The sequence below is a fragment of the Ruegeria sp. CRTD044 genome (genome assembly GCF_059613485.1).
In genome coordinates, this window is the sequence record NZ_JBXWSP010000019.1 from 333,135 (window position 1) to 388,837 (window position 55,703).

The 55,703-nt window shown below is 61.8% G+C and carries 53 protein-coding genes, 1 tRNA gene and 1 riboswitch (2 of these 55 cut by a window edge); of the genes, 30 read left to right on the forward strand and 24 right to left on the reverse strand.

Annotation, left to right across the window (positions count from 1 at the left end):
* Both recQ and yaaA read left to right on the forward strand, forming a co-directional pair.
* Window positions 1–132 carry the 3' portion of a DNA helicase RecQ gene (gene recQ, locus AC2FNL_RS17925; RefSeq protein ID WP_496834561.1) on the forward strand. It extends 1,908 nt beyond the left edge of the window, so 132 of the gene's 2,040 nt are visible here — the last part of the coding sequence; its start codon lies beyond the left edge, outside the window; it ends in the stop codon at window positions 130–132.
* Window positions 133–166: 34 nt separating this feature from the next.
* Window positions 167–937, forward strand: a complete 771-nt coding sequence (yaaA, locus tag AC2FNL_RS17930) for a peroxide stress protein YaaA (protein ID WP_496834562.1) — start codon at window positions 167–169, stop codon at window positions 935–937.
* Here yaaA and AC2FNL_RS17935 read toward each other — a convergent pair.
* The 6 genes from AC2FNL_RS17935 to AC2FNL_RS17960 form a co-directional block, all read right to left on the reverse strand.
* Window positions 928–1,389, reverse strand: coding sequence for a VOC family protein (locus AC2FNL_RS17935; RefSeq protein WP_496834563.1), 462 nt, complete (start codon window positions 1,387–1,389; stop codon window positions 928–930). The genes yaaA and AC2FNL_RS17935 overlap by 10 nt on opposite strands.
* A 9-nt stretch (window positions 1,390–1,398) precedes the next feature.
* A complete protein-coding gene (locus tag AC2FNL_RS17940; protein ID WP_496834564.1) occupies window positions 1,399–3,612 on the reverse strand; it encodes a response regulator in 2,214 nt (737 codons plus the stop codon).
* Window positions 3,613–3,684: 72 nt separating this feature from the next.
* Entirely contained in the window at window positions 3,685–5,727 is a 2,043-nt protein-coding gene (locus tag AC2FNL_RS17945; protein ID WP_496834565.1) for a hypothetical protein, read from the reverse strand.
* Window positions 5,724–8,486: a DUF4159 domain-containing protein gene (locus AC2FNL_RS17950; protein ID WP_496834566.1), complete on the reverse strand. Its 2,763-nt coding sequence runs from the start codon at window positions 8,484–8,486 to the stop codon at window positions 5,724–5,726. The genes AC2FNL_RS17945 and AC2FNL_RS17950 overlap by 4 nt, the downstream gene beginning before the upstream one ends.
* Window positions 8,483–9,358 (reverse strand): DUF58 domain-containing protein, encoded by an 876-nt coding sequence (locus AC2FNL_RS17955; protein ID WP_496834567.1) that lies wholly within the window; start codon window positions 9,356–9,358, stop codon window positions 8,483–8,485. Before AC2FNL_RS17955 ends, AC2FNL_RS17950 begins: the two co-directional genes overlap by 4 nt.
* Window positions 9,355–10,362, reverse strand: coding sequence for an AAA family ATPase (locus AC2FNL_RS17960; RefSeq protein WP_170341840.1), 1,008 nt, complete (start codon window positions 10,360–10,362; stop codon window positions 9,355–9,357). The genes AC2FNL_RS17955 and AC2FNL_RS17960 overlap by 4 nt, the downstream gene beginning before the upstream one ends.
* 65 nt (window positions 10,363–10,427) lie before the next feature.
* Here AC2FNL_RS17960 and AC2FNL_RS17965 point away from each other — a divergent pair, with 65 nt between their 5' ends.
* Complete coding sequence (locus AC2FNL_RS17965; RefSeq protein ID WP_496834568.1) at window positions 10,428–11,003, forward strand: DUF1285 domain-containing protein; 576 nt, start codon at window positions 10,428–10,430, stop codon at window positions 11,001–11,003.
* Here AC2FNL_RS17965 and AC2FNL_RS17970 read toward each other — a convergent pair.
* Window positions 11,000–11,944 (reverse strand): DMT family transporter, encoded by a 945-nt coding sequence (locus AC2FNL_RS17970; RefSeq protein WP_496834569.1) that lies wholly within the window; start codon window positions 11,942–11,944, stop codon window positions 11,000–11,002. The genes AC2FNL_RS17965 and AC2FNL_RS17970 overlap by 4 nt on opposite strands.
* Window positions 11,945–12,118: 174 nt before the next feature.
* On the opposite strand from AC2FNL_RS17970, the gene AC2FNL_RS17975 reads away from it, so the two are divergent.
* Both AC2FNL_RS17975 and AC2FNL_RS17980 read left to right on the forward strand, forming a co-directional pair.
* Complete coding sequence (locus tag AC2FNL_RS17975; protein ID WP_496834570.1) at window positions 12,119–12,871, forward strand: hydroxypyruvate isomerase family protein; 753 nt, start codon at window positions 12,119–12,121, stop codon at window positions 12,869–12,871.
* Between the two features lie 76 nt (window positions 12,872–12,947).
* The gene (locus AC2FNL_RS17980) at window positions 12,948–13,178 is read left to right on the forward strand and encodes a DUF2798 domain-containing protein (RefSeq protein WP_170340948.1); all 231 of its coding nucleotides are present in this window, start codon (window positions 12,948–12,950) and stop codon (window positions 13,176–13,178) included.
* Window positions 13,179–13,227: 49 nt separating this feature from the next.
* Here the strand turns inward: AC2FNL_RS17980 and polA are convergent, their stop codons facing one another.
* Window positions 13,228–16,029 (reverse strand): DNA polymerase I, encoded by a 2,802-nt coding sequence (gene polA / locus AC2FNL_RS17985; RefSeq protein ID WP_496834571.1) that lies wholly within the window; start codon window positions 16,027–16,029, stop codon window positions 13,228–13,230.
* A 126-nt stretch (window positions 16,030–16,155) separates the two neighbouring features.
* Complete coding sequence (locus AC2FNL_RS17990) at window positions 16,156–16,335, reverse strand: zinc-finger domain-containing protein (protein ID WP_496834572.1); 180 nt, start codon at window positions 16,333–16,335, stop codon at window positions 16,156–16,158.
* Window positions 16,336–16,424: 89 nt separating this feature from the next.
* On the opposite strand from AC2FNL_RS17990, the gene AC2FNL_RS17995 reads away from it, so the two are divergent.
* Entirely contained in the window at window positions 16,425–17,417 is a 993-nt protein-coding gene (locus AC2FNL_RS17995; protein WP_496834573.1) for an ABC transporter ATP-binding protein, read from the forward strand.
* Window positions 17,418–17,553: 136 nt separating this feature from the next.
* Here the strand turns inward: AC2FNL_RS17995 and AC2FNL_RS18000 are convergent, their stop codons facing one another.
* A complete protein-coding gene (locus AC2FNL_RS18000; protein ID WP_496834574.1) occupies window positions 17,554–18,561 on the reverse strand; it encodes a helix-turn-helix domain-containing protein in 1,008 nt (335 codons plus the stop codon).
* Between the two features lie 111 nt (window positions 18,562–18,672).
* Between AC2FNL_RS18000 and AC2FNL_RS18005 the strand changes: the two genes are divergently transcribed.
* The 4 genes from AC2FNL_RS18005 (at window position 18,673) to AC2FNL_RS18020 (ending at window position 24,573) form a co-directional block, all read left to right on the forward strand.
* Window positions 18,673–19,887 (forward strand): DUF1214 domain-containing protein, encoded by a 1,215-nt coding sequence (locus AC2FNL_RS18005; RefSeq protein ID WP_496834575.1) that lies wholly within the window; start codon window positions 18,673–18,675, stop codon window positions 19,885–19,887.
* 247 nt (window positions 19,888–20,134) lie between these two features.
* Window positions 20,135–23,089, forward strand: a complete 2,955-nt coding sequence (locus tag AC2FNL_RS18010) for an error-prone DNA polymerase (RefSeq protein ID WP_496834576.1) — start codon at window positions 20,135–20,137, stop codon at window positions 23,087–23,089.
* Between the two features lie 16 nt (window positions 23,090–23,105).
* Window positions 23,106–23,519 carry a group III truncated hemoglobin gene (locus AC2FNL_RS18015; RefSeq protein WP_496834577.1) on the forward strand — a complete coding sequence of 138 codons (414 nt, stop codon included), beginning with the start codon at window positions 23,106–23,108 and terminating at the stop codon, window positions 23,517–23,519.
* A 115-nt stretch (window positions 23,520–23,634) separates the two neighbouring features.
* Window positions 23,635–24,573 carry a DMT family transporter gene (locus AC2FNL_RS18020; RefSeq protein WP_093964386.1) on the forward strand — a complete coding sequence of 313 codons (939 nt, stop codon included), beginning with the start codon at window positions 23,635–23,637 and terminating at the stop codon, window positions 24,571–24,573.
* A 26-nt stretch (window positions 24,574–24,599) separates the two neighbouring features.
* Here AC2FNL_RS18020 and AC2FNL_RS18025 read toward each other — a convergent pair whose 3' ends face one another.
* Window positions 24,600–25,316: an NYN domain-containing protein gene (locus AC2FNL_RS18025; RefSeq protein ID WP_496834578.1), complete on the reverse strand. Its 717-nt coding sequence runs from the start codon at window positions 25,314–25,316 to the stop codon at window positions 24,600–24,602.
* An 88-nt stretch (window positions 25,317–25,404) separates the two neighbouring features.
* Window positions 25,405–26,517 carry an S-(hydroxymethyl)glutathione dehydrogenase/class III alcohol dehydrogenase gene (locus AC2FNL_RS18030; protein ID WP_496834579.1) on the reverse strand — a complete coding sequence of 371 codons (1,113 nt, stop codon included), beginning with the start codon at window positions 26,515–26,517 and terminating at the stop codon, window positions 25,405–25,407.
* A 130-nt stretch (window positions 26,518–26,647) separates the two neighbouring features.
* On the opposite strand from AC2FNL_RS18030, the gene AC2FNL_RS18035 reads away from it, so the two are divergent.
* Together AC2FNL_RS18035 and AC2FNL_RS18040 are read left to right on the forward strand one after the other, a co-directional pair.
* On the forward strand, window positions 26,648–26,935 hold the full coding sequence (locus AC2FNL_RS18035; RefSeq protein WP_496834580.1) for an I78 family peptidase inhibitor: 288 nt from the start codon (window positions 26,648–26,650) through the stop codon (window positions 26,933–26,935).
* 67 nt (window positions 26,936–27,002) lie between these two features.
* Entirely contained in the window at window positions 27,003–28,655 is a 1,653-nt protein-coding gene (locus AC2FNL_RS18040; RefSeq protein ID WP_496834581.1) for a DUF6504 family protein, read from the forward strand.
* 3 nt (window positions 28,656–28,658) lie between these two features.
* Here AC2FNL_RS18040 and AC2FNL_RS18045 read toward each other — a convergent pair whose 3' ends face one another.
* On the reverse strand, window positions 28,659–29,384 hold the full coding sequence (locus tag AC2FNL_RS18045) for an SDR family NAD(P)-dependent oxidoreductase (protein WP_496834582.1): 726 nt from the start codon (window positions 29,382–29,384) through the stop codon (window positions 28,659–28,661).
* A 239-nt stretch (window positions 29,385–29,623) separates the two neighbouring features.
* On the opposite strand from AC2FNL_RS18045, the gene AC2FNL_RS18050 reads away from it, so the two are divergent.
* The 9 genes from AC2FNL_RS18050 to AC2FNL_RS18090 all read left to right on the forward strand — a co-directional run bounded on the left by AC2FNL_RS18050 (window position 29,624) and on the right by AC2FNL_RS18090 (window position 35,852).
* Window positions 29,624–30,958 (forward strand): NAD(P)/FAD-dependent oxidoreductase, encoded by a 1,335-nt coding sequence (locus AC2FNL_RS18050; protein ID WP_496834583.1) that lies wholly within the window; start codon window positions 29,624–29,626, stop codon window positions 30,956–30,958.
* The gene (locus tag AC2FNL_RS18055) at window positions 30,909–31,445 is read left to right on the forward strand and encodes a hypothetical protein (RefSeq protein ID WP_496834584.1); all 537 of its coding nucleotides are present in this window, start codon (window positions 30,909–30,911) and stop codon (window positions 31,443–31,445) included. The genes AC2FNL_RS18050 and AC2FNL_RS18055 overlap by 50 nt, the downstream gene beginning before the upstream one ends.
* Window positions 31,445–32,668, forward strand: a complete 1,224-nt coding sequence (locus AC2FNL_RS18060; protein ID WP_496834585.1) for an MFS transporter — start codon at window positions 31,445–31,447, stop codon at window positions 32,666–32,668. Before AC2FNL_RS18055 ends, AC2FNL_RS18060 begins: the two co-directional genes overlap by 1 nt.
* Window positions 32,665–33,282, forward strand: a complete 618-nt coding sequence (locus AC2FNL_RS18065; RefSeq protein WP_093964038.1) for a DUF3833 domain-containing protein — start codon at window positions 32,665–32,667, stop codon at window positions 33,280–33,282. Before AC2FNL_RS18060 ends, AC2FNL_RS18065 begins: the two co-directional genes overlap by 4 nt.
* Complete coding sequence (locus AC2FNL_RS18070; protein WP_170419852.1) at window positions 33,279–33,812, forward strand: DUF3833 family protein; 534 nt, start codon at window positions 33,279–33,281, stop codon at window positions 33,810–33,812. The genes AC2FNL_RS18065 and AC2FNL_RS18070 overlap by 4 nt, the downstream gene beginning before the upstream one ends.
* Window positions 33,813–34,080: 268 nt before the next feature.
* Window positions 34,081–34,389 carry an Arm DNA-binding domain-containing protein gene (locus tag AC2FNL_RS18075; RefSeq protein ID WP_496834586.1) on the forward strand — a complete coding sequence of 103 codons (309 nt, stop codon included), beginning with the start codon at window positions 34,081–34,083 and terminating at the stop codon, window positions 34,387–34,389.
* On the forward strand, window positions 34,335–34,721 hold the full coding sequence (locus AC2FNL_RS18080; RefSeq protein ID WP_496834587.1) for a tyrosine-type recombinase/integrase: 387 nt from the start codon (window positions 34,335–34,337) through the stop codon (window positions 34,719–34,721). The genes AC2FNL_RS18075 and AC2FNL_RS18080 overlap by 55 nt, the downstream gene beginning before the upstream one ends.
* A gap of 240 nt (window positions 34,722–34,961) precedes the next feature.
* Window positions 34,962–35,114, forward strand: a complete 153-nt coding sequence (locus AC2FNL_RS18085; protein ID WP_496834690.1) for a hypothetical protein — start codon at window positions 34,962–34,964, stop codon at window positions 35,112–35,114.
* A gap of 105 nt (window positions 35,115–35,219) precedes the next feature.
* Window positions 35,220–35,852: a tyrosine-type recombinase/integrase gene (locus AC2FNL_RS18090; protein WP_496834588.1), complete on the forward strand. Its 633-nt coding sequence runs from the start codon at window positions 35,220–35,222 to the stop codon at window positions 35,850–35,852.
* 233 nt (window positions 35,853–36,085) lie between these two features.
* Here AC2FNL_RS18090 and AC2FNL_RS18095 read toward each other — a convergent pair whose 3' ends face one another.
* The gene (locus AC2FNL_RS18095) at window positions 36,086–37,435 is read right to left on the reverse strand and encodes a hypothetical protein (protein ID WP_496834589.1); all 1,350 of its coding nucleotides are present in this window, start codon (window positions 37,433–37,435) and stop codon (window positions 36,086–36,088) included.
* 141 nt (window positions 37,436–37,576) lie between these two features.
* On the opposite strand from AC2FNL_RS18095, the gene AC2FNL_RS18100 reads away from it, so the two are divergent.
* Together AC2FNL_RS18100 and AC2FNL_RS18105 are read left to right on the forward strand one after the other, a co-directional pair.
* A complete protein-coding gene (locus AC2FNL_RS18100) occupies window positions 37,577–37,819 on the forward strand; it encodes a hypothetical protein (RefSeq protein ID WP_496834590.1) in 243 nt (80 codons plus the stop codon).
* A gap of 141 nt (window positions 37,820–37,960) precedes the next feature.
* Window positions 37,961–39,655, forward strand: a complete 1,695-nt coding sequence (locus AC2FNL_RS18105; protein WP_496834591.1) for a sulfatase-like hydrolase/transferase — start codon at window positions 37,961–37,963, stop codon at window positions 39,653–39,655.
* A 1,845-nt stretch (window positions 39,656–41,500) separates the two neighbouring features.
* On the opposite strand, the gene AC2FNL_RS18110 is transcribed toward AC2FNL_RS18105, so the two are convergent.
* The 3 genes from AC2FNL_RS18110 to AC2FNL_RS18120 all read right to left on the reverse strand — a co-directional run bounded on the left by AC2FNL_RS18110 (window position 41,501) and on the right by AC2FNL_RS18120 (window position 44,291).
* Window positions 41,501–43,039 (reverse strand): ShlB/FhaC/HecB family hemolysin secretion/activation protein, encoded by a 1,539-nt coding sequence (locus AC2FNL_RS18110; RefSeq protein WP_496834592.1) that lies wholly within the window; start codon window positions 43,037–43,039, stop codon window positions 41,501–41,503.
* A 331-nt stretch (window positions 43,040–43,370) separates the two neighbouring features.
* A complete protein-coding gene (locus AC2FNL_RS18115; protein WP_496834593.1) occupies window positions 43,371–43,820 on the reverse strand; it encodes a hypothetical protein in 450 nt (149 codons plus the stop codon).
* Between the two features lie 395 nt (window positions 43,821–44,215).
* Window positions 44,216–44,291 (reverse strand) — tRNA-Lys (locus tag AC2FNL_RS18120).
* 211 nt (window positions 44,292–44,502) lie between these two features.
* Here AC2FNL_RS18120 and dapF point away from each other — a divergent pair.
* Together dapF and mtaB are read left to right on the forward strand one after the other, a co-directional pair.
* Window positions 44,503–45,345: a diaminopimelate epimerase gene (dapF, locus tag AC2FNL_RS18125; RefSeq protein ID WP_496834594.1), complete on the forward strand. Its 843-nt coding sequence runs from the start codon at window positions 44,503–44,505 to the stop codon at window positions 45,343–45,345.
* Window positions 45,342–46,598 carry a tRNA (N(6)-L-threonylcarbamoyladenosine(37)-C(2))-methylthiotransferase MtaB gene (gene mtaB, locus AC2FNL_RS18130; protein WP_496834595.1) on the forward strand — a complete coding sequence of 419 codons (1,257 nt, stop codon included), beginning with the start codon at window positions 45,342–45,344 and terminating at the stop codon, window positions 46,596–46,598. The genes dapF and mtaB overlap by 4 nt, the downstream gene beginning before the upstream one ends.
* Window positions 46,599–46,604: 6 nt before the next feature.
* On the opposite strand, the gene AC2FNL_RS18135 is transcribed toward mtaB, so the two are convergent.
* From AC2FNL_RS18135 to petA, 6 genes are all read right to left on the reverse strand, one after another.
* Window positions 46,605–47,126: a helix-turn-helix transcriptional regulator gene (locus AC2FNL_RS18135; RefSeq protein WP_170582370.1), complete on the reverse strand. Its 522-nt coding sequence runs from the start codon at window positions 47,124–47,126 to the stop codon at window positions 46,605–46,607.
* Window positions 47,123–47,698, reverse strand: a complete 576-nt coding sequence (locus AC2FNL_RS18140) for a cytochrome b/b6 domain-containing protein (protein ID WP_496834596.1) — start codon at window positions 47,696–47,698, stop codon at window positions 47,123–47,125. The genes AC2FNL_RS18135 and AC2FNL_RS18140 overlap by 4 nt, the downstream gene beginning before the upstream one ends.
* A gap of 6 nt (window positions 47,699–47,704) precedes the next feature.
* Window positions 47,705–47,956 (reverse strand): PepSY domain-containing protein, encoded by a 252-nt coding sequence (locus tag AC2FNL_RS18145; protein ID WP_170588276.1) that lies wholly within the window; start codon window positions 47,954–47,956, stop codon window positions 47,705–47,707.
* Between the two features lie 208 nt (window positions 47,957–48,164).
* Window positions 48,165–48,950 carry a cytochrome c1 gene (locus AC2FNL_RS18150; RefSeq protein WP_093964027.1) on the reverse strand — a complete coding sequence of 262 codons (786 nt, stop codon included), beginning with the start codon at window positions 48,948–48,950 and terminating at the stop codon, window positions 48,165–48,167.
* Between the two features lie 18 nt (window positions 48,951–48,968).
* Window positions 48,969–50,300 carry a cytochrome b gene (petB, locus tag AC2FNL_RS18155; protein ID WP_093964026.1) on the reverse strand — a complete coding sequence of 444 codons (1,332 nt, stop codon included), beginning with the start codon at window positions 50,298–50,300 and terminating at the stop codon, window positions 48,969–48,971.
* A 12-nt stretch (window positions 50,301–50,312) separates the two neighbouring features.
* Entirely contained in the window at window positions 50,313–50,873 is a 561-nt protein-coding gene (gene petA, locus AC2FNL_RS18160) for a ubiquinol-cytochrome c reductase iron-sulfur subunit (RefSeq protein ID WP_093964025.1), read from the reverse strand.
* 461 nt (window positions 50,874–51,334) lie between these two features.
* Between petA and AC2FNL_RS18165 the strand changes: the two genes are divergently transcribed.
* Window positions 51,335–51,778, forward strand: a complete 444-nt coding sequence (locus AC2FNL_RS18165) for a c-type cytochrome (protein ID WP_496834597.1) — start codon at window positions 51,335–51,337, stop codon at window positions 51,776–51,778.
* Between the two features lie 17 nt (window positions 51,779–51,795).
* Here AC2FNL_RS18165 and AC2FNL_RS18170 read toward each other — a convergent pair whose 3' ends face one another.
* Window positions 51,796–52,410, reverse strand: coding sequence for an FMN-binding negative transcriptional regulator (locus tag AC2FNL_RS18170; RefSeq protein ID WP_496834598.1), 615 nt, complete (start codon window positions 52,408–52,410; stop codon window positions 51,796–51,798).
* Window positions 52,411–52,464: 54 nt separating this feature from the next.
* A riboswitch (FMN riboswitch) is annotated at window positions 52,465–52,619 on the forward strand.
* Between the two features lie 117 nt (window positions 52,620–52,736).
* Here AC2FNL_RS18170 and AC2FNL_RS18175 point away from each other — a divergent pair.
* From AC2FNL_RS18175 to AC2FNL_RS18190, 4 genes are all read left to right on the forward strand, one after another.
* Window positions 52,737–53,177 (forward strand): 6,7-dimethyl-8-ribityllumazine synthase, encoded by a 441-nt coding sequence (locus AC2FNL_RS18175; protein ID WP_480696088.1) that lies wholly within the window; start codon window positions 52,737–52,739, stop codon window positions 53,175–53,177.
* A gap of 94 nt (window positions 53,178–53,271) precedes the next feature.
* Window positions 53,272–54,372 carry a chorismate synthase gene (aroC, locus tag AC2FNL_RS18180; protein WP_496834599.1) on the forward strand — a complete coding sequence of 367 codons (1,101 nt, stop codon included), beginning with the start codon at window positions 53,272–53,274 and terminating at the stop codon, window positions 54,370–54,372.
* Entirely contained in the window at window positions 54,356–55,030 is a 675-nt protein-coding gene (locus AC2FNL_RS18185) for an HD domain-containing protein (protein WP_496834600.1), read from the forward strand. The genes aroC and AC2FNL_RS18185 overlap by 17 nt, the downstream gene beginning before the upstream one ends.
* Window positions 55,031–55,062: 32 nt before the next feature.
* Window positions 55,063–55,703 carry the 5' portion of a DMT family transporter gene (locus AC2FNL_RS18190; RefSeq protein ID WP_496834601.1) on the forward strand. 295 nt of this gene lie beyond the right edge of the window, so 641 of the gene's 936 nt are visible here — the first part of the coding sequence; its start codon is at window positions 55,063–55,065; its stop codon lies off the right edge, out of view.

The window sequence follows — 55,703 nt, forward strand, 5'->3', positions numbered from 1 at the left end:
TCGGCCGCGCAACTGGCGAAGGTTGCGCAGATGCGGCCCGACGACGACCGCGCGCTGGAGCAGATTCTGGGCGACCGCCGCGCCGAACGTTTCGCGGCCGCCTTTCTGGACGTGCTGCGCGCGGCGGGCTAGGTATCGGCGGGCAGGCACGTACAAGGGGGTAGATATGCTGGTGGTGATCTCTCCGGCCAAACGGCTGGACTGGGCAGAACGGGACGCGACGCCGACCCAGCCCGATTTTCAGGACGACGCGATCCGGCTGGCGAAAACCGCGCGCAACCTGACGCTGGGAGATCTAAAAAAGCTGATGAGCCTCAGCGACGATCTGGCCCGGCTGAACCGCGACCGGTTCCGCACCTTTGCCGATACCCCGCCGCCCGAGACCACCCGCCCGGCCGCGTTGGCCTTTGCGGGCGACACCTATCAGGGGCTCGAGGCCGCCTCGCTGGACACCGACGAACTGGCCTGGGCGCAGGATCATCTGCGCATCCTGTCGGGGCTTTACGGCCTGCTGCGCCCGCTGGACGCCATTCAGCCCTATCGGCTGGAAATGGGTAGCCGGTTGAAGACCCGGCGCGGCAAGACCCTGTATGACTACTGGCGCGACCAGCTGAGCAAGGCGCTGAACGGGCAGGCCGAGGAGATCGGCACCGATACGCTAGTGAACTGCGCCAGCCAGGAATATTTTGGCGCGGTGGCCCCCAAGGCGCTGAAACTGCGGGTCATCACCCCGGTCTTTATGGAGGACAAGGGCGGCGCACCCAAGATCGTCAGCTTCTTTGCCAAAAAAGCTCGCGGCTCAATGGCGCGGTACATCATCCAGCACCGGCTGACCGATTTGAAGGGCCTGCGGGATTTCGACACCGGCGGCTATGTGTACCGGTCTGATTTATCGGAACCGGACAAACCGGTATTCGTGCGCCCCTATCAGGCCTGATCCAGCATCGAGGCATCATACGCCACCAGTTCGACCGTGTTGCCCTCGGGGTCCGTGGTAAATACTCCGCGCCAACCGATCCAGCCGAACCGTTCGACACGATAGGGCTGGCCGATTTGGTCATACCAGCGCATGACGGCCTCTTGTTCCGCAAAGGGAAGAGACAAGGCGACATGGTGGAGCGACGATTGCGCCCCGGTCACGGGTTTGTCGGCACCGGTGGGGTGCAAACCCGGCAGCGGCGCTGCCCCATGATGAAAAAGCGCCAGAACCTGTGTGTGTCCTTCGAACCCATCCGCAATCCGAAAGAATGTGATGGCGCTGTTATGACCGCCATGCAGGCGGGTCAGCCCGATGACGTTTTCATAGAAATCAACCATTGCTGCCATGTCGGCGCAGCGTATTGCGATTTCACCCAAAGCGCGGGGGCGAAAACCTCGTTCCTGTGACATGGCGTCAGCCTAGACCGCACCGGCCGGCTCGACAATGACAGGTTGCGCATCCGTCGGGCAGTTGGACTGGATCATCTCGCAAATCAGCTTCTTCTGAAGCGGTTTCGTCAGGTAGTGATCCAACCCGGCCCCAAGGATGCTGTGCTCGTCACCGGCCAAAGCATGAGCGGTCAGCGCCACGATCGGCACATGCTGCCCTGTGCCGATTTCGCGTCGGCGAATCTCACTCGTGGCCTGCTTTCCGTCCATCTTGGGCATCGAGATGTCCATGAGGATCAGGTCAGGGGCGAATTCCGCAAAGGCGTCGACAGCCTCAAGCCCGTTGGCCACCAGCTTGAGGTCTATGTTCAGATCCTTGGTCATCTTGCTCAGGATCAACTGGTTGGTGCGATGGTCCTCGGCAGCCAGAACCCGCATCTTGCGCAGCTTCGTGTTTCCGCCGGACGATTGGGCCGGCTCTGCGCGGCAGGGCGGGGAAACAGGCGCAGGCAACACAGCCGCGCCCAGCGCCTGAAGCCGCGAGAACAGCTCGGCCCGAGGGATCGGTTTCTGAACCACCGCTTGTATCAGCCGATGGTTCGGATCGGCGTGTACGATGGCCGGGTTTGCGGACATCAGCACGATCGGAACGTCGGACCAGCTTCGCTTGCGCAGAGTTTCCGCCAAATCCAGCCCGTCCATGTCAGGCAGATCGTGATCGCAAAGGATCAGGTCGACCGACGCATCCACCGCCCTCAGCGCTTCGGTGACTGTGGCGCAAACCGTCACCTCGGCCCCCAAACGCCGCAGCTGCTTGTTCAGAATGGCCCGATTGACGGCCAAATCCTCGACCACGAGGACATGTTTCAGCCTGTCCGCCAAAGCAGGCGGAGCCGGTTGAGGGCCTTCGGCGGTGGGCAGCGTGATGCGGAACCCAAAGCACGACCCCTTGCCGGCCTCGCTCTCGACCCAGATCGAGCCACCCATCAAGGTAATCAGGCGTTTGGTGATGGCCAGACCAAGGCCAGTGCCGTCAAAGGCGCGGGTCTTTTCGTTTTCGACCTGATTGAACTCGCCAAAGATGTGCTCGATCTTGTCCGCATCGATGCCGATTCCGGTGTCTTCGATCGCGATGTGGATGTCGCAGGTCTTCTGATCGGCATGCGGTACTCCGGTGACCCGGATCAGAACATGGCCCTGGGCGGTGAATTTGACCGCGTTACCCACCAGATTGGTCAGCACCTGACGCACCCGGCCCGGATCGCCCACGAACAGCGTCGGCAGGAACAGGTCATAGTCGACCAGCAAGGTCAGCCCCTTGTCGCGCACCGTGGGCTGCAGCAGCATCGCAACTTCGAGAATGCAACGTTCAAGATCGAAATCCTCGGGATGCAGCACAAGCTTATCCGCTTCGATCTTGGAATAATCCAGAACGTCATTGATGATGACAAGCAACGCGTCCCCCGAATTGCGAATCGTCTCGACATAAAGCCTCTGCTCTTCATTCAGAGGGGTTTCCGACAGCAGGTCGGTCATCCCGACGATGCCGTTCATCGGGGTCCGGATCTCATGACTCATATTGGCAAGGAAAGCCGACTTGGCCCGGTTGGCAGCCTCGGCCTTCTCGCGCGCGGCCTGCAGTTGCGCCTCATGCTGGACCGAGGCCGTGATGTTCAGGGCCAGACTGACCACATCGCCGCCTTGGCCGCGCTGGTCGATCAGCTTGATATATTGCCCATTCCACAGCTGGATCACTTCGGGCGGCGGGTTGATCCGGGTCCAGCGGCGCATCATGCGGGTTTTCCACGCCTCGGCCGGTTCCGACCCGATATCGATGATGCCCTCGGTGGTAAGCAGATCAAGAATGCGGGGATAGGATATCCCGGGCGCGACCTCATCCAGTCCTTCGAACACGCTCAGATAGGCTGTATTTGCGCTGATCAACCGATCACTGCCGTCGAAGAAGGCGAAACCGTCCTGGATCGTCTGGATCGAGTGCCAGAGGCGGCGTTCGGCCACTTCGATCTTGGCATTTGCAACGGTCAGGTCCGATTTGACCTTTTCATTCTCGCCACGCACAGTTTCGACCTCGGCCTCAGTCTCGCCGATACGTTTGGTCAGGGCCATCGCGTATTCACCCAGTTTGCGATTGGCCTCGGACAGTTCACTCTGCTTGAGTGCAAGCATGCGTTCGGCGGCCAGACGCGCCCGCCGTTCCTGTGCCAGTTTTTCTGCAAGACTCATGGTCATCTTCCCGGTCGGTTCGGGATCAGCATTCCCGCAGACCGTGAAAATCTGTTTAAGGCCAAAGGTCGATCAGCGCCGTCCTTCGCGCAACCAGCCCGCCAGCAGGAAGCCACCCGCCAACAGCAGCACCAGCCAGGGCGGCAACAGTCCGGCTTGGGTCACGTCACGGGTTTCATATGCCTCGCGCGGGGTCAGACCGATCCAGCCACGCCCGGCCGCAGGGCGCCCGGCGCGTACGTTGCGGATTGCCGGCAGCCCATCCTCGACCCGGATTACCCCGCCGCGCATCCCGGCCATGACCGGTTCAAGGATTTCAGCTGTTGCGATGGTGCGTTCGAATTCCCGCGGCGCCGCAGGGCCAAGGCCGATGACCGAGGACAGCTCACCTTCCTGCAGGCGATAGAGCCCAATTTCAGGCCCGAAATACTGCGCCTCGAACCGGCCGGGGGACAATTCGCGCAAGGGCACTTCAAGCGTGTCGCCATTGGGTCGGGTGACCGTGACAGGGCCCACCTCTTCGTTCAGGGTCTGGCGGATGATGCGCATTGACTGCCCGTTGGCCTCGGCCCACAGCGCCTCTTCTTCAAGCTCGGGTTCCTTCATCATCCAGTGGGCAAGGCGGCGCAGCAGTTCCAACTGCGGGCCACCGCCCTCGTAGCCGCGGCTCCACAGCCAGGCGTGGTCCGAAGCCAGCAGCGCCACGCGTCCTTCCCCCACCCGGTCCAACACCAGCAGAGGTCGATCGTCGACGCCGGTCATCAGCAGCTCGCCCGAGCGCTGTTTTACGTCGATCTGGCGCAGCCATGCGCCCCAATCGCCCGTCTCACCCAGATCGGCGGTCACCGGATGACGCTGGCCCAGGTCTGTTACCGTGGGCACGTAGCGTTCTTCGATGACCCGGGCCGAGGGCTGCGCCGGCAGGATCGCAGACAGGGGCGAGCGGAAGATGCTGTCGGCGGTGGCAAAGTCGGGTCCGGCCGCAATCAGCACCGCACCTCCGTCATTGATGTAGTTGGTCACGTTGTCCAGATAGATCGCCGGCAGGATGCCGCGCCGCTTGTAGCGGTCAAAGATGATCAGGTCGAAATCGTTGATCTTCTCCAGAAAAAGCTCGCGCGTGGGGAATGCGATCAGCGACAGTTCGTCCACCGGAACCCCATCCTGTTTCTCGGGTGGGCGCAGGATGGTGAAATGCACCAGGTCGACCGAGCTGTCGGATTTCAGCAGATTGCGCCAGGTTCGCCCGCCCGGATGCGGCTCGCCCGAGACCAACAGAACCCGAAGCCGGTCGCGCACGCCGTTCATCTGGATCAAGGCGGTGTTGTTGCGGTCGGTCAGTTCGCCATCGGCCTGCGGAACCGTGAACTGGATGACGTTGCGCCCGCCATGGGGCAGGGTCACCGGCAGCTCGACATCCACACCGATCGGGATGCTGAACTGCTGCGGCTCGCCCCCGTCCACCGCGATCTCGAGCGGGGCGGACGCCGGACCGGCGGGCACGGCGCCACTGTCCTCGACCCGCAAGGTCAGAGTGACGGGCTCGTCGATGATGGCAAAGGCCGGCGCATTGCGCACGATCAGGCGGCGGTCCCAGTCCTGCGCGCGACCGGTCTGCAACAGGTGCATCGGCGCGGGCAGGTCGGGGGCCTGATCGACGTCATGCACGATGCCGTCCGACAGAACCAGAATACCGGCGATCCGGGCGCGCGGTTCCTCGGCCAGCGCGGCATTGAGCGCCGCCATCACCTGCGTGCCTTCGTCCCCGTCGCCGTCGCCCACGGTGATGCGGCGCAGTTCGGTGTTGTCGCGGGCTTCGATCTCGTCGGCCAGGGCCTCAGCAGTCTGCGCGGTCTGTTCTGCGCGGTCAGACAGGGTTTGGCTGGCGCTTTCATCCTCGATCATCAGCACGATGTCGGTCAGCGGGGCGCGGTCCTCGATCTGGTAGACCGGGCCGGACAGAGCCGCCAGCAGTACCAGCGCCGCCAGTCCGCGCAATGCCCAACCTGACAGCCCGCGCCACAGCGCCAGAACCGTCGCGGTCAAAGCGATCGAACCGATAACCACCAGCACGGGCCACGGGATCAGCGGGTCAAAAATGACGGAACCGGTCATTGGCCCAACCTGTCAAGCAGAGCAGGCACGTGCACCTGATCGGATTTGTAGTTCCCGGTCAGCACGTGCATGACCAGGTTAACGCCGAACCGGTTGGCCAACTCGCGCTGGCGTTCTCCGGCATAGCCGCGCCCGACTGGCAGCAGCGCCTGCCCGTTTCGGTCGATTGCCCAGGCCCCGGCCCAGTCGTTGCCACCGATCACCACCGGAGTGACGTTATCGTTGAGGTTGCGGAAGGGCATGCCTTCGATCTGTTCGGCGTCCAGGGGCGCGGCCTCGACCCAGACCTCGGTTCCGGCAAAGCGGCCGGGGAAATCCTGCAACAGGTAGAACGCGCGGGTCAGGACGTGATCGCGCGGAACAGGCTCTAACGCAGGGATATTCAGCGGCGCAGCCAGTTGCTGCAGCTTGCGGCCATTGGGGCTGGAGGCGCCGAACCCGGCGATGTTGGCGTCCCGCGTGTCAAACAGGATCATCCCGCCGGACCGCAGATAGCCGTTCAACTTGGCATAAGCCTCGGCCGAGGGCTGGGGCTGATCCGGTGTGATCGGCCAGTAGAGCAGCGGGAAGAAGGCCAGTTCGTCACGTTCGAGGTCCACGCCCATGGGCTCGGCCGGTTCGACGGACGTGCGGTAAAACAGGGTTTGCGACAGGCCGCGCAGCCCGGCATGGGCGACGTCGTCAATCTGGGCATTGCCGGTCAGAACATGGGCCAGCACCAATTCCTTGGTTGCCTGCAGCGCGAATTCGGTCTCCTTGGGCGTCTGCGCCTGCGCTTGCGGTGCGATCAGAACCGCGCCCAGCGCGACCGCCGCCGCCCGCGCCAGCCCCAGACGCCCCGACAGCGCCAGCGAGGCCACGACGTCAACCGCCAGCAGGATCAGGGCCAGGCTCAGCAGCAGGCCCCCGATAGGAGTTTCGGCGCTGACCTCCTGCCCCTTGATGGGAACATCCGCAGGCCAGCTGATCGGGCGCAGCGTGCTATCCTCGTTCAACACGTTCAGGGCCAGCTTCTGCTTGCCGTTTTCATACAGACCCGGGCGCAGGTCGGGCCCCAGGGCGCCGGACACCAGCGCCGGGCCATCGACACCGGCCAGATTGCCCGCATCAGACAGGGATCCGAACCCGTCCATCACCTGAATCGGCTCCCACGTGGTGCCTTGCAGCTGTTCGACCTGCCGCGTCTTGGCCGCCGAGGCCACGGCCAGCCGGTCGAGCATTTCGACGAACAGGCCCGACAGCGGCAGGGTCGACCATTCAGCATCGGCGGTGACATGGAACAGCACCACCTGACCCAGGCCCAGCGGCTTGCGCGTCACCAGCGGGGTGCCATCCGACAGCGCGGCGATCACCCGGTCGGCCAGGTTCGGGTCGGGCTGCGCCATCACCTGGGTGCTGACGGTCACATCGTCGGGGATGCGCAACCCGTAGAAGGGCGAACCTTCCTGGAAAGGCGCCAGCCCCTTGGCCTCGCCCCAGCTCATCGCGCCGCCGACCGAGCGGCCACCGCTGCGCAGCCGCACCGGCAAAAGGGCGTCTTCGGCATCGCGGCCCAGATCGCTGGCCGCCATGTGCGGACCGGCAAAGCGCAGCAACAGCCCGCCCTGCTCGACCCATTCGACCAATCCGGCCTGTTCGGCGGGGGTCAGCTTGGCCACATCGGCCAGCACGATCACATCCGGGTTGGCGGGCAGAACCTCGGCCAGCCCGCCCTCGACGAAATCGGCGGTGGGGATCAGCACCTGCGTCAGATAGTGAAGCGGCGACAGCAGCTCCAGCCCCTCGCGGTTGACGGTTCCGGCGATCAGCGCGACCTCGCGCCGGCGCAGGCTGTCATCGGTCAGCGACACCGCCCCGGCAGACCGCTGGCCCTGCAGCTCGAACCGCGTGATGCGGGCGCGCAGTTCGGATGGCAACGCCAGATCGGCCTGCGCCTGGGTCGCGCCGCTCTCGAAGCTGACCTCGACCGATTGCAGCAGGCGCATCACGCCCGCCGGGTCGCGCCCCTGCGCATTGATGGTGACGGTCTGCGCCGGACCGGGTGTGGCGCGCACCGCGGTCAGTCGGATAGCCCCATCCTGATAGGTGGCCGGCAGCAGCGCCAGGATCGGCGCTGCCGCGCGATAGACCGTGACCGCGCCCCGCGCCTGCAGCGCGGACAGCAGGGTTTCGCGACCCGGATAGTCCAGCTTGTCGGTGAACCAGTGCGTATCGAACCCGCCCTCGACCGCCGACAGGTCGGCCAGCGCCTGTTCGATCTGCGCCGCGTCCGGCTGCCACGGCTGCGGAACCAGCCCGGGCAGGCGGTTTCGCCAGGCCTCTGCGGTCTGGAAGACGGGCGGTTCCGGCTCGGTCAGACGCAGGATCGACACGGGGCGCCCGGCCCGTCCGGCTTCGGTCAGCTGCGCGTCGATCTGATCCAGCGTGGCGGGCCAGCGCGTGGCCCCGGCCCAGCTGGCATCCAGAACCAGCAGCAGCGGCCCCGATCCGGACTCATCGCGCGCCGGGTTCAGAACCGGGCCGGCCAGCCCAATGATGATCGCCGCCGCCGCCAGCATCCGCAGCAGCAACAGCCACCACGGGGTGCGGTCAGATACGCTCTCGTCGTCCTTCAAGCCCAGCAACAGGGTCACCGCCGGGAACAGCCGTCGGATCGGCGCGGGCGGCACGGCGCGCAGGATCAGCCACAGGATCGGCAGGGTCAGCAGACCCAGCAACACCCATGGCGCGGTAAAGCCGATGCCCGCCAGAACCGTCATCGCGCCCCTCCGTCCAGCGCACGATAGAGCCACAACAGGGCCGCCTGCGCGCTGTCGCCCGTATGGTGCAGGCCCAGCTGCCAGCCGGTCACCCGGCACAGGCGGGTCAGGTCATCCTTGCGCCGCGCCAGCCGCGCCAGATAGCGCTCGCGCAGGTCGCCGGCCTTGAGGGTCTCGTGCCGGACCGTGCCGCCGACGCTTTCGAAGATGGTGCGCCCGCGATAGGGGAAGTTCTCCTCACCCGGGTCCAGAACCTGCAGCAGCACACCGCGCACGCCGCGGTCGGCGGCCTTGGTCAGGGCCAGTTCGACCTCGTCCAGTGGGCCGAGGAAGTCAGAGATGAACACGGCGCGGGCATGGGGGATCATGGCGCGGTGCTCGGGCGGGGCATAATCGGCCTCGGTATCTTCGGACAGGGCCTGCGCCAGCCGGATGATCTGGGCGTTGCCGCGCCGGGGCGGCAGGGTGGTTCCGGTCAGGCCCACACGCTCGCCCCCGCGCACCAGCAGAATCGCCGTGGCCAGCCCCAGCAGGCGCGCCCGGTCGGCCTTGGTGGCCAGCGATTTATCTGACGCAAAGCGCATCGAGGCGCCCTGATCGACCCACAGCATGATCGACTGCGCAATCTGCCATTCGCGTTCGCGCACATATTGCTGATCGCCGCGGGCCGAGCGCCGGTGGTCGATCATCCGCCGGCTGTCGCCGATTTGCGCCGGCCGGTATTGCCAGAAATCATCGCCCAACCCCGAACGCCGCCGGCCGTGATCGCCCAGCAGCACGGTTCCGGCCAGGTGTTCAGCCCGCGCCAACAGCGGCGGCAGCCGGGACGCCTCGGCCTCGGATCTTTCGCGAAGGGTGCGGGCCGCGTTCACGCCGCCGCCTCGGCCCGGACAAGCCCGGCCGCGGTGGTTTCGATCAGGTCGGCCAAGCTGTCGCCGCGCGCCCGCGCGGCGAAGTTCAGCGCCATCCGGTGGCTGAGCACCGGGCGCGCCATGTCCAGCACGTCTTCGGCATTGGGGGCCAGCCGGCCCTGCAGCATCGCCCGCGCCCGCACCGTCATCATCAGCGCCTGCGCCGCGCGCGGACCGGGGCCCCAAGCGACCGTCTCGGACACGCGCTCGGACACGCCGGGTTCTTCGGGGCGGAACGCGCGCACCAGATCGAGGATCAGTTCGACCACCGACTCGCCCACCGGCATCCTGCGCAGCAGAACCTGCGCGGCCAGCAGTTCTTCTTTGGTGAAGATCTGGTGCGCCTCCTCCTCGGCCGCGCCGGTAGTGGCCAGCAGGATGTCACGCTCAGTCTGGCGGTCAGGATAGTTCACGTCGATCTGCACCAGGAAACGGTCAAGTTGGGCCTCAGGCAGCGGATAAGTGCCCTCCTGTTCGATGGGGTTCTGCGTGGCAAGCACATGGAACGGCACGCCCAGCGTGCGGTCTTCGCCTGCGACGGTCACCGTGCGTTCCTGCATCGCCTGCAGCAGCGCCGACTGGGTGCGCGGGCTGGCGCGGTTGATCTCGTCCGCCATCAAGAGTTCACAGAAGATCGGGCCGGGAATGAATCGGAAATGACGGCTGCCATCCTCGGCGGTATCCAGAACCTCGGACCCCAGAATGTCGGCCGGCATCAGGTCAGGGGTGAACTGGATGCGGTTGCCATGCAGGCCCATGACCGTCGACAGGGTTTCGACCAGCCGCGTCTTGCCCAGGCCCGGCAGCCCGATCAGCAGGGCATGACCGCCACACAGCAGCGCCGTCAGCGTCAGGTCAACGACCCTCTCCTGCCCGATGAAGCGGCGGGTGATCGAGGATTTGGCCTGTTGCAGTTTCTCTTCCAGCGCTTCGATCTCGGAGACGAGGTCGGCAGGTTCGGTCATGACTTTCCCTTCCGTGGACTTATTATGGTTGAAGTGTATCGCGCTGAGAGGAAATGGCAAAAACAATGAGCGGACAAAATCCTGTGAAACCGTCCCCTGAGGGTCTGGCGGCCTCGGTCAAGGCGGCCAAACCGCGGGGTCTGCCCCCTGTCGACAGCTGGAATCCTCCGTTCTGCGGCGATCTGGACATGCGCATCGCGCGCGATGGCACCTGGTATTATCTAGGGTCGCCCATCACCCGGTTCGAGCTTGTGAAGCTTTTTTCCTCAATTCTTAAGAAAGAAGGGGACGCCTATTTTCTGGTCACCCCTGTCGAAAAGGTCGGCATCATCGTCGAAGACGCACCGTTTGTGGCGGTCGATTTCGACCGGACCGGCGCGGACGAGGATCAGATTCTGACCTTTACCACCCATGTCGGCGATACTGTGACGGTAGGTCCGGATCACCCGATACGGGTTGCCATAGACCCGGAAACAAACGAGCCAAGACCCTACATATTGGTGCGATCGAACCTTGAGGCGCGGATCGACCGCAAGAGTTTCTACCGCCTTGTGGACATTGCCACGGAACGCGCCGGGCAGGTCGGGGTCTGGTCCGGCGGGCAGTTCTTTGTCTTGGGTCGCGCCGAAGAAGCGCCTTAGGCAACCCGTCGTGCGGGACGGTCTTGCGCAAGGACAACCGCCAGCGCCACGACTCCGGCGCCCAGCGCCCGGGTCCAGTTCCACTCCGAACTCAGAACCACCATGATGAGCATCACGTAGAACGGTGCCACATTGATGTGGAATGACGCCAGAGCAACACCCAGCCGGCCGATCGAAGCGATGAACAGAACCTGGCTGAGGCCGAGGGAGATCACGGCGTAGATCGCCAGCATTCCTGCCTGCTGCGGGTCGATCGGCGACGATGGCCAGACTTCGAACCCGAGGACGCTCGACAGATAGAACAGCGCGCCGGCCATGAACGTGCCGCCGATCAGCGTGATCGTGGTACGTCCGGTTTGGCTGAGGTCCGGGAAGTCCCGCGCGGTCGCCATGCTGGCCCAGCAGAAAAGCGCGGTCGAGGCGATGGCGCAGAGCGCACCCAACCCCAGCTGGGCCGGCGCCACCGCGCTGGTTGCGATCAGGCCGCCGATGATCGAAACAGCAACACCCAGCGCGAAGTTCCACCGCAATCTGCGCGTTCCCGCGGCCAACTCGAGCAGTGTCGCAATCAAGGGCGCGCAGGACGCGATGATGGCAACAGTAACGGGATCGGTCAGTTTCTGCGCCAAGATGATCAGGAACATGCCCAATCCAAGCCCAAACCCGCCCACTCGCATCGCATGGGCCCAACGCGCCCGCAGAACCGCGTCCGCGCCATCGATCCACAGCCAGATCGGGATCATCACGGCCACCGCCAGCATCAGCCGCGCAGCCAGCAAGGCAACCGGCGGCCAGGTCTGCAGCAGGATTTCGGCCGCCGGGAATCCGGCCGCCCAGGTCAGCATCGACGCCACCGCCAACCCGTTTCCGGACAAGGCGGATTGCCGCGCACCGGGCACAGCGAAACTGGGCCCGCGAACGGGGTCCGGACTCATCGCCATCGGCTTCAATCCTTTTGTTGGTGCAGCGCCACGAAAATGATTCGCTGCAATACCCCAACCGTTCACATTCGGCTCGCGCCGGTCTGGCCGATTTTCGACATATTGTCGTTTTCAAACCCTTTCTCTGCGCACCGCCCGCGACTAAGGTCAGCATGCCATCGGACCGAGAGGACAATGCCCCGATTTGCCGCCAATATCTCGCTGCTCTTTGCCGAGCTGCCTTATCTCGACCGATTCAGGGCGGCCGCGGATGCCGGGTTCAAGGCGGTCGAAATCCTGTTCCCCTACGATATCGCGGCCAAGGAAACCCGCCGCGCGTTGATGACCAACGGTCTGGACCTTGTGCTGATCAACGCGCCGCCGCCCAACTATACCGGCGGCCAGCCCGGCTATGCGGCCGTTCCGGGGGGCGAGGGGCGGTTCCAGTCCGACATCCGCCGCGTCCTGCGCTATGCCGAGGCACTGAAACCCGGTCTGATCCATGTGATGGCGGGCTATGCCTCGGGGGCGGACGCGCAGGACTGTTTCGTGCGCAACCTGCAATGGGCCGCGGATTTTGCACCCCATCAGCAGTTCACGATCGAACCGCTGAACCCGGTCTCGCAACCCGAATATTTCCTGAACGACTATGATCTGGCCGCCGCGTGCCTGCACCGGATCGACCGCCTGAATGTCGGCCTGCAATTCGACAGCTTTCATGCCCGGATGATCCATGGCGATGCCCAGGCCGTTTGGGACAGATTCCGCGACCGGATCGTACATGTTCAGATCGGATCGGCCCCCGACCGGTCGGAACCCGGCCGCGACGAGACCGATTTCCCCGCCCTGTTCACAGCAATCGACGACAGCGGCTATGACGGTTGGGTCAGCGCCGAATACACGCCCTCGACCCAGCGCACCGAAGCCTCTCTGCACTGGATGCGATAGTCCTGTGCGCCTGCGCACTGGAAATCACATCTTGAATATCGCATACGAAGTGGCGATTCAGTAGAGGAACAGCCGTATGATCCCCGCCCGCTTTGCCCCCGTCCTGTTCGGATTGATCCTGTCGGGGCTGATGTCCTGCATCGTGACCTGCATCGCAACGGTCAAAGAGATCGGGCTGGGCCCCGAGACCTTTGCCAGCTGGATGGGCGCATGGAGCATCAGCTGGCCGGTGGCGTTTGCGGTGGTTTTGGTCATGGCCCCGCTGACCCGTCGACTGGTCGCGCTGTTGGTCAGGCCCGAGGCCTGACCTGCCGCGAAGATGGCCCACAGGGCCTGATGAGCGGCACGGCGCTTGCCTAATGCGCCTCGGCCCAGTTGGCGCCTTTGCCCGCATCCACCGTCAGTTTCACGTCCAGCTTCACCGCCGGATCGGGCGCGTTCTCCATCACGTCGCGCGCAATCTCGATGGTCTTTTCCACCGCGTCCTCGGCCACTTCGAACAGCAGTTCGTCATGCACCTGCAGCAGCATCTTGGCCGGCAGCCCGTCGATCGCCTCGGGCATCCGCACCATCGCCCGCCGGATCACGTCCGCCGCCGTGCCCTGGATCGGTGCGTTGATCGCCGCGCGGCGGGCAAACCCCGCATGCGGACCCTTGGCGTTGATCTCTGTCGTGTGGATCTTGCGACCGAACAGGGTCTGCACATAGCCATGCTCTTTGGCAAAGGCGATGGTGTCGTCCATATAGCGCCGGATGCCGGGGAAGCGCTCGAAATAGCGGTCGATGAAACCCTGCGCCTCGGCCCGCGGAATGCGCAGGTTGCGCGCAAGGCCAAAGCCCGAAATGCCGTAGATCACGCCGAAATTGATCGCCTTGGCCTTGCGGCGGATCTCGGGCGTCATCTCGTCCAGCGGCACATCGAACATTTCCGAGGCGGTCATGGCGTGGATGTCCAGCCCATCGGCAAAGGCCTGTTTCAGGGCCGGAATATCGGCGATATGCGCGAGGATGCGCAGCTCGATCTGTGAATAGTCGAGCGACACCAGCACGTTGCCCGGCTCGGCAATGAAGGCCTCGCGGATGCGGCGGCCTTCTTCGGTGCGCACCGGGATGTTCTGCAGGTTGGGGTCGGTCGAGGCCAGACGCCCCGTGTTCGCCCCGGTGATGGCATAAGACGTATGCACCCGGCCCGTATCGGGGTTGATATGGGTCTGCAGCGCGTCGGTATAGGTCGATTTCAGCTTGGACAGCTGCCGCCAGTCCAGCACCCGGCGCGGCAGCTCATGCTCGGTCGCCAGATCTTCCAGCACGTCGGCGCCGGTCGAATACTTTCCGGTCTTGCCCTTCTTGCCGCCCTCAAGACCCATCTTGTCGAACAGGATCTCGCCCAACTGCGCGGGCGAGCCGACGTTGAAGGTTTCTCCGGCCAACTCGTGGATTTCAGCCTCTAACCCGGCCATTTTCTGGGCAAAGGCGTTCGACATACGGCTCAGCACATCGCGGTCGACCTTGATGCCATGCATCTCCATCTCGGCCAGAACCGGCACCAAGGGGCGCTCGAGCGTTTCATAGACGGTGGTCACCTGAGCCCGGTGCAACTGCGGCTTGAACAGCTTCCACAGGCGCAGGGTAATGTCGGCATCCTCGGCGGCATAGGCGGTCGCCTCGTCGATCGGCACCTTGTCGAAGGTGATCGCCGATTTGCCCGAGCCCAGCAGCGGTTTGATCGGGATCGGCGTGTGGCCCAGATAGCGTTCGGACAGGGTGTCCATGCCGTGCCCATGCTCGCCCGCATGCATGGCATAGGACATCAGCATAGTGTCGTCGATCGGGGCCACATCCACGCCGTAGCGCGCAAAGATCTTGGCGTCGTATTTCATGTTCTGCCCGATCTTCAGGATCGACGGATCCTCGAGCACCGGTTTCAGCATCGCCAGCGCTTCGTCCAGCGGCATCTGCCCCTCGGCCAGCGCGTCCGAGCCGAACAGGTCGTCGCTGGCCCCGTCGCGGTGGGTCAGCGGGATATAACAGGCCTCGCCCGGCTCGATGCACAGCGAGATGCCGACCAGATCGGCGATCATTTCGTTTAGGCCCGTGGTCTCGGTGTCCACGGCCAGCCAACCGCGCTCATAGGCCTGATCGATCCATTTCCGCAGCGCGGCCGCATCGCGCACGCATTCGTATTTGCTGGCATCGAACGGAATGTCCTCGGCCTGCGGCTCATCTGCCGCCGGCGCCAGTGTATCCGCGATCACCGGCGGTTCGACCCCCAGCTTGTCCGCGATCCGCTTGGTCAGAGTGCGGAACTCCATCTCGGCCAGAAACTCCATCAGCTTGTCCGGATCGGGGTCGCGCAACTCCAGATCATCCAGCGTGAAATCCAGCGGTGTCTCGCAATCCAGCTGCACCAGCCTTTTCGACAACTCGATCTGATCTCGTTTCTCGATAAGGGTTTCGCGGCGCTTGGGCTGCTTGATCTCCTCGGCGCGGTCCAGAAGCGTCTCCAGATCGCCGAACTCGTTGATCAGCAGCGCCGCCGTCTTGATCCCGATCCCCGGCGCACCCGGCACGTTGTCGACGCTGTCACCGGCCAGCGCCTGCACATCCACCACGCGCTCGGGGTAGACGCCGAATTTCTCGAACACCCCCTCGCGGTCGATGCGCTTGTTCTTCATGGCATCCAGCATCTCGACACCGTCGCCCACCAGCTGCATCAGGTCCTTGTCGGAACTGACGATGGTCACCCGCCCCCCGGCCTTGCGCGCCTGGCAGGCCAGCGTGGCGATGATGTCGTCGGCCTCGTATCCCTCCAGCTCTTTGCAGGCGATGTTGAAGGCCTCGGTCGCCTGCCGGGTCAGCGGGATCTGCGGGCGCAGGTCCTCGGGCATCGCCTCGCGGTTGGCCTTGTAGAGGTCGTACATGTCATTGCGGAAGGTGTGCGAGCCCTTGTCGAAGATCACTGCCAGATGGGTCGGCGCATCGGGGCCGTGGTCGCCATCCACGTAACGCTGCAGCATGTTGCAAAAGCCCGAAACGGCGCCAATCGGCAACCCGTCCGATTTCCGCGTCAGCGGCGGAAGGGCGTGATAGGCGCGAAAGATGAAGGCCGATCCGTCGATCAGATGCAGATGGCAGCCTTTTCCGAATCCCGTTGTCATCGCGCGCCCTTTCCCTCGTCTTTGCCAACCCAACTCATGGCATGGGCGCGCCGTCAGGGCCACCCGTCACGCGTGGCCGTCTGCTGTGTTCGGTCAAATTCTTCCGACCCGACAGGCCATGGGTGGTCAGGCCGCTGCTTCGTGCCCCTTCAGCACGTACTTGCAATCGCAATAGGGGCACTCGACCCAGCCCTGATCCTCGGGGATCTGCAACCAGACGCGCGGATGGCCCAGCGCGCCCTCGCCGCCATCACAGGCGACACGGTTTGTCTCGACGATCTTGGTTTCCGGAGCTTCGATTGTCACGGCGTGCGATCCTTCACTGGTTGTCGGCCTCGCGGGCATGCATTAGGTGCGTTTATGAGCGATCAAGAAACCGGGGGCAAGAGCCAGCAATGACCGATGCAGCGATCAGCCTTCGCGGCCTGCGCAAAACCTATCGCGGCGGCAAGGGCCAGCCCGAGAAACACGCGCTGAAGGGCATCGACCTGGATATCCCGCGCGGGTCGGTCTTTGGCCTGCTGGGGCCGAACGGCGCAGGCAAATCGACCCTGATCAACATCCTGGCGGGGCTGGTGATCAAGACCGCCGGCCAGGTGACGATCTGGGGCTATGACCAGGACCGCAACCCGCGCCAGGCTCGCGCCTCCATCGGCGTGATGCCGCAGGAACTGAACCTCGACCCGTTCTTCACCCCGCGCGGCGCGCTCGAGGTTCAGGCGGGGCTCTATGGCGTGCCGAAATCACAGAGACGCAGCGACGAGATTCTCGAACTGGTCGGCCTCAGCGACAAGGCCGAGGCCTATGCCCGCACACTGTCGGGCGGAATGCGGCGGCGGCTGCTGCTGGCCAAGGCACTGGTGCACCACCCGAAAATTCTGGTGCTGGACGAGCCCACCGCCGGCGTGGACATCGAGCTGCGCCAGATGCTGTGGGCCAATGTGCGCAAGCTGAACCAGCAGGGCATGACCATCATCCTGACCACCCATTACCTGGAAGAGGCGCAGGAAATGTGCGACGAAATCGCCATCATCAACCACGGGGAAAAGGTGGCGCAGGACAGCACCACCAACCTGCTGGGCCGCATGGACGGCCGCACCATGGTCATCACCCCCGAGGACCCCGTGACGGCCCTGCCCGCCGCCCCCGGTGTTCAGGCCAGCCTGCGCGACGACGGCAGCCTGTCGCTGCATTACCGCAGCCCTGAAACCAGTGCCGAGCAGGTGCTCGAGGCGGTCCGGCAGGCCGGCATCCGCATCCGCGACGTGCGCACCGAGGAGGCCGATCTCGAGGACGTTTTCCTGGCCCTCACCTCCTCGCGCGCCGACGATGCCCCGGCCGACGATCAGGACCAGCCGCGCCGGGGCCTGCACCGGGTCAAGCTGTGACTAGGCCCTGTGACACTTCGGTCTGGGCAGATGAGGTCTCTTACAGAACAGCATAAGGCCATCCGCCGCGCCGCCCTTGCATGGCGGCATAGCGGGACGAATCGGACATTGGAAGAATGCTCTCGCGACCCATAAGTTAACTAGAGTCGGAGTTCATCTTGCGATAGTCAGAGGGCGTCAGTCCCGTCACCTTCCTAAATGCGCGGCTGAAGTTGTTTGCGGTTTCATATCCTAGGATGGAGGAGATACTGGAAACTGTCTCGCGCGTATCTGTGAGGAGTTCCTCGGCCCTTGCTACCCTGACATCGTTGACGATTTCGCGAAAACGAACCCCTTCGCTTGCTAACTTCCGTTGTAGTGTGCGAACACCAAGATCGAGCGAACGCGCGGTGGCATCAATCGACATTTCCTCCCGATGGAGTTGTTGCCAAACCACCTCTTCGACTTGTCCTCGAAGTGTTTGGGGCGGGCCGCCCAATCGTTCGCGAGAAATATCTCCGACGGTTGTCGACCCGCCGGTAAGTTTTTGGGGCGTGGCTTCGGCTCGCAAAGCCGATGCATCAAACTCAACCCCAAGCCGGGAGGCGTTCCAGACTACAGGACAAGCGTAGGTGTCTTCTGCCTCGACAAATCCAGGAACCTTCGGGAAGTCCAAGAGCACGGCCCATGGCTTCCAGTCGTTTCCTAAATACGCGCGGAATATGCTCAGAAAAACCCCAACGGCCGAGAAACCGAAGTCCGGATACGCTAAATGCGAGCGAAGTCCAAAACGATAACAGTAACGCGCGCTAGTGCCTGAAGTTTCAAGCCATGCGCGATCCGTGGACGAATGAAATGGCATGACGGCAGAAGCTCGTATTAGCGCTGCCCCCAGCGTTGGAGCAGAAAGAACGTAACCCCCCCAGGCGCCGTAATCAGCGACGGTGAGATAAGGTGACCACAACAATCCGATGTTTTGTTGTCCCGCGGATCGTGCGGCTTCGTGCACAAAGGTCGCCAAGGCATGCTCCGAGATGTAACCGCCTCTTTCCTCAATGAAGTGAACAGGAAGATCGGCCGAGTCAAAAGCACGCAACAGGCGCCTTTCCCCTGCGGCCTCAAGCACGAACTGGGGCATCGCGCCCAAGGCCTTGGCCGAAATCATCGGTGGTAGGTTCAATCCGCCAACCCGCTTGTTTGCCCGCGTGTCGTGAAATGATACGCATCGGCTGGTCGGATGTGCAAGCTTTCCACAAACAGCAGGGAGCATTGCGCCATGAAGATACTTGGGCCATCACACAGCGGTTTGTCGACGCATCTTTTTGGCGTGGCGCTTTTTGTGGGTATTTCTTCCTCGCCAGTTCTTTCCCAGTCTTTCAACGACACGGGTGACATCCTTGCACGATCAGCCGAAGTCGAGGACATCGAGTACAAGATCATGGTGCAGCGCGCCACTCAGACTGCAATCTGGGGAATGCCCGCCGCAGGTATGATCGATTTTCTGAAGGGCATTCGCCGCGACCTCGGTGGCGACTACAACGACATCATTTTTCTCAACAAGCCGTTCGATTCCAAACATGGGTTTCTTACGGCTAACGATGTTACGGCCTATGCTTGGGCTTCAATGACCTCGGAACCCGGTCCCCTTGTCATTGAAGTGCCCGCTGCCACCGACAAGGTGAACTACTTCGGTACAATCGTGAATGCTTGGGATGTTCCTATCGTGGACGTTGGTCCCGATGGTTTCGATGAAGGTGCCGGCGGCAAGTACCTCATGCTACCCCCAGGCTATGAAGGGGACATGTCCCTAGAGGAATTAACTGAGGCGGGATACCTTCCCTTTGAAACAGATACCTACGAATACGGTTTTTCATTCCGGCCAAAACTGACGAATGGCGGAACGGACGCCGATGCGGCCGAGTACGCTCAGACGATCAAAGTGTACTACCTGTCTGAGGCCGACAATCCGCCACCCAACAACTATCTCGAAGCGTCAGAAGTGCCGTACGACTCGCTTCCATACTACAACGAGACATTCTTTCAGGACTTGACCCTGTTCCACTACTACGCGACTGGCATTACGCCTGCCATGGTTGCACAGAAGGTTGGTGTCGGGTCGCAATATGCGCTGGCAAACCGGGACAGTGACGGGAACTACTTCGACGGGAGTAACACCTATTCCGTCACCATCCCCCCAAATCCGCCCGCGCAGGACTACTGGTCTTTCGTTGTCTACGACACCCAGACCCGTTCACTGCTCGAAACTGATCAGAAACTCGCAGGGGTCGACAGCAACCAACCGACATTGGAAGCGAATGAAGACGGAAGTTACACTGTCTGGTTCGCGCCTGAAGCGCCTGAAGGCAAAGAAGGCAACTGGATACAGACGATGCCGGGCAAATCGTGGTCGACCGTATTGCGTTTGTATGGCCCTCTCGAGCCTTGGTTTGACGGATCGTGGCGACCGGGCGAGATCGAACTTATGAAGTGATAGACTGTCAATTTGGCGCCGATACAGTTCGCTATCGAGAAAGAGATGTCGTGCCATGTGAGTGCGCATCCCGAACAACGCGACAACAACCAGGGGAGGGCGGCAACTACCACGTGGTGCCGCCCTTCCGATTGTCGCTCTGGGCTCGAACCAGAACTTCACCGCACCTGAATCAACAACCCAATTCCTGCGCAATGCAGACAGGGACTCGAAAAAGAACAAAACAAGAATATAATGACGACTCGCCATGTATGCCGAGCTGTCGATCACGTCGAACTTCACCTTCCTCACCGGGGCCTCGCACCCCGAGGAGTACATGGAGCGCGCCGTCACCCTGGGGCTGCCCGCCATCGCCATCGCCGATGACAACTCGGTGGCCGGGATCGTCCGCGCCCATACCCAGGCGCGCGAGATCGCCCGCAAGGTGCGCGAGCGCCGCGCGTGGGAGGAGCAGAACACGCCCATCGGCCCGCCCTGCCCCGATCACATCCCGAAACCGCCCTCGTTCCCGGTGCATGCGGTGCCGCGCCTGATCCCGTCGGCGCGGCTGCTCTTTACCGATGCCCCGCCCGTCACCGCCCTGCCCATCAACCGGCAGGGCTGGGCCAACCTGTGCCGCCTCCAGTCCACCGGACGGCTGCGCGCGGCCAAGGGCGACTGCATCCTGCACCTGTCCGACCTGCTGGAGTTTTCCGACGGTCTGCACCTGCTGCTCTGGCCACAGGCGGGCGGTCCGACCGGCGGCGCGAGCGGGTGGCGGACACAGGCGCAACAGCTGACGCGCCGCTTTGCCGGGCGCATGCACCTGTTGATGCATCCCCGCTATGACGGGGCGGATGCGGCATTTTTTCATTTGTTAGAGACTGAATCGCGCCATCTGGGCCTGCCCACCATCGCCAGTGCCGCACCGATGATGCATCACGGGTCGCGCCGCCGGCTGGCCGATGTGCTGACCGCGATCCGGCTGCGCCGCAAGGTGGACGATCTGGGCCGCCACGCGCTGGCCAACGGCGAACAGCGCCTGCGGTCCGGGGCCGAGATGCTGCGCATCTTCAAGGGGCATGAAGGCGCCGTGGCCCGCGCTTATGCGCTCAGCCAGGAACTTACCTTTTCGCTGGACGAGCTGCGCTATGAATACCCCAGCGAGGTCAGCGGCACCGAAACCCCCGCCCAGCGCCTGCACCGTCTGGCGCATGAAGGGTTGAAATGGCGCTATCCCGCCGGCGCCCCCGAAAAGGTGAAGGCGATGCTGGCGCATGAGCTGACCCTGATCGGCAAGCTGAAATACGAGCCCTATTTCCTGACCGTCCGCGACATCGTGCAGTTTGCCCGCGGCCGCGGGATCCTGTGTCAGGGGCGCGGCTCGGCGGCCAATTCGGTGGTCTGCTATTGCCTGGGCGTCACCTCGGTCAGCCCCGAGATGGGCACCATGGTGTTCGAACGCTTCGTCTCCGAGGCGCGGGACGAGCCGCCCGACATCGACGTGGATTTCGAACATGAACGCCGCGAAGAGGTGATCCAGCACATCTATGAACGCTATGGCCGCCACCGCGCGGGGCTGTGCGCCACGGTGATCCACTATCGCGGCAAGCGCGCCATCCGCGAGGTGGGCCGCGCCATGGGCCTGACCGAGGACACGATTTCCGCCCTGTCCTCGCAGCTGTGGGGGTTCTTCTCGACCGCGGGGCTCGAGGCCGAGCGGATGCGCGAGATCGGCCTCGACCCCGAGGATCGACGATTAAAACAGACTCTAACGCTGGTGCACCAGATCAACGGCTTCCCCCGCCACCTGTCCCAGCATGTGGGCGGGTTCATCATCACCGAGGGCCGTCTGGACGAGCTTGTCCCCATCGAAAACGCCACGATGGAGGACCGCACCGTCATCTGCTGGGACAAGGATGACATCGACTCGCTGGGCATCCTCAAGGTCGATGTCCTGAGCCTTGGCATGCTGACCTGCATCCGCAAGGCCTTCGACCTGATCGCCCAGCACCACCAGACCAGCTATACGCTCGCCACCCTGCCGCCCGAGGACCCGGCGGTCTATGACATGCTGTGCCGCGCGGATTCGGTGGGCGTGTTCCAGGTGGAATCACGAGCGCAGATGAACTTCCTGCCCCGGATGCGGCCGCGCAATTTCTATGACCTAGTGATCGAGGTCGCCATCATCCGCCCCGGCCCCATCCAGGGCGACATGGTGCATCCTTATATCCGCCGCCGCAACGGCGAGGAGGAGGTCAGCTTCCCCTCGGACGCACTGGGCGAGGTTCTGGGCAAGACGCTGGGCGTGCCGCTGTTCCAGGAACAGGCGATGCAGATCGCCATCGTCGGCGCGGGTTTCACCCCCGAACAGGCCGACCGGCTGCGGCGCTCGCTGGCGACCTTCAAGAAACACGGCAATGTCAGCGAATTCCGCACCCTGTTCCTGCGCGGGATGCAGCGCAACGGCTATGACGCCGAGTTCGCCGAGCGCTGTTTCTCGCAGATCGAGGGGTTCGGCTCCTACGGCTTCCCCGAAAGCCACGCGGCCAGCTTTGCGCTGCTGGTCTATGCCAGCGCCTGGATCAAGTGCCACCATCCGGGGATTTTCGCCTGCGCGCTGCTAAACTCGCAGCCGATGGGGTTCTATGCCCCCGCCCAGATCGTTCGCGATGCGCGCGAGCATGGCGTGCAGGTGCGCCCGGTCTGCATCAATGCCAGCTTCTGGGACAACGTGATGGAGCCCGACGGCCATGGCGGGCTGGCCCTGCGGCTGGGCTTTCGCCAGATCAAGGGCCTGAGCGAAGAGGACGCCAGTTGGCTGACCGCCGCGCGCGGCAACGGCTACCACCAGGTTGACGACGTCTGGCGCCGCGCGGGCCTTGGTCCCTCGGTGATCGAGCGTCTGGCCGAGGCCGATGCCTTTGACGCCTGCGGCCTGACCCGGCGCGAGGCGCTGTGGCAGGCCAAGGCGATCGCCACCGCCCGGCCTCTGCCCCTGTTCGCGCAGGATCTGGAAGGCGAGGCACTGGATGAGCCCGCCGCCCATCTGCCGCAGATGTCGCTGGGCGAACAGGTGGTCGAGGATTACGTCGCCACCCGGCTGAGCCTGCGGGCGCACCCGGTGGCCCTGTTGCGGCACCTGCTGACGCCGGGACAGCGCGACAATTCAGCCCCTGCATCCGGGCCGGAAAACGCGGTATCTGCCCGGAACAGAGCCTGAATCGAAAGCCCCGACCATGACCCGGCCCGTGTTGCCCCCACGCTTTCCCGCCACGCCCGAACAGATCCGGGCGCAGGTCACCGCATTCTACGCCCGCGTCCGGCAGGACGCCCTGCTGGGCCCGATCTTCAACCGCCACGTCACCGACTGGCCCGCGCATGAGGACCGGATCGCCGCCTTCTGGCGCAACGCTATCCTGTACGAGCGCGGCTACAGCGGCAATCCGCAGCGCGTGCATATCGAGCGCCCGGACGTGAAACCCGAGATGTTCGCCCATTGGCTGGACCTGTTCGAAGAGGTCGCCCACCGCACCCTGCCCCCGGAAACGGCCACGCCCTGGATGGCGCTGGCCCGCCGCATCGGCGCGGGGATGCAGGCCGGTGTCGCGGCCGCCCGCCAACCGGCCGGGGCTCCGCCGATCCTGCGCTGAACGGCCGGCCCCGCGGGGATGTTAGCGGTAAAGTTTGGACTATCCGACTCTGCCGATTGGGTTTAATCAGACCTCAAACACCTGCCACAGCATCCAACCGCCCGAGACCAGCCAGATGAGCACACAGAACTCGACCGTTCAGGGACTTGGCTTTGCCTTTCTCGGGTTTGCCGTCTTTGCCACCCATGACGCACTGATCAAGACGCTGGGCGGCACCTATTCCGTGCTGCAGATCATCTTTTTCGCCACGCTGTTTTCCTTTGTGCCGATGGCGGTCACGATTCTGGCGGACAAGGCCACCGGAAACTTCCTGCCCCGCCATCCATGGTTGGTCATGCTGCGCTCGGGGCTGATGGTCACGGGGATGTCCTGTGCCTTCTACGCCTTTTCGGTCCTGCCCCTGGCCGAGGTCTATTCGCTGCTGTTTTCCTTTCCGCTAATCGTCACCGTCCTGTCGATCCCGATACTGGGCGAGGTCGTGCGCGCCCAACGCTGGGCCGCGGTGGGCGTGGGCCTGATCGGGGTGCTGATCGTCCTGCGGCCCGGCGCGACCGAGATCACCCTGGGCCACCTTGCCGCCCTGACGGCCGCCTTCTGCAGCGCCTTCGCATCCGTGCTGGTGCGCAAGATCGGAAACGAGGAACGCTCGGCGGTGCTGATTCTATATCCGATGCTGCTGGCGATCGCGGTCATGAGCCTGGCGCAACCGGCGGTCTATCAGCCACCTTCGCTGATCCATCTGGCGATGATGGCCTTGGTCGGCGTGTTCTCGGTGATCGCCCAGCACCTGATCATCCTGGCCTATCGCGCGGCGCCCGCTGGCGTGGTCGCGCCCAGCCAGTACAGCCAGATCATCTGGGCCACGATCTTCGGCGCAGTGTTCTTTGGGGAAAAGCCCGACAAATGGGTGGCCGTGGGGGCCGCGATCATCATCGCATCGGGCATCTTCGTCGTCTGGCGCGAAAGCCGGGCAAATGTATCGCCGAACAAGCCGGTTCTGCGCGTCCGCTCGCCGCGTTCCGACACCGGGGCCTCGGCGCGACCGGGGTCCTAGAACCGCCACGCGGCCAAACGGCCGCGTTACCTCTCTTTGCAGCGGATCCTGATATTTCCGTTCTCGCCGGTTTCTTCGAACTTTCCGATTTCACGGACCAGATCGCTCAGCCGGTTGGACCCGTAGGTCCGCGTGTCAAAATCCGGGTAATTCATGCTCAGTTGGCGGCCGACCCAGCCCAGCGTGACCCAGCCATCCGGCTCGTCGGATTTGAGCACGACATTGCGGATCAGCTGATAGGCATGGTTCAGGTCTTTCTTCGACGGAGCCTTCTTGGTCTTTTCGCCGCTGCTGCTTTCTTTCTTGATGTTTTCGATCAGAATGAACCGGTTGCAGGCCGCCACGAAAGCCTTGGGCGTCTTGCGCTCGCCAATGCCGTATACCCTCAACCCCTGTTCACGGATGCGGCTGGCCAGACGGGTGAAATCGCTGTCAGAGGACACCAGAACGAACCCGTCGAAGCGGCCCGAATGCAGAATGTCCATCGCGTCGATCACCAAGGCGATGTCTCCGGCGTTCTTGCCGGTGGTATTGGCGAATTGCTGGTGCGGTACGATGGCGTATTCCGCCAGTTTCTCTGCGCTCCAGCCCTGCGGGGTGCCGCCGGAAAAATCGCCGTAAATCCGGCGCAGACTGGCCTCGCCCAGTGTGGCAACTTCTTCGAAGATTTCGGCGACGTGTTTTGCCGGAACATTCTCGGCGTCAATCAGAACGGCAAGTCGTTCTGTGGTGGTGTTGGTCAACTTGGTCTCTCAATTCAGACGTAAAATTCTGAACTGAACATAGGAGGAAAAGCGGGCGGGTGTAACCCCGCCCGTTCAGATTTGGGTTTCAGTAGATCACGACGGACCGGATGCTTTCGCCCTTGTGCATCAGGTCAAAGCCCTTGTTGATGTCGTCCAGACCCATGGTGTGGGTGATCATCGGGTCGATCTCGATCTTTCCTTCCATGTACCAGTCGACGATCTTGGGCACGTCCGTGCGCCCACGCGCGCCGCCGAAAGCGGTGCCGCGCCACGATCGGCCGGTGACCAGCTGGAACGGACGGGTCGAGATCTCGGCCCCCGCGGGTGCCACGCCGATGATGATCGATTCGCCCCAGCCCTTGTGCGCCGATTCCAGCGCCGCACGCATCACCTGCACGTTGCCGGTGGCGTCAAAGGTGTAATCCGCACCGCCCTTGGTCAGGTTCACCAGATAGGGGACAAGATCGCCCTCGACCTCGGCGGGGTTCACGAAATCGGTCATTCCGAACTTTTTGGCCATCTCGACCTTGGCGGGGTTCAGGTCAACGCCGACGATCTGATCAGCCCCGGCCAGACGCAGACCTTGGATCACATTCAGGCCGATGCCGCCCAGGCCGAACACGATGGCGCGGCTGCCGATTTCAACCTTGGCGGTGTTGATCACTGCGCCGATGCCGGTGGTCACGCCACAGCCGATGTAGCAGATCTTGTCGAACGGCGCGTCCTCGCGCACCTTGGCCAACGCGATTTCCGGCAGGACCGTGTGGTTCGAAAAGGTCGAACAGCCCATGTAATGCAGGATCGGATCCCCATCCAACGTCGAAAAACGCGAGGTGCCGTCGGGCATCAAACCCTTGCCCTGCGTCTCGCGGATGGCCTGGCACAGGTTGGTCTTTGGGTGCAGGCAGTATTCGCACTCGCGACATTCGGGAGTGTAGAGCGGGATCACATGATCGCCCGGCTTCAGGCTGGTCACGCCCGGGCCGACCTCGACCACCACGCCGGCGCCCTCGTGGCCCAGAATTGCCGGAAACAGGCCTTCGGGGTCGGCGCCCGACAGGGTGAATTCGTCGGTATGGCAGATGCCGGTGGCCTTGATCTCGACCAGAACCTCGCCCGCCTTGGGGCCTTCGAGGTTCACGTCCATCACTTCCAAGGGCTTGCCCGCCTGAACGGCGACGGCGGCACGGGTTCGCATGTTGCTTGTCTCCCTGTCTTGTTTGACCCGACCCTGCGTCAAATACAGGGTGTTTTCAACTGCGCTTTCATGGCAGTCTCTGTAAGCTTTTGATATTTCAGAAACGACATTGCCGAAAAGAGGAGCGCCAATGTACCGGTTCATCCCGATCCTGATCGTCCTGGCCGCCTGCGCCGAAACCGACTTGCCCGAACCGGGCTCTGCCGAGCTGGATACCGCCCCGGTGGATCTGGCCTTCTGCAAGGGCGAACCCTTTGCCCAATCCGTGGGGCAGCCGGTCTCGACCATTCAGGCCAGCCTGCCGGAACGGAGCCGCGTTCTGGGCCCCGATGACATCGCCACGCAGGATTACCGCATCGACCGGCTGAACGTCTATGTGAACGGAGCCGGGGTCATTCAGCGGCTGACCTGCGGATAAGGGCGGACTCGACTCGGAGCATGATTCTCGGATAGGAACAAAGTGAGAACACTTTGATGTCTGCCCGATGCCCAAACGCCGAATACTCTCGCTGTGGTTTCCCCGTCTGGGGGCCGAACGGCTGATCCGCGCCGCGCGGGGCCTGCACTCCGGCCCGCTGGCGGTGGTGGCCGAACAGTCGAACATGCAGGTCATCACCTCGCTGAACACTGATGCACAGGCCGCCGGTCTGCGCGTGGGCCAGCCGGTGCGCGATGCCCATGCCATGTGCGCGGCTCTTGTCACCCGCCCCCGCAACGCCCCGGCCGAGGCCGCTTTTCTGACCGCGCTGCGCCGCTGGGCGGGCAAGTTCAGCCCCTGGGTGGCCGAAGAAGCGCCCGATGGCCTGATCGTCGATCTGTCGGGCTGCGCCCATCTGTTCGGCGGCGAAGAGGCGCTGCTGGACGTGATCGAGACCGACTGCGCCGACATGGGGCTGAGCGTGCAGATGGGCATCGCCGACACGCTGGGCGCGGCCTGGGCGCTGGCGCGTTATGCCGGGCAAGAGGCCACGTCCGACCGCAATGGCGACGCCATTTCCCAAGAGGCCCGCGCCACCCGCGCTCGCGCCGGCAAACGGCGGCACTGGACCAAGGGCGGCGCCGCGCCGCAGGTGATGGCCGTGGGCGGCGGGGCCCGGATTGCGCCGCCGGGGCAGGCCTATGGCGCGCTCAGCCCCCTGCCCATCGCGGCGCTGCGGCTGGACGACCAGACCGTGGCGCAGCTGAACCGGCTGGGCCTGCGGCGGATCGGCGACCTGCTGGGCCAGCCGCGTGCCAGTTTGGCCCGCCGGTTTGGGCGCGGGCTGGTGCTGCGATTGGATCAGGCGATGGGCAGCGCGCCCGAGCCGGTCTCACCCGCCCATCCCCCGCATCACTTTGCGGTGCGGATGACCCTGCCCAACCCGATCGGCCTGGCCGAGGACGTGATGGCCGCCATCGACCGGATGCTGCCGACCCTGTGCACGCGGCTGGAAGAAAAGGCACGCGGGGCGCGGACTCTGCGGCTCGAGGCGCATCGCACCGATCAGGCGGCCGAGATCGTCGAGATCGGGCTGGCCCGCCCGAGCCATGACAAACACCGCATTCGCCCTTTGTTAGAGATGAAAATTGACCAGATCGACGCGGGCTATGGAATCGACATGCTGCGCCTTGCGGCGGTGCAGACCGAGCCGGTGCATGCCCGCACCCTGACCGGCCATGCCGAAGCCAGCCGCGCCGTCCGCAACCGGCTGGAGGGGAACACCGCGCTGGACGACCTGATCGGCAAACTGGGCGCGCGGGTGGGGCTCGAGGCGATCACGCGGCAGCACCCGGCGGCCTCGCACATCCCCGAGAAAACCGCCCAGACGCTGGCGGCGGCCTGGTCGGAACCGGCGCGCGACTGGCCCGCCCCGCCGCGCCCGCGCCCCCTGCTGATGTGGCGACCCGAGCCGGTGATGGCCCCCGACCGCCCTGATGTGCCCGCCAATTTCCGCTGGCGCGGGCGCGACTGGCAACTGGCGCAGGCCACCGGCCCGGAGCGGATCGCCCCGGAATGGTGGCTGGATGACCCCAACTGGCGCAGCGGCGTGCGCGATTACTGGGTGGTGGTGACCGAACAGGGTGAACGGCTATGGCTGTTCTACGGCCATGGCGGCACCATGTCGGCGGGCTGGTTCTGCCAGGGACGCTTTGGTTAGAGTCTATTTTCCGCGATAGACCAGAAGATCCGGAAGGTAGTCGATCAGCCGGATGACCCATGAGAACGGCGCCGGAAAGTCGGTACGGAAGCGCCGGCGCGCCATTGCGCGCAGCACGCGCTGCGCGGCGTCTTCGGGCTCCATCAGCATCGGCATCTTGAAGCTGTTCTTGTCGGTCAGCCGGGTCTTGATGAACCCCGGATTGACGATGCGCACCGTCACCCCGGTTCCCGCCAGGTCATGCCGCATCGTTTCGGCCAGCGATATCAGCGCCGCCTTGCTGGACCCGTACCCGATCGCCGCAGGCAGTCCGTGATAGCCCGCCAGCGACCCGATCAGGGTAATGTCGCCACGCCCTGCCTGCACCATGGCCGGCACGGTTTCCCCCAGAACCCGCAGCGCGCCTGAATAGTTCACGTCGCTGACGGCCAGCGCGGCTTCGGTCTTCCAGTCCTGCGCGCGCATCGGCTCATAGGCCCCGGCGTTGTAGACCAGACCGTCCACCGGGCCGATCTCGGCCACGGCGCGGCGCACCTGCGCCAGATCGGTCACGTCCAGCGGCACCGCACGGGCATTGGGCAGCGAAGCGCAAATCTGCTCAAGCCGCTCGGCACTGCGCGCGGACAGCACTAGGTGCGCGCCCTGACCGCCCAAGGCTTCGGCAAGCATCCGGCCCAGACCTTCGCTGGCGCCGATGATCCAATAGGTTTTTCCGTCAAAACTGCTCATGCCGGGCGGTTCGCATTTGCCGAAGCGTGAACAGCCGCGGTCTTGGGGTGGGTTGTCTCGATCATAACACCTTTCATTACGCGGACGGGCAGACCCCGGATCACCAGCAACCGCGATTGATGCAATCCTGACGCACTGCCCGCCGATCAGTGGGAAACAGGGAAAAACATGGCCGGGATTTGATCCGCTCCGGCCTACCCTGCGTATCTTATTGTAAAATGTCGCATAAAGAGGATGGCATGTTCGACGAAACCCGGGGCGTACGGAAAAAAATCGCAATTGTAGGCGCAGGCATCTCAGGATTATCAGCGGCTTATTACCTGTCGGAAAGCCACGACGTCACCCTGTACGAGGCCGAGCCCCGTCTGGGCGGACATGCGCGCACGGTGATGGCCGGGCGCAACGGCGACCAACCGGTCGATACCGGATTCATCGTCTTCAACTATGCCACCTATCCCTATCTGACCAAGCTGTTCGGTGAGTTGGACGTGCCGGTCATCAAAAGCGAGATGAGCTTTGGCGCCACCATCGACAATGGTCGAATTGAATATGGCCTGAACAACCTGCGCACCATCACCGCGCAGAAGCGCAACCTAGTGCGGCCATCGTATTACAAGATGATCGCCGACATCCTGCGCTTTGGCAAAGAAGCGCCCGAGGCCGCTCGGGATGATGACACCACGATTGGTGAACTGGTTGACCAGATGCGGCTGGGCCACTGGTTCCGCAACAATTACCTGATGCCGATGTGCGGCGCGATCTGGTCCACGCCGGTAGAGTTCGTTGATCAGTTCCCGGCACGGTCGCTGGTGCAGTTCTTCCGCAACCACGCCTTGCTGTCCAGCAAACGCGGCGCCCAGCACCAGTGGTGGACCGTAAAGGGTGGCAGCATCGAATATGTCCGCCGGATCGAATCCGCTCTGCGCGGCCGGGGTTGCGACATCCGCCTGGGCGCACCGGTCTCGAGCGTCGAACGCGACGCCTTGGGCGTGACCGTTCAGTCGCAAGGCCGCTCGGATCAATATGACGAGATCATCCTGGCCACCCATTCCGACCAGTCGCTGGCCATTCTGGGCCAGAACGCCACCGCCGAAGAGGCCACGGCCCTCGGCGCGATCCGCTATCAGCCCAACCGCGCGGTCCTGCACTGCGACCCCAGCCAGATGCCGCGCCGCCGCGCCTGCTGGTCCAGCTGGACCTACCGCTCGCAGGCGGGCAACGTGGGCGTGACCTACTGGATGAACCGGTTGCAGAACATCCCCGAAAGCGACCCCCTGTTCGTCACCCTGAACCCGTCCTCCGACATCGCGCCCGACAAGATCTATGACGAGGTGGAATTTGCCCATCCGGTGTTCGACAAGGCCGCGCTGAAAGCGCAGGGCCAGATCCGGGAAATGCAGGGCCGCAACCGGACCTGGTTCGCCGGCGCCTACAACCGGCACGGGTTCCACGAAGACGGAATCGCCAGCGCGATGCATGTTGTCGGGCTGTTGAACGGCGATCCGCAAACCATCGGAGCTGAAAATGCGATACCTGATCCAAGCGTCGCTGTCCCGGTTACGGCCAGCCCGTAACGCCGCGATCCTGAGCCTGGTTCTGCTGGCCCCTGCCGGGCTGGCGGCCACACCCGTCACCAACGTGCTGCCCGATGCCGAGCTGCGTGGCACCGCCACCTTCCGGTTCCTCGGCCTGCCGATCTACGACGCGCAGCTGTTCACCAAAGGCGGCGGCCCGCTCAGCTGGTCGCAGGATTTCGGCCTGAAGCTGACCTATCGGAAATCGCTGAAGCAGAAGGCGCTGATCGAATCCACGCTGGACGAGATGGCTCGGCAGGGCAACAGCGCCCCGATCGAGGCGCAGTTGAAAACCTGTTATCAGGCGGTCGGTGGCGGTGACAGCTATCTGGCCGTCACCAAAGGCCCCGACGCGATCGAGTTCTGGCGCAACGGGCGCAAGACCTGCACCCTCTCCTATCCGGGGATCAAGCGCAGTTTCATGTCGATCTTTCTGGGCAACAACACCCGGTCCGCCGCCTTTACGCGACAGCTGCGGGGTCAGTGATGCTGTATCCGCGTGTCAGCCTCTATGCGCTGATGCTTGCTGCGGCGGGTATCCCGCTCTACATCCATCTGCCGCGTTTCGCGGCAGTGAACCTCGGGATCGGCCTGGGCGTGATCGGTACGGTTCTGCTGCTGATCCGGCTGGTGGATCTGGTGCAAGACCCGCTGATCGGTTGGGCCATTGACCGCTGGCCCGGCGGGCAGATGGGCTTTGCCGTCTTGGCCGCAGGGGGTCTGGCAGTGGGTTTTCCGCTGTTGTTCTCACTGCCGCAGGGGGCGAGCGTCGGCGCCCTCGTGACGATCCTGATCCTGCTGTTTTCCGCCTACAGCCTGGGCACGATCCTGCTTTATGGTCGCAGCGCGACGCTGGCAAAACAGGCCACCCCGCGCGAGTTGATGACGCTCGCCGCCTTTCGTGAGGGCGGGCAACTGGCAGGCGTGGTCCTGGCCGCCAGCGCACCGGCGCTGTTCGTCGCCTTGGGCGCGGGCGCGCAGGGCTATCCGGCCTTCGGGCTGTTTCTGGGCGCGCTGGCGGTGGTCACCATAGTGCTGACATTGCCGATCTGGCGGCGCGCGCCCATCACCGGTCAGGGGTTGTCGTTCGACGGGCTGGGTCAGGCAGGGGCCCTGCGTCTGCTGGCGCTGGCGCTCGTCAACAGCCTGCCGGTTGCGATCACCTCGACACTGTTCCTGTTCTTCGTCGAGGACCGGCTGCAATTGCCGGGCAAGGCCGGGCCGCTGCTGATCCTGTTCTTCCTCAGCGCCGGGGCCACAGTGCCGCTCTGGGCGCGGCTCAGCAACCGGATTGGCCCGAAACAGACTCTGATCATCGCGATGCCGCTGGCCATTCTGGGCTTTGTCGGGGCGGCCATGCTGGCGCCCGGCAACCTGGTCGGGTTCGCGGTGATCTGCCTGGCGTCGGGGGCGGCGCTGGGGGCGGACATGGTGGTTCTGCCGGCCATGTTCTCGGTGGTGCTGACACGCGCGGGGCTGAATGCTTCGGCCGCCTTCGGCATCTGGTCATTCGCCGGCAAACTGGGGCTGGCTTTGGCCGCATTCTTCACCCTTCCGCTGCTGGAGCGCAGCGGCTTCGTGCCCGGTCAGACGAATTCGGCGCAGGCGTTGGAAACGCTCAACCTGGCCTATGCCGTGCTGCCCTGCATCCTGAAACTCGGCGCGTTCGGAATGGTCCTGACGCTGCCTACAGAGGTACCCGAAAAATGACATTCCTTCTGATTGCCGCACTGGCCGTATTGGCCCTGATCGCGGTCAAAACCCGCCTTCTCAGCTTTCGCGCGCAATCGCCGTCGGACTATGCCGGAACCGGCCCCGATTTCTCGTTGAAGGATAATCTGAACGGGGAAATCCTGTCCGAAGGGCTGATCTATGGCCCGACCGGCAAGATGTCGAACAGTTTCGTGGCGCGAATGATCGGGGAATGGAACGGCAATTCCGGTACCCTGACCGAGTATTTCACCTATTCGAACGGCAAGCAGATGACCCGCAAATGGTACCTGACCATGGGCACAGGCAACAGCTTTACCGCAACCGCCGACGACATCGTCGGCGAAGGCCGCGGCGTGATCTCGGGCGCGACGGTCAAGCTGACCTATCGCATCGTTCTGCCCGAAGACGCCGGGGGCCATACCCTGGATGTGACAGACTGGATGTACCTGACCGAGAGCGGGGCGATCATGAACCGCTCGGAGATGCGCAAGTTCGGCCTGAAGGTGGCCGAGCTTGTCGCCACGATGCGCCCCGCCCCGCCGGAAAAGGCCGCGCATGTGCCCGGTGCAAACGGTCATGACCGCACCGCCGACCCGAGGGCCCTGCAATGACCCATCTCATCAAACGACTGGCCTTCGCGTGCCTGCTGCTGACGGCGGCCTGTGCCTTCAAACCAAAAGTTCCGACCACTTTTCTGTCGGACCGCCAGCTGAACCTCGAAGAGTTCTTTGAGGGCCACACCGTGGCCTATGGGCAGTTCCAGGACGTTCTGGGCAACATCCCGCGCCGGTTCACGGTCGACATCAACGGGACATGGGACGGCCAGACGCTGACCCTGGTCGAGGATTTCGTCTATGATGACGGCGCCACGGAACAGCGCATCTGGACCCTGACCAAAACCGGCGAGGATACCTGGACCGGCACCGCGCCCGGCGTTCTGGGCACCGCGTCGGGAACCGAGCGCGGCGACACGTTCAACTGGAAATACCGCATCGACCTGCCGGTGAAGGACGGAACGATGCGCGTCGATTTCGACGACTGGATGTGGCTGCTGGACGACGACCGCCTGCTGAACCGCGCCTATGTCTCGCGCTTTGGCATACGGCTGGGCGAAGTCGTGCTGTTCTTCGAAAAGAAGTGAACGCACCGCGCCGCGTCCTGATCAATCTTTGGAAAAAGTGGTGAGCCGTGCAGGATTCGAACTTGCAACCCACTGATTAAGAGTCTTATTTCTCTTTTTTCGACAGCATTATGGGCAGTTCGATTGAGTGGCGTACTCCCCTGCAAAATCGGAGTATTCACGCGCTGTGGTTGCTACAAGGCTCTCCCCAACTCCCCGCATTTTGCTTACCCGATGCTACCTAAGTCATCTGGATGCAATACGCCCAATGCCAGACTAACAAAATCAAGTGTCGATCGCATTTCAGCAACAAACCGGACGGTCGAAACGCAAGACACTTGGGCGATATGGGCCGACCTTGTCTTTGGGCGCCGCCCGCGAAATGGCACGCGCGCTTCTTGCTGACGTGGTGCGCGGCGGAGATCCTGTCGCGGATGCTCAAACGCTCAGGCATTCACCAACGGTGAACTCACTTGCGGAGCAAAACAGACCGAACATGCGGAGCCAACGAAACGTCCCGGTAGTGTTCGGAATGATCGGTCGATGCTGGACCGATACATTCTCCCCGAGCTTGGGGACTTTAAAGGCATCGAAGTGACGCGTCAGCATGGTCAAAAGCTTCACAATCAAATGCGTGATACGCCATATCAAGCCAATCGCACTCTGGCCCTCATGTCGAAAATGTTTGAACTGTCTGTGCGCTGGGGTCAGCGTTCTGACAATCCGGCGCGCGGTATAGAAAAGTTTCCCGAGAAAAAGCGGGATCGCTGGCTGTCAGACGATGAGCTGCAAAGGCTTTTGGTGGCTCTGTCAGAGCATCCAAATCAGGTTGCAGCCAACGCTATACGCGTGCAACTCCTGGCTGGCGCACGGATCGGCGAAGTGCTGAAGGCAAAATGGGAAGACTTCGATTTGGATCGCGCGGTCTGAACAAAGCCGTCGCACCACACAAAGCAAAAGCGACGAGAGCACCTGCCGATTTCGTCAGCAACCTGTGATTTGCTTGCGGCAATGAAAGCAGGGGCATCTCCTGAAAGTCGTTGGTTGTTTCCGAGACGCTCTCCGGACCAACCGTACAAGGATCTGAAGAAATTTTGGAGCTAGTTCACCACATCTGCAGGTCTTCAAGACTACCGTATCCACGACAATCGGCATACACATGCGTCGCATCTGGTTTCCAGCGGTCTGAGTCTGCCTATAGTCGGTCGGTTACTTGGACACACGAACCCGTCCACCACGCAACGCCATGCGCACCTCGCAGATGACCCATTGCGGCAGGCAGCGGATGTTATGGATAAGAAGATCGGCGGTCGTAGTTCCTGAAACCTGAGAGCTTTCCTCTGCTCAAGACTCGCGAGCGACAATTAGACTGCAGCTGCCGACACAGTGTCGATGTTCGGGGCGGAAGGGAATGGACGGAGATCTAAGATGTCCAAATCTCTACTTCCCGTTGTCACAACGCGTGGTCCGCCCTGGAACAAAGGCAGACTATGTGGACAAAAGCGACCATTGCAGCCAAAGCAAGTTTGGGCCATTCGCGCTCGGCTCGAACTTGCAAACAAGCTGAGAGACCTGACATTGTTCAATCTTGCCATCGATAGCAAGTTGCGCGGGTGCGATCTCGTCCGCCTGAGGGTTAACGATCTTGCCGTTGGCAACACTGTTCGCGATCGGGTTTCCGTTGTTCAAAGCAAAACTGCAAAGTCGGCGCAATTTGAAGTGACGGAGAATACACGTGAAGTCGTGTCGCAATGGGTCTCTTCTCAATACATGCATGGACAACGGTATCTATTTCCGAGTCGTATGCATGCTTTACCGCATCTTTCGACCCGGCAATACGCTAGGCTTGTTCGGGAATGGGTGTCAGCGATTGGTCTCGATCCGTCCAGCTACGGCACGCATTCGCTTAGGTGCACCAAAGCGGCTTTGATATACAGAAAGACCGGGAACCTAGGTGCCGTTCAACTTCTGCTCGGTCACAGCGAAGTGGACAGTACGGCGCGTTACCTTGGTGTCGAGCTTGAAGACGCACTGAGTATTGCCGAACGTATCGATCTTTAACGAAATAGGCGGGCGGGATCTCCCGCTCGCTGCTCCCAAGCAGACATTCGAATTCTCCGGTTCATCTTCCGCTCAGAGCCCAGAGCACCGATTGCTGCACGCCGTTCGAATGGCAACAAACGGAGAAATTTAGGCGATCAGTGAGTGCGCGTCACACATGTCCTCCGCCCTTATTGATGACAGGAATTGTACCTAGAGAGTTCAAAGTCGGTGACTTGAAGCTTGCAAACACGTCATTGGTTTCCCAGCTTTTTGATGGCGCTATCTACTCGTGTTGATATCGCCATCGCATCCGCCTCATTGCTGAAAAGCATCAAGAGTAGGTTTTCATGTTTAGCGCCAGGCCAGGATGTTACCAGGTTCGCGGCATAGGCTTCGGCGGCGCTTTCGTTGCCAAGGGCTTCGTGGGCGGCAATTCGAATAGCTGTGATCAAAGCACTGGTGCGGCCCTCGACCTCCACGGCAGCTTCAATTGCCGTTATCACCTCCGGATAGTCACCAACCTGAAAAAAAGCACCTGCCAGAATGAAGGGGTGATAACGGTTCGAAGCATTCGGCTGACCCGACCCGGGAACAGACGATAGCACAAGCTCTTCCCCTTGGCCGTCAAACACCATCATCATCCCAAAAAAATTCTGAAGGAAGTCCTCCTCCGGTGCCATTGCAATGGCCGCGCGCGCGCGATCAATTGCGGTTTTGCGCTGCCCATCGACAAATCGTGTCCACGCATCTGCCATTTGGGCGAATGCGTCCGCTGGGTCGATCCGGAGTGCCGCTGCCGCTGCTTTCTTGGCACGCAAAAGCCGGGAGTTGCGCACGTCACCCTGAGGCGTAACAAAAGCGAGATAAGCCTGTGCAAAAGCGTCGCAGCTGTGCCCCGTAGACAGCTCTGGCGAAAGCTCAATGGCGCGCTGACAGAGGATTTCAGCAGCCTCCAGCCTGGCTCCATCGATTGACGGGAAGATCAATTCGTGAGCTTCTTCCACGAATGTTCTGGCAAGCAGTGATGCAGACGACACCTGATTTACGGAACTTCTGACGATGCGTTCTTCGATAACTGCGTTCGACGTAGCTACCGCCTGCTCTGTCGACTGCAAATCACTTGATGCGCCTCTGCCATACCACCCCAATGCGAAAGCAAGACAGCCAGTCGCCAAGAGTGCGGTAAGTAATAGTGCCCGACTCCCTGGTCTGAAACGTTGGGTCTGAACTGTAGGTTCCGGATCCACATACTGCATAACCTCAAATGTCGGACAGTACCCCCCGGAGAGAACTTTGATCCTGACTGGATCTCTCTTGCCTTCATCGGAATAGTAAACGTCCAACCTGCGCCTCAGTCGGCCGGCGTCTACGCGCACAATTGCTTCTTGTTCAACTCCGTCTTCCGGACGGCGGCCATACACATCCGAAGCGATTAGTTTTGCTCTGATGTTTGCCCCGCGACCACTCAAGGTCTCTTCAACGATGTACCGGAGAAAAGACTTTAACCTGTTGGCATCTGCAAAGGTGGCGCTGTCGACTACGCACTGCAAAGCGGACTGGATTTGCAACTTTGTTGGTTCAGTGAGCGTTAGTTCTGTCACTTTTTTTCACCCGGCCGGAATGTCAGAATCCACCGATAATTGAGCCGTCTCTTACCGTAACACCACCGTAACATACGTAGCGGAGCAGCGCTGCCTGTGTTTTTTGGAGGCAGATTAGAATTCTGCACGCAAGGTTGCGCATTGACCGAAACGTTAGAAACAATTTTTCCTGACTGCATCGACCGCTTGCGTGCGCTTCGAAAAACGGACGTAGGATTTGACGAAATTTGCGCGCACTTCGAGATCATTTTGGGTGAGGTCAACAAGCGGTTCGGCGACTTGGATGACACAACCACAGACCTGATCATCAGCTTCGAAGATCTCCGAAGGGAAATTGAGAGGCTGCTTCGCACCATGTCCAATGAAGTGTCCAAAAGTACGTGAGTGCGTAAATCACGACATGCCGGGACACCTTCGGGAGTTTTCCCTTGGGGCCGCAAGCCCCGAACGGATCATGGCATCTTTATACAATGACAGGAGGGAATTATGACGAAACGAACTACAAACTCATCCCGGATGCGACCGATGGTCAGCGCTCTGGCGCTGACGTGCGGGGTGGTGACCACGGCAGCTGCACAGAGCGCCGACGTCGTTCATGGCGCAGAACACTATGTGCTGGAAGCTCAGCATGCTGAAAAATGGTCCATGGAAGATGCTGAGATTCAGGAAAAACTTGCTGCTCTCGAAGCCAAGTTCGGCGCGCCGCCAAACATCATCCACATCATGGTTGATGACACAGCAGTTGGTGAGATCGGAATACCGGAAATTCAGTCTATACGTGGATTCTCGACACCAAATATCAACGAACTCGCAGCTGAAGGCATCAACTTCATGCGGATGTATTCCGAGATCGCGTGTACACAAAGTCGATCCGCCGCCATGACAGGCCGCATGCCGACCAGAAACGGCATGTTCAACGTAGGCTTCCCATATGAGTATGGCGGTCTCGCGGCGGATGAAGTCACAATAGGCGAAGTGCTTAGCGAAGCCGGTTACGCAACTGCATTCTTTGGCAAGTGGCACCTTGGGGATGTCGAAGAAAGCTATGCCACAAACCAGGGTTTCGACGAGGCATTGTGGACACCGTACAACCAAGTACCAAGTATGTATCTTCCTGGGCCTGAAATTGCCGGGGCCATTGCACCGACGGCCTTTAGCCCCGAGCTATTCCCTGAAGATCCTTATGACATGGACAAGGGGTGGCGTCCCAAGGGGACTGTTTGGCACCTTGAGGGCACAAAAGGCGGAGAAGTCAGAGAGTTCCTTCCGCCGACGGACGTCGCGAATTGGTATGAAGCGATTTCCCAGGAAGAACAGCGAACCATGGCGTTTATCGAGAAAAACGCCGCCGCAAAACAACCCTTCTACGTATCTTTTTGGCCAAGCCTCACTGCATTTACACCCTACCCGGAAAAGAAAACCGTATCAGGCGGCCTTCTGCAAGAAGGGTTGGCACGCCTCGACCCATGGGTGGGCAATCTAATGGTTCGTTTGGAAGAGCTGGGTATCGCCGAAAATACGTTGCTGATTTTCATGGCGGACAACGGTCCGATGACGCACAACGGCCCTCCCGGCATGGTTGAGACGCTTTTTCGCGGGGGCAAAGGCGACTACCTTGAAGGTGGTGTCAGGGTTGCAGCCATGGCTCGGTGGCCAGGTATGATTGCACCGGGCCAATCCATTGGGGATATTGTTCACATCTCAGATCTGTTCACCACATTCGCCCGCCTTGGCGGGGCGATGGACAACATTCCAGCCGACCGCATCATCGACGGGGTCGATCAAACGTCGCTGTTTCTAAACGGTGACTCCTACAGTCGGCGTGATTATGTCCACATCTATACTGGGGAGATCTACGCGGCGGCTGTCAAAGGCCGGTTCAAGCGTCATTGGGTAGATGAAAAGCCGGGACTTAGCGGTCCATCTTTTTATGATCTCTACAATGACTCCAGGGAAGTACAGGGCCAAATGCTCCCTATGTTCCCAACCAAGGGCATGTTCAACGCTATGAGAGCGCGTCACGAGATCTGGATGGAAAAATACCCCAATATTGATGAAGCAACGGGCCTGCCTTTGACCGGAATTGTCAACGCTCGTCCGGAAACCATTGCGGCATCCAAACACCGGTTCACCAACGAGGAAGTTCCATTCAATGTTGAAGCCGTAATGGAACGTTCGAAGACCTTCCATGAATTCGAGACCGATTGGGGCGTCGATTAAGCAAAACTAAGGGTGTGCTGGATTGGTTAGGCTTATGTCTGGCACACCTTCTCGTTTCGTTGCGGTACCTTCACATAATTTGGGTAAGCCCGCACTGCCACCGTTGGACACCGATAACCCAGCCTTATGCCTGACGTAGGTCTCTCTAAGTCCAGGATGAACCCAATGTGATGGGCGCTGCGGCTGTTGCGGCCGATGCAAACATCTGATGCCGAATGTCAATGTCACGAGCGTGAGTGATGCTAACTCCAATGGCACATAGCAGACATTAATATTTTCCGAGAATTCGGCAGCTTCGTCCCGCATAACGGTCGTTCGTGGGGACTGAAACGAACGACCGCTTTGAGCCCGATTGATTGATGCCGCGTGGCTCCCCAATTACAGAAATGCGCTGAAATCTGACTTTACAAAGGTGCCGTTCAAGCTTTTGCTCGCCTAACCAGACCGGCCCAGATAGCCGGAGACCCCTCTTGGAAGTGCGGCGCTTTAGATTGTTGGCCTAGTTTGACAAAACTTAGGTACTGAGGATTGTTGGGCTACGTCAGCCAACGTTAGTGCTAGGGGAATAAGGGCAATACAAACTCCACCAAACCAGACGATATTGGTCGATTGACCTCATTGTCCGAGCAATAGCTACCAGACAAGCTTCAGCGCTGTTTTCGTTTAACCGAAATAATGCACCCAGAATGTTTTGGATGCCGTGCTGGTACATCCCGCGCCATAGCGTCCACGTTTCCTAGGTGCCGCAACGCTCCGCTGTTCAGCAATACACCACGCCCTGCATCGTAACGGCGCTGTCCAAATCCGCTGGCAACGCATTCCCAGTTTTCCTTGGCCGCTGCGTTGCGGAACCTGGGTAAGTCGTGCGGGTCATGCCGTCCAGGTGTTGCTGCAACATGATCGTGTTTCTTTGAATTGCTTTGGTGGGTCAAATGGTGGGTCACCTGTGTTGTGCCAGTTGGCTGGACAGTACCGGTCGTCGGCCTTGGCTTTGGGCGCATAACTGTCACGACGCCTTGTGGTTTTGGATGTCCTGGGACGGCCACGTGAGTTGCCGTAGGTTTTGGTGTCAACTGTGGAACTTGGCCAGGGACCGCTGTGGGAACCTGATTGGGAGTCGCGGTTGGAACGAGCGGTGGCACAGCAGTTTGACCGCTGGGTTGAGGCGGAACCTGACCAGGAACAGCGACTGGTATTTGGTTAGGTGTTGCTGTCGGCACCAGGGGCGGCACATTGGGTTGAGGCGGAACCTGGCCAGGGACAGCGACTGGTATTTGGTTAGGTGTTGCTGTCGGCACCAAGGGCGGCACATTGGGTTGAGGCGGAACCTGGCCAGGGACAGCTATCGGAACTTGATTGGGAGTCGCAGTCGGAACTTGCGGCGGCACAGCAGTCGGTCCGGTAGCCAACGGCGGAACCGGATTGGGAACGGCCGTCGGAACCCGGTTTGGTGTCGGGTTTGGCACCAATGGCGGAGCTAGTGTCGGCGCTACGATCGGCGTTGGAACCTGACCGGGAACCGCTATTGGCGTCGCGATAGGAACCCGACCGGGAATTGCGTTCGGTACCGCGCCCGGTGCAAGGACCGGCACTGTAACGGACGTGGGCGTTTGCGGCGTTCCTCGAGGTGGCAATTGATTTGCCACCGGCTGCGTTGGGCCGGTAATTTGATTGCCTGGCCCTTGCCCACCGGTCTGCCCGCATCCTTGGCCGGACTGGTGTAGGTTCCCTACGCCTCGGCACCAACCGTATTGGTTTCCGCGGGCAAAGACCTGCGTGGCGGCCAGTCCAGCAATCAAACAAGCTGCGGAAAGTAAAGCAATGCGGTTCCGTTTCATAACATCCTCACCAACTTGTTGTCAGAGCAAGATACGCGCCAGGATCGCCAGAGTCGGTCAAAGGACCGTCCCTCAAAGGAACACCGACATATCCGGACAAGAATAGGTTCTGCTTAAACTCAATGTCCAAACCCAGACCAGTCGATGCCAGTGTAGCACTTTCAACTTCAAAACTCGCAGGTTCATTGTTCGAGATGTAACCCACGTCGAAAAAGGCAAAGGGCGTCAAGCGATGTATGCTCTGGGACCTGGGGAAGTAGGAATGAGAGACTTCGAAAACCGCGGAGATCCCAGAATCACCGTCAACCTCGTCAAAACGATATCCGCGCAAAGCATAACGATCACCAAGGAAGTACTCCTCTACCGAGGGCAGCCGGTCGGTTGTGAACTGGCCCCAGATCTCAGTGCGCCACGCTGTGTTGGGCGACAAGCCCGTAAGCGGGCTTTCGTATCCAATGCCGCCCCGTAGATGCCAGAATGAGGAGTCGCCGTCGTCAAAATTCGCGTCCGTCGTATTATTGTTGCCAAACGATAAGGTTAATCCCGCCTCCAAAGTTTGCCCTTTTGAATAGTTTTGCCCATAGAGATACGTTAGGCCGACGACACCTGCGTCACTGGATAATGGCACGCCGCCACTGACTGAGTCCGCTTCGGAAAGGCGATAATCCAGCAGAAGATATCCATAACGGGCCACATCGCGGATCACGGGGTATCCCAACGCGACGGTGAAGTTCTCGCCATCAACATCTGTTCTTGCAAACTCCCCCGAGAGATCACGTTTTGCGTTTATGTTTCCGTAGAAAACCTCACCGTACAGACCATCGCTGTTCAGCGGCGTGCGATAGGTAACAGCGCCCCACAAAGAGTGTTCGTCGTCTTTGTCCCAATTGTAGTTGCCAGACCCCTCAAATCGCAGCAAATCCCCGACGGTCAGCGTCGAATAAAACTCTTGTACGACATAGAAGCTGAGCGCTTCTCCCAGCTCACGCGGAGGGTTGTCGAGTGTCGCACTACCGGCTTGTTTGCGCAGAGGTTCTCCCAGTACCCTCAACCGAGCGCCAGCCTGATCCGGGTAATCAAGTTCGGTCGACACGTCCAAGTCGGGTATGTCCTCGGCTAACATGACCGCCCGCTCAAATTGTTTGAGAGTTATCGGGTATGCGGTGGTGAGTGGGCGAAAGATCTTTTCCAAGGTTTGGAACGTGCGCGTATCTACACCTTCAATTTCGATGGTTTGAATGCGCCCTTCATCCACAACTATTCTCTGCCCATCGGGTCCAGGCCAGGCCTCAGCCAAGAAATAACCGTCTTCTCGGTAGATTTGAGTGATCGTTGATGCGACCCCGTCCGCCGTGATGCGACCTGACCGATTGAAGGCCAATTGGCCGGCATAAGTTAGCAACTCATCCGCATCATATACCGTTACGCCGCTGACGGAGTGCCGGGATGCGATGTCCCAAGTTTGGGCAATGCCGTATTTTGGAACTGATACGACGGCTATAACAGTGCAAATGATCGCAAATACAACCGAGCTGAATACGCGCATTTTTCATAACCTTACGGAAATCGGGCATGTTCAAGCCCAATCTTATTACGACGTGCGCATGTGTGAACTTGACGCTATTCAAATTTGATCATGGTTGGTGCTTTCCGGATACACACCTGAAAGGTCACAATGCGCCTTCGTCGCCCGGGAACTCGATACCGGCTGTCGCGCCATCACTGTAGGCGATACAATTCCACGGAGCCCGATCCTCTCCGACACCAACTGTGACTTGTGTCCCAGCCTCGCTGAACGCGGATGAGAGCACGACGACTTGCGCGACGACGCCCAAATTCTGAGCGCATCTTTTTGAATGCGTAAGCTGTGAACTTGTCTATTTTATCACGATCAAGTGCTTGTTTCTGCCAGACGGTCTTGCCGTACCAACCGCCCGCATACTCTTCGACAATTTTGAAACTTCAAAGGTGTGCTGGGAGAGCGCCTGCTGGAAAGCAACACGCTGTGCGTCGGTAGAAAAGCGTCGATCCTCGCCGGTATGATTGGCGAGTTCCCGGCTAAGGCAGTAGTCCAGAGAGCGGTAAGTTAGCCGGGCAAAGAAATCTCGCGCGAGCCTCGCAAATTCATCTCCCGAGGCAAAACTCGCAAGTGTCCTACGGATTTCCTGCGGTGTCGGTTCAAACAGGGTTGGCAACCGGTCGCGCAGCTGAATGGACAGGGTTTCCCGCAGCGCAACCTTCGCCAATTTTCCTACATCGGAAGATCCTCGGAGATCGAAGCTGTTGCGATCAACGGCACGATCCAAACCGGCCAGCAAGCCGGTCACTGTAACTGAGTTCCGACGTCGCAATGCCCAAGTCAGCCAAAGCGTCTTCGAAGCCCGGAGCCCTTGCAAGCACAGGCAGCCTCACGAGGAGATCACTTACAAACTGAAACCTGGGGTCACGACTCGCCAGTGCGAAATCGCTCTCAGATGCATCCGCTGCGGCCTCGGCGATCTCTTCGACCGACGCATCGGTTGCGATCAAATCAACGACCTCGCGCCACTTCTTGGACCGAGGCAACGTGCCAAGCCTGATGTGTCCCATCAGCTCTTCCCTTGCCTGCAAAGGCATGCAACCCTCGGGCGAATGTAAAGGGAAATATGGGCTCAGTCGCTTACCCTGTGCTTACCTGAAAGGAGCGCCTGGCACGAGATCGCCTCGTGAGTCTTTGAAAAAGTGGTGAGCCGTGCAGGATTCGAACCTGCGACCCACTGATTAAAAGTCAGTTGCTCTACCAACTGAGCTAACGGCCCACTCTTTTCGTCGGATCGTTGCGATCCGTGGCGCTGTCTAAGGCATTTTCCCGACCGGGTACAAGCCCTTTTTCGCACCGCGTTCCGCCTGAAATCAATGTGTTCCCGGCGTCCCGATAGGCGGCCTAATTAGGGTTGAGGCGGCGGGGGGTCAACCCCTTTTTTCAGGAATCTTCGCGCCGGGCTGGATTCATGTCTGCGGCAAGGCTATATGCCCGCCATGCAACAACGATCCGACACCGGTTTGCCCTTCATGAAGATGCACGGGCTTGGCAATGACTTCGTCATTGTGGACGCGCGCGCGCATCCGGTGCAGATCACGCCGGCGCTGGCGCGCGGGATCGGACACCGGCAGTTCGGAGTCGGATTCGACCAGCTGGCCGTCATCGAAAACGGCGAATCGGATGCGCATCTGGTGTTCTACAATGCCGACGGGTCGATCTCGGCCACCTGCGGCAACGCCACCCGCTGCATCGCCTGGTTCCTGATGCAGGAAAGCGGCAAATCCGAACTGACGCTGACCACCAGCCACGGCACGCTGCAGGCGCGGGACGCGGGCGACGGGCTGACCTCGGTCAACATGGGGCACCCGCAGCTGGACTGGGCCGACATCCCCCTGGCCGAAGAGGTGGATACGCTGGAACTGCCGATCGAAGGTGGGCCGGTGGCCACCGGCATGGGCAACCCGCATTGCACCTTCTTCGTCGAGGATGCCGAGGCGATTCCGCTGGAGGAATTCGGCGCGCGCTATGAGTATCACCCGCTCTATCCGCAGCGCACCAATGTGCAAATCGCCCAGATCATCGGCCCGGATCACATCCGCATGCGGGTGTGGGAACGCGGCGTGGGCATCACGCTGGCCTCAGGCTCGTCGTCGTGTGCCACGGCCGTGGCGGCGGCGCGGCGTGGCCTGACCGGGCGCAAGGTGCAGATCGAGCTGGACGGCGGCACCATCTGGATCGACTGGCGCGAGGACGGCGTCTGGATGACCGGCCCCACCTGCCATGTCTTCTCGGGCACGCTGACGCCCGAATTTCTGGAGTCGCTGGGATGAACCCGCCGAAATTCACCACGCTGGGCTGCCGGCTTAACGCCTACGAGACCGAGGCGATGAAAGAGCTGTCGCAGCAGGCCGGGCTGACCGATGCGGTAATCGTGAACACCTGCGCCGTCACCGCCGAGGCCGTGCGCAAGGCCCGGCAGGAGATCCGCAAGCTGCGCCGCGAGAACCCGAATGCGCGCCTGATCGTGACCGGCTGCGCGGCCCAGACCGAACCGCAGACCTTTGCCACGATGGATGAGGTCGATGCGGTGATCGGCAATACCGAAAAGATGCGCCCCGAGACCTGGAAGAGCATGGCCGCCGATTTCATCGGCGAGACCGAAGCGGTTCAGGTCGACGACATCATGTCGGTCACCGAAACCGCGGGCCATCTGATCGACGGGTTCGGCACCCGATCGCGCGCCTATGTGCAGGTCCAGAACGGCTGTGACCATCGTTGCACCTTCTGCATCATCCCCTATGGCCGCGGCAACTCGCGCAGCGTCCCGGCGGGCGTGGTGGTGGACCAGATCAAGCGGCTGGTGGACCGGGGCTATAACGAGGTGGTGCTGACCGGGGTCGACCTGACCTCATGGGGCGCCGACCTGCCGGCAAGCCCCAAGCTGGGCGATCTGGTCATGCGCATCCTGAAACTGGTGCCGGACCTGCCGCGCCTGCGCATCAGCTCGATCGATTCGATCGAGGTGGACGAGAACCTGATGCAGGCCATCGCGACCGAGCCACGCCTGATGCCGCATCTGCACCTGTCGCTGCAGCATGGTGACGATCTGATCCTGAAACGGATGAAGCGCCGCCACCTGCGCGACGACGCCATCCGCTTCACCGAAGAGGCCCGCAAGCTGCGCCCCGAGATCACCTTTGGCGCCGACATCATCGCGGGCTTTCCGACGGAAACCGAGGCGCATTTCGAGAACTCGCTGAAACTGGTCACCGACTGCGACCTGACCTGGCTGCATGTCTTTCCCTATTCCAAGCGAGAAGGCACGCCGGCGGCGCGCATTCCGCAGCAGGTCAACGGCAAGGTCATAAAGGAACGTGCGGCCAGGCTACGTGAGGCGGGTGATACGCAGGTAGCCAGGCACCTGGCGGCCCAACTGGGCAAGACCCATCACATTCTGATGGAGAATTCTCTCATGGGCCGGACCGAGCAGTTCACCGAAGTGACATTTGCGAACGCGCAACCCGAAGGGCAGATCGTCACTGCCGCCATCACCGGGGTTCGCGATCAGCAACTGGTGGCCTGACGCCTCTCAGGCCGGCCCGTCAGTCGCCAGAAGCTCTTCCATGAAAACACTGATCAGTTGGGCCCGCCCGTCCACGCCGGCTTTTCCATAGATCGAAGCCGATTGCGCGCGAACGGTACCCACGGCGCGGCCTCGGATCCGGGCGATATTCTCATTGTCGACGCCCTTGAGGATCAACAGGCCCACTTCGCGCTCGGCGCTGGTCAGACCCCAGCGGGTAAAGAAAGTGTCGATCACGGCGCTCATTTCTCCCTGCGCCGCGCGCAGGCCTTGTTTTGTCTGGTCCATTCGCGCCAGCAACCTGCGCAGCTCAAGCATGAAGAACAGGACGCCAAGGCAAAGGACGGTCGCGACCAGGGATTCCAAAACGAGATGCGCCAGAGGCTCGCTGCCATCGAGGTCCAGAATGGCATCGCCCATGTAGAATGCGGCACATAGACCCTGAACCACGATCATCGCCGCCATCAGAACGGCCCGGCGTGCATCCGCATCGCCGGACCGCAGGTTTTCGGTGATCCATTTGATCATTTGGTCGACCAGCCATCAGGAGTATTCTTGTCCCCTGATACCATGGCTTTGACCAGAGCGACACCGGTTCGACGTTGGTCCAAAAGCACGCCAAGCACGTGCAGAACAACGCTTAGAATCAGCCAGTTGAACGCCAGCTCGTGCGCATCCTCGACCCAACCCACCCCGAAGAAGGCCGTGGTACCCATCATGATGCCTGTGGCGCAGATGACGCCCAACGTCATCCAGATGTTGTAGACCATCAGCGCGCCCAGTGGATTGTGCGACAGGTGAACCAACCGGTCGCCCCGTACGATCTCACGCACATGGCGGACCGCGGCATTTGGGCTGAACGGGAATGCCGAGAACCTGGCCGGTGCCGGCCCAAGGACGCCCCAGGTCAGGCGCACCAGAACCAGCCCAAGAACGGCATATCCGACATATTCATGCAGCAGCCCCTCGGGGTCGGTCACAGCGACGTTGAGCAGAATGCCCAGAACCACCGACCAGTGGATCAGGCGGACCAAAGGGTCCCAGACCCGGATGGTGCGGGCGCCCTCGCGCCCGCCCTGGTGCTGGATGGACTCAGACATTTCCGGTCACTTGTCCTCGATCTTTTGGATCTTGCCGGACGCGGGATCCACATAGACCTCGGCCATATGTCCGTCTTTCACGACATAGGCCTCGATTTCACCGTCCTCCATTTCGATCTTGCGCACGTCATAGCCAAGCTCGGTCAGAGCGGTGCGCACCTCGGCCTCGGTCTTGCCCAGTTCCGTATCCGGCGCCAGATCCAGAGCCAGAACGGGAGTGGCCACAAGCAACGCGGCTGCAAGTATGGGTAGTTTCATGTCGGGTCTCCTCGATTTCGATCCTGCGTCAGACCACCTGACGCTGTCGAAAACCTGAGCAGCCCGGCCCCGCCGACGCCATGCGCATTCCGCTTAAATGCTGTGAATAAGCCCGCGCTGATGCCCAGTTCGGCGAGTTTCCGACCGTACAAAGAAAAAACCCCGCGCCGTGCGCGGGGTTGTCTTGCTATTGCAGGTGACCTTTAGGTCAGACCGACTTTTTGCCTTTGACCGGCGCCCACAGACGCTTGTTCACCAGGTAGAGAAGCACCGACATGATGGTCAGGAACAGTACCCCGACAAAGCCCGAGGCCTTGCGATCCATCATTTTCGGTTCGGCGGCCCACATCAGGAACGCAGCGACGTCCTGGGACATGGCCTCGACGGTGTTTTCGTGTCCGTCGGCAAACTCGACCTGTTCGTCAGACAACGGCGGACCCATCGAGATCCAGCCGCCCGGGAAAGCGGTGTTTTCGTACAGGATCGTGCCGGCCTCTTCTTTTTCCTTGCCGGTATAGCCGTCCAGCAACGAGGCGATGTATTCAGCGCCACCCATGCCTTTGACCAGCTGGTTGATCCCCAGACCGTAGGGGCCGTGGAAGCCTGCACGCGCCTTGGCCATCAGGCTCAGGTCAGGTGCGCCCACGGCATCGTTGGCCGGGAAGTGATCGGTCGGCGCGGCCGGACGGAAATCGTCCAGCTCGGGATCGAACACCTCGAACGTGCCGGCGGCATAAGCGATGACTTCTTCTTCCGAGTAGCCCAGCGCCGTGAGGTCGCGCAGCGGAACGTATTTCAGACCGTGGCAGGCCGCGCAAACCTCGGTATAGATCTGCAGGCCGCGCTGAAGCTGGCTCTGATCGTAAGCGCCAAAGGGCCCTTCGAACGAGAAGTCGAAGTCCTCGATATGCTGCTCGCCGCCCCCCGCTGCGGATACCGCAGCAGGAGCAAGGGCGATGGCAAACGCGGCACCGATTGCAAGTTTCTTGAACATGGTTTCCGGTCCCTCTTCTTACTCGGCCGGCGTGGCGTCGGCGTCAGCCTTACCATAATGCGCGTTGAAGTCTTCTTCGATGGTTTCCGGCTGGGCATCGGGCTTTTCGATGACACCCAGGATCGGCAGGATCACGAAGAAATAGGCGAACCAGTAGGCGGACGCGATCAGCGAGAAGGTCGCATAGGGTTCTTCCGCCGGCATCGCACCCAGCCACATCAGGGCAAAGAAGTCGATGACCAGAAGGTAGAACCACCATTTGAACATCGGGCGGTACTTGCCCGAACGCACGGTCGAAGTGTCCAGCCACGGCGCCAGCGCCATCGCCAGGATTGCACCGAACATCGCCAGAACACCAAAGAACTTGGCGTCGATGATGCCACCGGTGATGAAGCTGGCGAACTGCACGACCCAGACTTCGCTGGTGAAGGCACGCAGGATCGCGTAGAACGGCAGGAAGTACCATTCGGGCACGATGTGCGCGGGCGTGACCAGCGGGTTGGCTTCGATGTAGTTGTCCGGGTGGCCCAGGTAGTTCGGCATGAAGCCGACGATTGCCCAGAACACGACCAGGATGACGGCCAGCGCGAACAGGTCCTTGATCACGAAATAGGGCCAGAACGGCAGCGTGTCTTTCTCGGCCTCGGCTTTCGACGTGCGGCGAACTTCAACACCCGTGGGGTTGTTGTTGCCGGTGGTGTGGAAGGCCCAGATATGCACGATGACCAGCCCTGCGATGATGAAGGGCAGCAGATAGTGCAGCGAGAAGAAGCGGTTCAGCGTCGCGTTGTCGACGGCCGGTCCGCCCAGCAGCCAGGTCTGGATCGCTTCGCCCACGAAGGGGATCGCGCCGAACAGGCCGGTGATCACGGTGGCGCCCCAGAAGGACATCTGACCCCAAGGCAGAACATAGCCCATGAAGGCGGTGCCCATCATCATCAGGTAGATCAGCATGCCGATGATCCAGGTCACTTCGCGCGGCGCCTTGTACGATCCGTAGAACAGGCCGCGGAAGATGTGGATATAGACCGCCACGAAGAACAGCGACGCGCCGTTCATGTGCAGGTACCGCAGCATGTAGCCGCCGTTTACGTTGCGCATGATGTGCTCGACGCTGGCAAAGGCCAGATCGACATGCGGGGTATAGTGCATCACCAGAACGATGCCGGTGACGATTTGCAACGCCAGGCAGAAGGTCAGGACGATGCCCCAGATCCACATCCAGTTCAGGTTCTTCGGGGTGGGGATCATCAAAGTGTCGTATAGAAGACCGACGATGGGCAGACGGCTGTTCAGCCACTTCTCGCCGTTGGTCTTCGGTTCATAGTGATCGTGCGGGATACCGGACATGAGCGCGCCTCCTTAACCCAGCTTGATGGTGGTTTCGTCGAGGAACTCGGCGACCGGGATATGCAGGTTTTCCGGAGCGGGACCTTTGCGGATACGGCCCGCCGTGTCGTAGTGCGATCCGTGGCACGGGCAGAACCACCCGTGGAAATCACCAGCGCCGTCGCCCAAAGGAACACAGCCCAGATGGGTGCAGACGCCCATCATCACCAGCCATTCGCCAGCTTCGTCCAGCGTCCGGTTTTCGTCGGTCGCGGGCAGGTTCGGCTTGTTTTCGTTCCGGTCGTTCTGATCCGGCAGATCCTCTAGCGGCACTTCGCGGCCCCAGTTGATCTCTTCTTCGGTACGGCGACGAATGAAGACGGGCTTGCCCAGCCACTTGACCGTGATCTGGGTGCCGATCTCGACGCCGCTGACATCCACGCGGATCGAGGACAGCGCCTGAACGTCTGCCGAGGGGTTCATTTGGTTGACCAGGGGCCACACGGCGGCTCCCGTTGCAACGACACCTGCGCCGCCGGCGGCGTAGTAGAGGAAATCTCTGCGGGTGCCTTCGTGGTCTTCTGCGTGGGACACGAGGTTTTCTCCGATTCCAGCGCCCGGCTACGGGCAAACATGCATCAGCACCGCATCAAAGCGGCGTCTCATCGCGGGTATCTAGCTGGCGGAAATCGGTTCGTCCAGCGGTCATAGGCGCGCACTACGCCGCATCTGGGCATTCATGTCACAATGAAGGGGTCATTTTTCAAGAACTTCCTCGGGTGTTGCGAAAAACGCCGTTCGAAGGCGCGAATCACTTCGCAGGTGATTCTCTGACCCTTCGCCCCCGGCCCGGTCGGGCATCTGTTCACTCGGGTGCCCGGCGCGTGGCACACACGACAGCAACCGGACCGCGCGGTTCCGGGTCATTTTTTTTCATGTAAACATCTATTTTGAAATCATTTTTTAGATTTCTTTGTGGTGAATTTCCCGGTTGCGACCCCGGGGTTTTTCACGCAAAGGCGGCGGGCGCGCGACCGATCTGAATGAGGACCCAAATGACTTTGTCAAAAAACGCCATTCTGCTGCTCGCGTTCACCGCCGCACACCAGGCCGCTGCCGAAGGCGACGCCGCGCGCGGTGAGAAACTCTACAACCGCTGCTCGTCCTGTCACGCCATCATCAAGGATGGCGAGGTTCTGATCAAAGGCGGCATCACCGGCCCGAATCTCTATGGCGTGGTCGGCAGGACCGCAGGAACCGAAAACGATTATCTGAACGGCAGTGAACGGCTGCCCATCGGGATGTTCACCGATGACATGATCCGCGCCGGTGAAAACGGTCTGGTCTGGACGCAGGAGAACATCGCCGCCTATGCCCGCGACCCGATCGGGTTCATCCAGGACTTCCTCAACGACGACACTGCCCGCCCGAACATGAGCGTCAAGCTGAAGAAAGGTGCCGAGGATATCGCCGCCTATCTGGCCACGTTCACCGACTGAACCCAACCCGGCGCCGGTCAACTGTCCCGCATCAAAGCAGCCAGTTGACCAAGCACGTTGCCGATCCCGGACTGCTCGACATTCTCGGCCGCGGCCAGCCGCGCCGCCTCAGGCTTGTTCTGGTTCAGTTTCCAGGTGCCGTCGATCTGGGTGATCTGCATGCGGCAGGGCACGATCATCCGCATCATGCGCTCCAGCGCCGCCGGGTCCATCTTGTCGGCGCGCCAGGGCGGTTTGGGCTGCAGCCGCTGCTCAAAAAAGGCCGATTGCCGATCCAGAAGATCGCGCAGCCGGTCCTGGGGCTGCAATTCCAGTCGGCCGGTCAGGTGGACCGCCACATAGTTCCATGTGGGCACCTGATCCGCGACGCCATACCAATCGGGCGAGACATAACCGTCGGGCCCCTGAACCGCGATCCGCGCTTCCTTCGGGTTGGCCAGCGCCCGCACGATCGGATTCGACCGCACCAGATGCAGTTCGGCCACCGCGCCATCCTCGGACAGCAGAAAGGGCACATGGCTGATCAATGGCGGGCCGTCGACCGACAGCGCCAGTACGCCGAACCCCCGGCTGCGGGCAAACTCCACATGGCGCGCGCGGTCCTCGGCGCGAAAGGCTGGGTTGGGGTGCATGGCCGTCCTCCTTCAGACAGGTCTTGCAGATCGCGCGCACGCTTGGCAAGGTCGCGCCGTTCTCAGGGCGGGGCGGAATTCCCCACCGGCGGTATGCGGGCACAGGCCCGCCAGCCCGCGAGCGGCTCTGCCATCCAACCGGCAGAGTGTCAGCAGATCTGGTGAGAAGCCAGAGCCGACGGTTACAGTCCGGATGAAAGAGAACGAGCAGCGCGCCCCGCCAAGGGCGCGTCTGTCCGTGATCGCCTTGGGTGACGTGTCATGCCGCGCTGGCAGCGAAACCGTTTGCCCCCGCCAGCAGGCCACCAAGCTGAAAGGAGATCACGATGACACACACCCGCTATGCTTTCGTCAAAGCCAACTGGCATGCCGATATCGTCGACCGCGCGCTGGACGGTTTTCTGGAGCTGATCCCCGCCGATCAGGTCGATGTGTTTGACGTGCCGGGCGCGTTCGAAATGCCCCTGCTGGCCCGCGACCTGGCCCAGACGGGCCGCTATGCCGCCGTAGCCTGCGCGGCCTTTGTCGTCGATGGCGGCATCTACCGGCACGATTTCGTGGCGCAGGCCGTCGTTGATGGGCTGATGCGCGCGGGGCTCGAGACCGGCGTACCGGTCCTGTCGGTGTCGCTGACGCCGCACCAGTACCAGGAAACCGACCATCACACCGCCATCTACCGCGCGCATTTCGTGGAAAAGGGGCGCGAGGCGGCCCGGGCGGCGCTGAAAATCGTCGAAACCCGCGCCTCACTGACGCGTGCGGCCTAGGCACACCGGGTTGGGGCAGTGATGCCCCAACCGCAAATCCGCTTGAGGCGGCAGGCTCTCGCCGTTAATCACAACCCTCAAAGGAGCACGCCCCATGTCGATGAACAGCTTTGGACATCTTTTCCGCGTCACCACCTGGGGTGAAAGCCACGGCCCTGCGCTGGGCGCCACGGTGGATGGGTGCCCGCCCGGCGTCCCGATCGACGAAGGCATGATCCAGCACTGGCTGGACAAGCGCAAACCGGGCCAGAACAAGTTCACCACCCAGCGCCGCGAGCCCGATCAGGTGAAAATCCTGTCGGGCGTGTTCGAGGGCCAGACAACCGGCACCCCGGTCCAGCTTATGATCGAGAACACCGATCAACGCTCGAAGGATTACGGGGACATCATAGACAAGTTCCGCCCCGGCCATGCCGACATCACCTATTGGCAGAAATACGGCATCCGAGACTATCGCGGCGGCGGGCGCAGCTCGGCCCGCGAAACGGCGGCGCGGGTGGCCGCGGGCGGGCTGGCGCGCGAGGCGATCAAGCAGATCGCGCCCAATGTCCAGATCACCGGCTACATGACCCAGATCGGCCCGCACCGGATCGACCGCGCCAACTTTGATTGGGCGCAGATCGAACAGAACCCGTTCTGGACCCCGGATGCACAAGCCGCCGAGGACTGGGCGACCTATCTGGACGATCTGCGCAAATCCGGCAATTCGGTCGGCGCGGTGGTCGAAGTGGTGGCGCGTGGCGTCCCCGCGGGCCTGGGCGCGCCGGTCTATGGCAAGCTCGACACCGATCTGGCCGCGGCGATGATGTCGATCAACGCGGTCAAAGGTGTCGAAATCGGCGAAGGCATGGCGGCCGCCGAACTGACCGGCGAGGCCAATGCCGACGAGATCTTCATGGGTCAGGACGGCCCGCAATACAGCTCGAACCACGCGGGCGGCATCCTGGGCGGCATCTCGACCGGGCAGGACATCGTGGTACGTTTCGCGGTCAAGCCCACCTCGTCGATCCTGACCACGCGCAAGACCATCACCAAATCGGGTGAAGAGACCGAGATCATCACCAAGGGCCGCCACGACCCCTGCGTTGGCATCCGCGCCGTTCCGGTGGGTGAGGCGATGATGGCCTGCGTGATCCTGGACCACCTTCTGCTGCATCGCGGCCAGATCGGTGAGAACCGTGGACGGATTGGCTGAGATGCGCGACCGCCTGCGCGCGGTCGTCGCGCAGCGGATGATCACCGACCCGGCCCACGACCTGGCCCATCTGGACCGTGTCTGGGTCAATGCCCGCGCCATCGCCGATGCGCAGACCGACAGGACCGTGCTGCTGGCGGCCTGCTATCTGCACGATCTGGTCAACCTGCCCAAGAACGATCCCGACCGACACCTGGCCTCGCGCCAGTCGGCTGCGGAATCCGAGCCTGTTCTGCGGGAATTGGGCCTGAGCGAGGCCCAGATCGACGCCACCCGCCACGCGATCGAGGCGCACAGTTTTTCCGCCAACATCCCGCCCGAGACGCCCGAGGCGCGAATCCTGCGCGATGCCGACCGGCTGGATGCGCTGGGCGCCATCGGGATCGCGCGGAATTTCTCGGTGTCCGGCGCTTTGGGGCGGACGCTGTATGATCCGGCCGATCCGTTCGCATCGCACCGGCCGCTGGACGATCTGCACTATTCGATCGACCACTGGAAGGTGAAGCTGCTGGCCCTGCCCGACGACATGCTGACCGAGGCCGGACGGCAGATTGCGCTGCAACGGGTCCGGCGCATGATCCGGTTTCTGACCGAATTCGCCGAAGAGATCGGCAGTCCCCTGCCCGACAGCTGGACTCGCCCCAATCCGACCCGTTGATCTTTCCCGCGCAAGGGGGCAGGGTCGCGCCGATGGCCCAATCCCTGACCTCTCATCGCCCAGTGCTGGCCGTGACGCTGAAACTCAGCGCCCTGTTCCTGTTCACGGCGATGTCGGCGCTGGTCAAGGCGCTGTCGGCCGATTTCCCGCCGGGCCAGATGGTGTTTTTCCGTTCGCTTTTCGCGGTGCCGGTGATCGTGGCCTGGCTGATCTCGCGCGGGGAACTGGCGCAGGGCTTTGTCGTCAGGAAACCCATGGGACATTTCTGGCGCGGGGTGCTGGGCACCACCGCCATGGGCCTGACCTTCACCGGGCTCAGCCTGCTGCCCCTGCCCGAGGTTACGGCCATTGGCTATGCCACCCCGATCTTCACCCTGATCCTGGCGGCGCTGCTGCTGGGCGAGCGCATCCGCCTGATCCGCATCGGCGCGGTGGCGATCGGGCTTTTGGGCGTGCTGATCATGATCTGGCCGCGGCTGGGCTCGGCCGATCTGGGCACCGGCGCCACGATCGGCGCGCTGTGCGTGCTGGGCGCGACCGTGGCCCGCGGCTTCGTGCAGATCCACATCCGGCAACTGGTGCAGGTCGATCACCCCGCCGCGATCGTCTTCTATTTTTCGATGACCGCCACGCTGCTGTCGGCGCTGACCGTGTTCTGGGGCTGGACCGTGCC

Excerpts from the sequence above, each read along its gene's own strand:
- AC2FNL_RS18140 (WP_496834596.1), bottom strand. The coding sequence starts at position 47,698 with ATGTCTGAGTCCATCCAGCACCAGGGCGGGCGCGAGGGCGCCCGCACC.
- AC2FNL_RS18145 (WP_170588276.1), bottom strand. The coding sequence starts at position 47,956 with ATGAAACTACCCATACTTGCAGCCGCGTTGCTTGTGGCCACTCCCGTT.
- AC2FNL_RS17965 (WP_496834568.1), top strand. The coding sequence starts at position 10,428 with ATGAGCGGACAAAATCCTGTGAAACCGTCCCCTGAGGGTCTGGCGGCC.
- AC2FNL_RS18035 (WP_496834580.1), top strand. The coding sequence starts at position 26,648 with ATGTACCGGTTCATCCCGATCCTGATCGTCCTGGCCGCCTGCGCCGAA.
- AC2FNL_RS18050 (WP_496834583.1), top strand. The coding sequence starts at position 29,624 with ATGTTCGACGAAACCCGGGGCGTACGGAAAAAAATCGCAATTGTAGGC.
- petB (WP_093964026.1), bottom strand. The coding sequence starts at position 50,300 with ATGTCCGGTATCCCGCACGATCACTATGAACCGAAGACCAACGGCGAG.
- AC2FNL_RS17935 (WP_496834563.1), bottom strand. The coding sequence starts at position 1,389 with ATGTCACAGGAACGAGGTTTTCGCCCCCGCGCTTTGGGTGAAATCGCA.
- AC2FNL_RS17970 (WP_496834569.1), bottom strand. The coding sequence starts at position 11,944 with ATGGCGATGAGTCCGGACCCCGTTCGCGGGCCCAGTTTCGCTGTGCCC.
- AC2FNL_RS18170 (WP_496834598.1), bottom strand. The coding sequence starts at position 52,410 with ATGCACCCCAACCCAGCCTTTCGCGCCGAGGACCGCGCGCGCCATGTG.
- AC2FNL_RS18030 (WP_496834579.1), bottom strand. The coding sequence starts at position 26,517 with ATGCGAACCCGTGCCGCCGTCGCCGTTCAGGCGGGCAAGCCCTTGGAA.
- mtaB (WP_496834595.1), top strand. The coding sequence starts at position 45,342 with ATGAACCCGCCGAAATTCACCACGCTGGGCTGCCGGCTTAACGCCTAC.
- AC2FNL_RS18135 (WP_170582370.1), bottom strand. The coding sequence starts at position 47,126 with ATGATCAAATGGATCACCGAAAACCTGCGGTCCGGCGATGCGGATGCA.
- AC2FNL_RS18150 (WP_093964027.1), bottom strand. The coding sequence starts at position 48,950 with ATGTTCAAGAAACTTGCAATCGGTGCCGCGTTTGCCATCGCCCTTGCT.
- AC2FNL_RS18005 (WP_496834575.1), top strand. The coding sequence starts at position 18,673 with ATGAAGATACTTGGGCCATCACACAGCGGTTTGTCGACGCATCTTTTT.
- AC2FNL_RS17945 (WP_496834565.1), bottom strand. The coding sequence starts at position 5,727 with ATGACCGGTTCCGTCATTTTTGACCCGCTGATCCCGTGGCCCGTGCTG.
- AC2FNL_RS17940 (WP_496834564.1), bottom strand. The coding sequence starts at position 3,612 with ATGAGTCTTGCAGAAAAACTGGCACAGGAACGGCGGGCGCGTCTGGCC.
- AC2FNL_RS18105 (WP_496834591.1), top strand. The coding sequence starts at position 37,961 with ATGGTCAGCGCTCTGGCGCTGACGTGCGGGGTGGTGACCACGGCAGCT.
- AC2FNL_RS17980 (WP_170340948.1), top strand. The coding sequence starts at position 12,948 with ATGATCCCCGCCCGCTTTGCCCCCGTCCTGTTCGGATTGATCCTGTCG.
- polA (WP_496834571.1), bottom strand. The coding sequence starts at position 16,029 with ATGACAACGGGATTCGGAAAAGGCTGCCATCTGCATCTGATCGACGGA.
- AC2FNL_RS18070 (WP_170419852.1), top strand. The coding sequence starts at position 33,279 with ATGACCCATCTCATCAAACGACTGGCCTTCGCGTGCCTGCTGCTGACG.
- yaaA (WP_496834562.1), top strand. The coding sequence starts at position 167 with ATGCTGGTGGTGATCTCTCCGGCCAAACGGCTGGACTGGGCAGAACGG.
- AC2FNL_RS18090 (WP_496834588.1), top strand. The coding sequence starts at position 35,220 with ATGTCCAAATCTCTACTTCCCGTTGTCACAACGCGTGGTCCGCCCTGG.
- AC2FNL_RS18080 (WP_496834587.1), top strand. The coding sequence starts at position 34,335 with ATGCTGGACCGATACATTCTCCCCGAGCTTGGGGACTTTAAAGGCATC.
- AC2FNL_RS18060 (WP_496834585.1), top strand. The coding sequence starts at position 31,445 with ATGCTGTATCCGCGTGTCAGCCTCTATGCGCTGATGCTTGCTGCGGCG.
- AC2FNL_RS18000 (WP_496834574.1), bottom strand. The coding sequence starts at position 18,561 with ATGATTTCGGCCAAGGCCTTGGGCGCGATGCCCCAGTTCGTGCTTGAG.
- AC2FNL_RS17995 (WP_496834573.1), top strand. The coding sequence starts at position 16,425 with ATGACCGATGCAGCGATCAGCCTTCGCGGCCTGCGCAAAACCTATCGC.
- aroC (WP_496834599.1), top strand. The coding sequence starts at position 53,272 with ATGTCGATGAACAGCTTTGGACATCTTTTCCGCGTCACCACCTGGGGT.
- AC2FNL_RS18045 (WP_496834582.1), bottom strand. The coding sequence starts at position 29,384 with ATGAGCAGTTTTGACGGAAAAACCTATTGGATCATCGGCGCCAGCGAA.
- AC2FNL_RS18040 (WP_496834581.1), top strand. The coding sequence starts at position 27,003 with ATGCCCAAACGCCGAATACTCTCGCTGTGGTTTCCCCGTCTGGGGGCC.
- AC2FNL_RS17960 (WP_170341840.1), bottom strand. The coding sequence starts at position 10,362 with ATGACCGAACCTGCCGACCTCGTCTCCGAGATCGAAGCGCTGGAAGAG.
- AC2FNL_RS17950 (WP_496834566.1), bottom strand. The coding sequence starts at position 8,486 with ATGACGGTTCTGGCGGGCATCGGCTTTACCGCGCCATGGGTGTTGCTG.
- AC2FNL_RS18015 (WP_496834577.1), top strand. The coding sequence starts at position 23,106 with ATGACCCGGCCCGTGTTGCCCCCACGCTTTCCCGCCACGCCCGAACAG.
- AC2FNL_RS17975 (WP_496834570.1), top strand. The coding sequence starts at position 12,119 with ATGCCCCGATTTGCCGCCAATATCTCGCTGCTCTTTGCCGAGCTGCCT.
- AC2FNL_RS18165 (WP_496834597.1), top strand. The coding sequence starts at position 51,335 with ATGACTTTGTCAAAAAACGCCATTCTGCTGCTCGCGTTCACCGCCGCA.
- AC2FNL_RS18110 (WP_496834592.1), bottom strand. The coding sequence starts at position 43,039 with ATGCGCGTATTCAGCTCGGTTGTATTTGCGATCATTTGCACTGTTATA.
- AC2FNL_RS18010 (WP_496834576.1), top strand. The coding sequence starts at position 20,135 with ATGTATGCCGAGCTGTCGATCACGTCGAACTTCACCTTCCTCACCGGG.
- dapF (WP_496834594.1), top strand. The coding sequence starts at position 44,503 with ATGCCCGCCATGCAACAACGATCCGACACCGGTTTGCCCTTCATGAAG.
- AC2FNL_RS18020 (WP_093964386.1), top strand. The coding sequence starts at position 23,635 with ATGAGCACACAGAACTCGACCGTTCAGGGACTTGGCTTTGCCTTTCTC.
- AC2FNL_RS18055 (WP_496834584.1), top strand. The coding sequence starts at position 30,909 with ATGCGATACCTGATCCAAGCGTCGCTGTCCCGGTTACGGCCAGCCCGT.
- AC2FNL_RS18065 (WP_093964038.1), top strand. The coding sequence starts at position 32,665 with ATGACATTCCTTCTGATTGCCGCACTGGCCGTATTGGCCCTGATCGCG.
- AC2FNL_RS18175 (WP_480696088.1), top strand. The coding sequence starts at position 52,737 with ATGACACACACCCGCTATGCTTTCGTCAAAGCCAACTGGCATGCCGAT.